The organism is Streptomyces sp. NPDC048361 (assembly GCF_040651795.1).
Taxonomy (GTDB): Bacteria; Actinomycetota; Actinomycetes; order Streptomycetales; family Streptomycetaceae; genus Streptomyces.
Window position 1 is genome coordinate 55,631 of record NZ_JBEZKW010000018.1, and the last position, 55,196, is coordinate 110,826.

Consider the following 55,196-nt stretch of genomic DNA (forward strand, 5'->3'; position numbering starts at 1 on the left):
CATACCCGGGCGCTGGGCGAGCCGGCCGGCACGGCGCAGGCCGGCGGCGGCCGTGGTCTCCACCGCGGAGGCCACCGCCGCCTTGTTCTCGAAGTGGAAGTGGAGGGCGCCGAGGCTGACGCCCGCGTTGGTACTGATGTCGGCCAGCCTGGCCTGCACGTACCCGTGCCGCTCGAAGGACTCGGCCGCCGAGCGGATCAGCGACTGACGGGTGCGCACGGCACGTTCCTGTTTCATACCGGTGGCTCCTCGGGCTGGACTGCAGTGGAGTTATCAAACCAGCTTCGCGGTTTTTTAACCAGCTTCTGGGTGCCGGTCCTCAGCGCATCGCTCCCACGATGGATATATCCCGGAAGATACGTGGCTGTCTTCGTTCCTGCGGATTTGACGGCATGGTATTGAGCCACGAGCTCCTTCGACCCGGGGGTGCGTCAGAGACTGGTCAGCACCTGCGGGGAGAGGATTTTGATCATGGTGTTGGTCCAGCGCATCTGACGCAGCGTCTGCGGGTGGCAGGACGTGACCAGGTGGAGCAGATCGCTGTCCCGGGCGGCCTGCGCCGCCTGGGCGAGCATCTCCCAGTGCAGCGAGTGCTCCGAGGCGGCCAGATGCAGCTCGCACAGGTCACGCAGGAGGAGCAGCCCGGGCTCCGGGCGGTGCGCCCCCGTTTCGGCGGTCTTTCTCCCGAGGGCCGCCAGGGTGCCGGAGAAGGAGGGCGCGGAGGCGTCGGGCGGGCCGTCCAGGTCGAGATCGTAGCCGTGGCCGGCGGCCGCGAGCCGGGCGGCGTGTTCGCGCGACCAGCCCGCCAGGTCGATGGCGACGTGATGGACCTCGTGCTCGGCACGGTGCCGTTCAGCAACGGCCAACAGCCCGTCGGCGAGGTCGAGTTCACCGCGGTGCGCGGTGCGCAGAACCAGCTGGGTGCCCTTCCCTCGCCGCTCCCGTCGCGCCGGCTGTCTGCGCCGCCCGGCGTTTGGGACGCACGCGCCGAGGGTCCGCCGGCAGTGCGGGTGACGACGGCGGCTCCTGCGGCCGGGGCGGAAGCTGCCGGGGCGGACGCCGCCGTGGTGGGCGCGTCCGCGGTCGCCCCGTTCCCGCGTTCCACGAGGTGCAGAGCCGCCGCGGCCGTCTTGAACAGCGGCTGTTTCGAGACGGGGTCCCAGTCGGTGACCGTCGTCTCGTTGGCGGCGCGCCCCGGGGTGGAGGCGTCGGGGCCATCGCCCGCGGGCGTGTCCCAGTAGCCGTAGTGGAAGGGGACGAACAGCAGGCCGCGCCGGATGTCGGTCACCCTCAGCCGCCCGCGCAGAGCCCCGCGATCGGTGACGACCTCCACCAAGGCACCTTCGTGCAGACCGAGTTCGCCGGCGTCCTCGACCGACGCCTCCACCCAGACGTCGGGTGCGGCGTCATTGAGCTGGGGGGTGCGGCCGGTCTTGGTCCGGGTGTGGAAGTGGTAGAGGGTCCTCCCGGTGGTGAGCTGGAAGGGGAAGGTGTCACCGGGTTCCTCGTGCGACGGCAGATAGCCGGCGGCTTTGATCACGGCCTTGCCGTCCGGGTTGAGCGACCTGTACTCGACGACCGTGGTGGACGCGCCGGTCAGGTCTCTTCCGTACGACTCGCACACATCGGGGTGGGCCCAGCTGATCCCTTCCGTGTAGAGGCGGTCGGTGCCCTCCGGGAACGTCTCGTTGCACGGCCACTGGATGCCGCTGCCGCCGCGGAGCTTGGCGTACCCGAGTCCGGTGTAGTCGCACGGCCGGCCGGCGCTGCAGGCCTTCCACGCCTCGAAGGCGGACTCGGGGTCGTGCCAGGTGATCAGGGGGCCGCCGTCCTTGTCCTTGAAGCCCATGCGGGAGGCGTAGTCGAGGAAGATGTCCAGGTCCGGCCTGGCCTCACCGGGAGGCTCGACGGCCTTGTCCGACAGGTGCACGGTCCGGTCTGCGTTGGTGAACGTGCCCACCTTCTCGCCCCAGGTGGCGGCCGGCAGCACCACGTCGGCCAGGTGGGCCGTCTCGGTCAGGAAAAGATCCTGAACCACGACGAACAGCCGGTCCTGGGCCAGGATCGAGCGGATGCGGGCGAGCTCGGGCAGGGATACCGCCGGATTGGTGCCGCTGATCCACAGCATGCGGATCGAGCCCTGCTCGGCGTAACGGAACATCTGCAGGGCGTGGGTCGGCGGACCCTAGTGCGGGATGGTGCTCGTCTTCGGGGTCGATCCCGTCGGTCAGATAGGCATCGACGCGTTCCGGTCATGTCTCGTGCCTGCCGTAGGGCGTGCGGCTGCCCCAGGGCTCCGCGATCCGGTCGACCGATGCGTCCACGGCTGCCTCCCGATGCCGTCGCCGTGAGCGGGTGCGGCGACCGTGCATGGGTACCCGGCGGCGCGGGCTCGTAACGCCGGCACCACGCGGGTCACCCCGGGTGGCGACCACGCCGGGAGGCCGCGGCTCGGCGTCCGCTGCCGGGCGCCGGGTGCACCGCACGGCTCCGATCAACACCGCACCAGCACCACACCGACGGCCTGGACGGGGTCTTCCTTTCCTCCGAATGAGCGACTTGCGTCTTGCCGCAGTACGGGGCAACTAGAGCGGCGGCTATTGGGCACTCTCCCTAACGGGTCACCCCACCCCAGGTGCGGGCCACGTCCGCGGCGGACGTGCGCGGGCGGCCCGAGGCGAAGTGGACCGGTGACTCCGTGTCCGCGGTGACGACCGCGTGGGTGTGCGCACCGGCGGGGACGAGGCGGACCAGGGCGGCGCGGAGGCATCGCGCGTCGCGTCCGGGGCGCGGTGGTCGAGATGGCGAAGACAATGCAGTCGAGGTGGCGGAGACAATGATGAGCGGCACAGGACTCGCCGGGCGCAGCCAGATCCGCCGTCTGGCCTTGTTCGGGGTGAAGGGCGTGGTCAGCCGCTGCCGGGATTTCGCCGCCGGCGCGCTCGACGACTGGGGGTGGACCTCGACGGCCGACGCCGCGGATGCCGAGCGGGTGGACGATGTGCTGCTGCTGGTCTCCGAGGTCGTCACCAATGCCTGTCTGCACGCGGGCGGCCCGCGTGAACTCGTCCTGCGTCACGCGGACGGCCACCTCCGCGTGGAGGTGAGCGACGGCAGCCAGGCCGTTCCCGTACGCCGTCCTCATGCCCCGTCGCTGCCGGGTGGCCACGGCCTGATGATGCTGGACCGGCTCGCGGGCAGTTGGGGCTCGGTCCCGTCGGCGGCGGGCAAGACGGTGTGGCTGGAGATGGTCCTGCCGTCCCGGGGCGCGCGGACGGGCCCGCCCGGCTAGCGCCCGCGTGGCTCCCAGGTCGGTGCCGGACCATCCCGGTCGATCCGCTCAGCGGGCCGGCCCGTCGTCGAGGAGGCCGGTGCGCAGCCGGTTCATCATCTGGGCCAGGAGACGGGAGACATGCATCTGCGAGAGGCCGACCCGTTCGCCGATCTCCGCCTGGGTGAGCTCATCGACGAAGCGCAGCGCGAGGATCGTACGTTCGCGGTCGGTGAGGGCGGCGATGAGCGGCTTGAGGGAGTCGAGGCACTCGATGACGTCGAACGAGGGGTCTTCCCTGCCCAAGGTGCGCATGACGGCGGTGGCCCCGATGTCGTCGTCGGTGATGTCGAGCGAGCGGGCCGTGTAGGCGTTGGAGGCCTGCTCGCCCTCGGCCACTTCGGCTTCGGTGATCCGCAGGTGGGCGGCGAGTTCCGCCGTCGTCGGCGGCCTGCCCAGTTGCTGCCCGAGCGCGTCGCGCGCTCCGGCCAGCCGCAGGCGCAGCTCCTGGAGCCGGCGCGGCACTTGCACGGCCCAGCTGGTGTCGCGGAAGAACCGCTTGATCTCCCCGGTGATCGTCGGCAGCGCGAAGGAGGCGAAATCGACGCCGCGCGCCACGTCGAAGCGGTTGATCGCCTTGATCAGCCCGATGGTGCCGACCTGGAAGATGTCCTGGGACGGCTCCGCCCGGTTACGGAAGCGGCGCGCGGCGAATCTGACGAGGCTGAGGTTGAGCTCGACCAGTGTGTTGCGGACGCAGGCGTGCTCGGGTGTGCCCTCGTCGAGGTCGGCCAGCCGTCCGAACAGGGCCGCCGAGAGGATCCGTGCGTCTTCGGTGCTCAAGGCCTGGGGGCGGGGCACATCGGGGATGCCGTCGAGCGCCCGGCGCCGGACGAGGGGAGCCGGCGTCTGGGGCGGCGGTGCGGGGCGAACCTGTCCGGCCATGGTCATGAGCGGACTCCTTCGACCGGGGGCGGCGGCCCGGCCCGCCACACGGCAGGGGCCCGTCGTCCGAACGCTCCCTCCCACTTTATGCCTGATTGATGCGGTTTGAGGGTGGATGTGATTCGGGTGGTGTCTCCCCGGGCACGCGATACGCATGAATGGTGGGCATGTCACGCAGCGCGTGCGACAGAGCCGCTGGTTCAGCCTGGCGGACGGGCCGGGTGTGGTGGCGCAGTGCCGGGACCTCACTCGTCAGGTGCTTGACGAGTGGTTCGAGCCGCGTGGACCGGAGGCCGGCACGGTCGTGGGAGACGCGCTGCTCCTGGTGTCCGAGGTCGTCACCAACGCGTGCGTGCACGGCGGCGAGCCGTACGAGCTCCGCTTCGACCGACGCGACGGCAGCCTCTGGGTGGGTGTGAGCGACCGCAGCCCCGTCCGTCCCCGCCCCCACGGCCCGCACCGCCCCGCGCGTACCTCGGGTCACGGCCTCTATTTGTTGCAGAAGCTGTCCGCGGCGTGGGGCTGGGTGCCGACCGGGCAGGGGAAGACCGTGTGGTTCGAGATCCGCGTCCCGGGCACCACGGGCCTTGCCGGGTCCGGCCTTGCCGGGTCCGGCCTTGCCGGGTCCGGCTGAGTCCGCTGTGGCGCCGCTTCAGGAGGCCTCTCCATCAGGGAGTTCCCTCGCGATTCAGCACCCGGGTGCCTGTTGCACCCGGCGCTCACCGGGTAGGCGTAGATCATGACCATCAGTGCGCAGCGAAGCCCAGCCCTCCCGGTTTCCCGCGGTGAGCTTTCCGCGGGCATCGCCGGCTATGTACGCGGCGAGACGGCCCGGCTTCCCGACGCGAGCGCCGTCGAGCGCGCAACACCGTACGGCGACGATCTGCAGCTCGCCCTGTACATCGGCTACGAGCTGCACTACCGGGGCTTCGACGGCGTGGACGACGCGTACGAGTGGGACCCCGGGCTCATCGCGCTGCGCGCCCTGCTGGAGGGCCGGTTCCTCGGCGCGCTGCGCCAGGACGCGACGCGGGACCACGGGGTCGACGACGCCTTCGCCGAGCTTCTCGTCGAGCCGGTCCACGGCACCGGGGTGTCCCACTTCCTGCAGGACGAGGGCGAACTGTGGCAGCTGCGCGAGTACGCCGTGCAGCGCTCGCTCTACCACCTCAAGGAAGCCGATCCGCACGCCTGGGTGCTGCCGCGGCTGTGGGGCCGGGCGAAGGCGGGCATGGCGGCGGTCGAGTTCGACGAATGGGGCGGCGGCCGCGCCGAGCGGGTGCACGCCCGCCTCTTCGCCGACCTGATGGAGGATCTGGGCCTGGACACGGCGTACGGGCGCTATGTGGATGCCGGATGCGCCGAGATGCTCGCGACGGTCAACCTCATGTCGCTCCTCGGGCTGCGGCGCGGCCTGCGCGGGGCGCTGCTCGGCCACTTCGCCACGCTGGAGGTCACCTCCTCGCCGTCCTCGCGGCGTATGGCCCTCGCGATGAAGCGGGCGGGCGCGGGTCCCGCGGCGGAGTTCTTCTACACCGAGCACGTGGAGGCCGACGCGGTGCACGAGCAGGTCGTCCGGCACGAGGTGATCGGCGGGCTTCTGGAGCAGGAGCCGGAGCTGGCCGACGACGTCGTGTTCGGCATCGACGCCACCGTGTTCCTGGAGGACCGGTTCGCCGACCACCTGCTGGGGCACTGGAAGGCGCGGAACTCGTCACTGCGGAGCCCTCTTCCCCAGTAGCCCCAACGATTTCTCCTACTAAACGCAAATTCGCGCGGATCTATCACGGATTGTCGGGTACTCGGGGGGCGTGACTCTTATCGCTCTCCCCGGCGTCTACGACCCGCAGGACGACACCGACCTGCTGGCCGACGCGTTGCACGACGAAGCGGTGCCCGCGGGCGCCGAGGTCCTCGACATCGGTACCGGCACCGGCGCGCTCGCCCTCGCGGCCGCCCGGCTCGGCGCCCGGGTCACCGCGGTCGACATCTCCTGGCGTGCGGTGATCAGCACCCGCCTCAACGCCCGGCTGGCCGGAGTGCCGGTCCGGGTGGTGCGCGGCAATCTTCTCTCGCCGCTCGTGGGGCGCTCCTACGACCTCATTCTGAGCAACCCGCCCTATGTTCCCGCCCTCTCCCCCACCCTCCCCGAGCGCGGTGCCGCCCGGGCTTGGGACGCCGGACACGACGGGCGGCTGCTCCTTGGCCGCATCTGCCGCGAGGCGCCTCGTCTGCTGCGGCCCGGGGGTGTGCTCCTGATCGTCCACTCGGCACTCAGCGACCCGCAGGCGACCCTGGTCGAACTGCGTGAGCAGGGCCTGAAGGCCGCGGTGGCCGACCGCCGGTTCATTCCGTTCGGGCCGGTCCTGCGCTCCCGGCGCGAGTGGCTGGTGGAACAGGGGCTGATCAGCGACGACGACACAATGGAAGAGCTGGTGGTCATCCGTGCCGAACGACCCCTCTGACGCCGCCCGGCGCATCCACATGCAACGGGAAGGGCCGCTGCTCGTCGAGGGCCCCGTGGAGGTGGTGCTTGAGGACGGCACCACCGCCGTTTCGGAGCGCTGCACGGTGGCCCTGTGCACCTGCCGTCGCAGCCGGAGTTATCCGTGGTGCGACACCAGCCACCGGCGCCGCAGCCGCGACTGATCCGCCCGCGCCCAGCCCGGTCCCGTACGCAACGAGAGGGTTGCCATGCCGCCCACCACACCTGCCCCGATACGCCTGCCCGTCCGCGCCTGGGCCCGCTGGCGCCAGGGACGCGACCTGCCGATCTCGACGTCCGTCTCCGGGGTCGAGGCCGCCAACCGCCGCTTCCTGCTCTACGGCGTACTGCCCCTGTGGGTGGTGCCCGGCGTCGCGGACTGGTGGATGCACCGGCGTACGAAGATCGAGGACACCTCGGGCGCGCGGGAGTCGGCGGTGCACGCGCTGATGATGACCGAGGCCGGCATCCCGGTGACCATCGGGCTCCTCGCCAAGGTCAATCCGCTGGTCCTGTCCGTCATGGGGGGTGCCGCGCTCGCCCACGGCGCCACCGCACTGTACGACGTCAGCTTCGCCACCGGACGCCGTGAGGTCCGGCCGGTGGAGCAGCACATCCACAGTTTCCTCGAAGTGCTCCCCCTGACGGCGATGGCGTTCGTCGCCTGTCTGCACCCGGAGGCCGTACGCGCCGCCGTGCGGGGCGGGCCGGGCGCCGACGACTGGAAGCTGCTGCCCAAGGAACGGCCGCTGCCCGCCCGCTATCTGGCGGCCCTGGGCGTGACCATCGGACTCGGCGTGGGCCTCCCCTACGCCGAGGAGATGAAGCGCTGCCTGCGCGCCCGGCGTCTGCGCCGCGCCGCGTGAGGCGCCGGCCGGCGGCGAACCGCCCCCACTCCGCGCCCTTACCGTCGCCAAGCCGTATCGCGCTGGGCGGCGCCGGCCCCGAGGACGTCGTCTTCGACGGCTCCGGACGAGTGCTGACCGGTGTGAGCGACGGGCGGGTACTGCGGATCACGTTTCCCGCGCCCGGCCGCCCCGCCGGGGTCGAGGAGGTCGGCCACACCCGCGGACGGCCTCTCGGGCTCGAAGTCCTTCCCGACGGGCGGCTGTTGGTGTGCGACGCGGAACGGGGACTGCTCCGGATCGACCCCGGCGACCCGCGGAGGAGCGCGGTGGAGGTGCTGGCCGATTCCGTGGCCGGGGCGCCCCTGCGGTTCTGCAGCAACGCGGTGGCGGCCTCGGACGGCACGGTCTACTTCACGGTGTCCAGCCGGCGTCACGGCCTGGACGACTGGCTGTCCGACATCGTGGAACACGAGCCGTCGGGTCTCCTGGTGGGGCTGGCACCGGGGGGCGAACCCCAAGTGCTCCTGGACGGGCTCCAGTTCGCCAACGGGGTGGCTCTGTCGGCCGACGAGTCGTTCGTCGTGGTGGCCGAGACCGGCGCCTGGCGGCTCACCCGGCTGTGGCTCGGCGGCCCGGACGCGGGCCGCCGTGACACGCTCGCCGACACCCTTCCGGGCTTTCCCGACAATGTCTCCCGCAGCCCTGGTGGCGGCTTCTGGGTCGCGCTCGCCGGGCCGCGCACACCACCGCTGGAATGGCTGCACCGCGCCGCCCCCGGCGTCCGCCGGACGGTGGCGGCCGCCGCCCGGTGCCTGCCGTCACCGCCCGCCTCCGGCGCCCGCGCCATCGAGGTCGACGAACACGGCCGGATCGTGCGTCAACTGCGTGGCACCGGAAGGCGGTTCCGCATGACGACATCGGTCGCCGAACGCGAAGGGCGTCTGGTCATGGGCAGCCTCCTGGAGCACAGCATCGCCTGGTGCGACCTGCCCACAGCGCCCTGAACCCGCGCCGGCCGTCCATGCCGAGCCACCAGCCCCGCAGCCCACCCCGGACACATCGGGCCATCGCCCCGGACCCACCCCGGACACATCGAGCCATCACCGCACCCACCCGGGCGCGTCGAGTCACACTCCCGGGCGCCCGTGTCGCTCGTCGTCTCCGGCCGCCGTCACCGCCCCGCGCGGCCTGGTTCGACGCGTGGGCCCGGGGTACGCGCAGCGCGGTCGTCCTGAACCGGGCCGGCAACGCCGAGCCTTGACCGGCCCCTCATGACGGCTCAGCCGTCGAGCCGCCTCCCGAGTGCGAAGCGGTCGGCGGCGGCACAAGGTGAAGGTGATCCCCCGATCACGGAGACAGCCGAGGAGACGACATGCCCAGCGGATCGAGCCCCAAGCGGGAACAGCAGTACGAGCACATCAAGGAGAGCGCCGAGGACAGGGGCGAGAGCACGAAGCGCGCCAAGGAGATCGCCGCGCGTACCGTCAACAAGGAGCGGGCTCGTTCGGGTGAGTCGAAGACCGCGAGCAAGAGCTCCACCCAGGACATGTCGTCCTCAAAGCGGGGTGGCCAGCGCTCCCACAGCGGATCGCAGGGCCCGACGAAGGACCAGCTGTACGCCGAGGCGCAGCGCCGCACCATCCACGGCCGCTCCAGCATGGACAAGGCACAGCTGAAGCGCGCGCTCGACAACAAGTAGCCGGGGCCGGGGCTCGGGTCCATCGTGCCGACAGCCGATGGACCCGCCGGCCCTCCCGCGGTACCCCTCCCGACGCCCCCGCGCCCGCAGCGCGCGCGGCCGGCCGAAGTCCCGCCGGACGTACGCCATCTGAGCTAATGGCGCGTGGATGCGTGAGCGTGCCCGGTCCGGTGGGCAGGGTGGCGGACGGCATGGTGAGGCCATGCACTCGTCTCCCACGACCGGGACTTCCTCCCGGCCCGTTCCCCTGTCCCGGCGCGGCTTCGCCATCGGCACGGCCACGACCGTCGCCGCGGTCGCCACGAGCGCGGCGGCTCCCGCGACCGCGACGGCCGCCACGGCTGCGACTCCCGTCCTCGCCCCCGCCGCACCCGCGTCGCTGTCCCAGCGCTGCCTCGCCGTCGCGCGCGCCCTGCTGATGCGGGGTCCAGATGGCCGTGATCTGGTTCCGGCCTACCGCCACGTCCTGGTGGGCGGCGCCCTCCCCCGGTCGGCCACGGCCCGCAAGAAGGTCCTCGTGGTCGGGGCGGGACCGGCGGGCCTCGTCGCCACGCTGCTGCTGCGCCGCGCCGGGCACCAGGTCACCCTCGTGGAGGCCAACGGCAACCGGGCCGGCGGCCGCATCAAGACCTTCAGGACCGGTGGCCACGAGCAGGCCGAGCAGCCGTTCGCCGACCCCCGGCAGTACGCGGAGGCCGGCGCCATGCGGATCCCGCAGAGCCACCCCCTGGTCATGGCGCTCATCGACCATCTCGGGGTGGCCCGGCAGAGGTTCCGGCTGGTCGACCAGAACGCCGACGGAAGCCCCGCGCTGCGTACCTGGATCCATGTCAACGGCGTACGTGTCCGGCGGGCCGACTACGCGCGGGCTCCGCGCCGGGTGAACCGCTCGTTCGGTGTGCCCCGCGCACTGTGGGACGTTCCCTCCAGCAAGATCCTCAGCGATGCCCTGGCTCCGGTGCGGGACGAGTTCAGCACGGTCGGTTCCGACGGGCGGCGCGTGGACAAGCCGGCCGACGAGATGGTCGCCGGGTGGGCGCGGGTCGTGGAGCGCTTCGGTGACTGGTCGATGCGCCGCTTCCTGAGCGAGTACGCCAAGCTCGACGAGCCCACCATCGACTTGGTGGGCTGCCTGGAAGACCTCACGTCGCGCCTCCCCCTCTCCTTCATCCACAGCTTTCTCGACGCGGCGCTGATCAGCCCCGACACGGCCTTCTGGGAGCTGCGCGGCGGCACCGCCGCGCTGCCCGACGCCCTGCTCAAGGAGGTCGGCGACAGCATCCACTTCGACCGCCGCGTCACCAGGATCGAGTACTGGGACCCGTCCCGGCCCCACACCGACACCCCGCATGTGAGCGCGGACGGACCCCACGTATGGATCGACACGGTGTCGGAGGGTCGCGAAAGCGCCCCCGTACGCGAGCAGTTCACGGCCGACCTCGCCATCGTCACCGTGCCGTTCTCGGGGCTGCGGCACATTCAGGTCGCGCCCCTCATGTCGTACGGCAAGCGCAGGGCCGTCACCGAGCTCCACTACGACAGCGCCACCAAGGTGCTCCTCGAATTCAGCCGCCGCTGGTGGGAGTTCGGCGAGGAGGACTGGAAGCGGGAGCTCGCCACGATCGGGCCCGGGTTGTACGACTCCTACCGCCGGGGCCTTGCTCCGGACGACGGCAGACTGCTCGGCCGGCACGACTCCGTCACCGGTGAGCGCCTCTCCGCCAACCAGCGTGCCTACTACGCCGCTTACCGTTCCGTCACCCGTGACCAGCCCGGCGCGGTGGGCAGCTTCGGCGGAGGCTCGATCAGTGACAACCCCAACCGGTTCACCTTCAACCCGTCGCACCCCGTGGCCGACAGCCCGGGCGGTGTCGTGCTCGCCTCCTACACCTGGGCCGACGATGCGATGCGCTGGGATTCCTTCGACGACGACGCCCGCTATCCGCACGCCCTGGCCGGACTCCAGGAGATCTACGGTCAGCGGATCGAGATCTTCTACACCGGTGCGGGACGCACCCAGAGCTGGGCGCGGGACCCGTACGCGTACGGCGAGGCCTCCGTCCTCCTGCCGGGCCAGCACACCGAACTGTTTCCCGAGATCGCCACCCCCGAAGGCCCGCTGCACTTCGCCGGGGACCACACGTCCCTGAAGCCGGCCTGGATCGAGGGGGCCGTGGAGTCAGCCGTGCGCGCGGCACTCGAAGTCCATTCCGGGCGCTGACATCACGGACGTCGCACAAGGGGAGTTCGACGTGATCTCGAACTCCCCTGTCAGAGAACGCGGTTGATGTTTTGGCCGGCGTCGAGCGCGGCGGGACGGCTCCGGGCACACCGATCATCCGGAGCCGCCGAAGCCACTCCGCGGCCACCGATCACCAGGAGTCGCCGAAGCTACTCCGCGGCCGGCTCGTCCAGGAACCGGCCCAGTACGGCCGCTTCCTCCTGGAGCCGCGCGGCGTGGCCGGCGTGGGTCGGGGCGGTCAACTCCGCCGCCACGGAACGGCGTTCAGTGATCTCGCGGCGCACGATGTCCGCCATCTCCGGTTCGCTCAGTTCACGCCGTACCGCTTCGGTCACTCCGACACCCGTCGGGGAATCCTCCAGGGCCACGCCGCGCAGCTTGGCCGCGCCGACCGGCACCGCCTCGGCGTTGTCCAGCGCGGCGAGCGCCGAACGCAGCGCGCTCACGGCGGCCTTGTCGCGGGCGCGCATGGCTTCGGGCAGGGCTTGACGTATACGTACGCGCAGGGACATGCCCCGACCCTAGGGTCGAGTCCGAGCCACCGCAACGGGATACCCGGGCCCCGAGCCGTGCGGGTTGTCGAGGTGGCGCGCGGCCGTGGGGCGTGGAGTGGCGCCCGCCGAGGGAGCGTCGACGGGCCGGGGGGCAGCAGCAACAACCAGCAGCTTGGCAGCCATCCCCGAGCGACCGGCGCGGCGGTCGCCCGGCGCCGTCGGTCACGGCCCGCTCGGTAGGGTGCGTCCATGCCGGACGCACACCCCCACCCCGAGCCGTCTCCCGCACACCCCCGCCCCGAGCCGTTCCTCGCGCGGACCGCCCCCGAGGCGCTCCACGACCTCCGCGCGCGGCTGCGCGCGACCCGCTGGCCCGACGCGCCCGAGGACGCGGGCTGGTCGCTGGGGACCGATCTCGCCTACCTCCGTGAACTCGTCACCTACTGGGCGGAGGAGTTCGACTGGCCGGCGCAGGAGGCGGCCCTCGCTCGACTCCCCCGGTTCCGCGTCCCGGTCGGCGGGCTGGGAATCCACTATGTGCACGCCCGGGCCGTCGCGCCGACCGGGCCGGTACTGCCGCTCGTGCTCAGCCACGGCTGGCCGGACTCCTTCTGGCGTTACTCGAAGGTCGTTCCGCTCCTGACCGACCCGGGCGCGCACGGCGCCGACCCGGCCGACGCCTTCGACGTCGTCGTGCCCGACATGCCGGGCTACGGCTACTCCGACCGCCCCACGGGCGCGCCGCTGGACTCCATCGCGGTGGCCGGGCTGTGGGCCGAGCTCATGGATGTCCTGGGGTACGAACGCTTCGGCGCGGCCGGTGGTGACGTCGGGAGCCATGTCAGCCGCTACCTCGCGCTCGACCACCCCGACCGGGTCGTCGCCGTCCACCGCACCGACGCGGGTGTGCCCCGTTTCTTCGGCGACCCGGCAGAGCTCGCGCCGGAGGAGCACGCGTGGCTCGAAGGCGGCGCCGCGTGGGGTGCGGCCGAGGGCGCGTACGCCGCCATGCACCGCACGAAGCCGCAGACCGCCGCGTTCGGGCTGACCGACTCGCCGGCCGGACTCGCGGCCTGGATCGTCGAGAAGCTGCGCTCGTGGAGCGACTGCGGCGGTGACATCGAACGGAGCTACACCAAGGACGAGATTCTCACCAACGTCACGCTGTACTGGCTGACGGAGACCATCGGGTCCTCGATGCGGATGTACCACGCGAACGCGGCGATCGCGCCGGCCCAGCTCTCCCGGCGGGTCGAGGTGCCGTCCGGTTTCTCGATCTTCCCCGGCGACCTCGTCCGTCCGCCGCGGGCGTGGCTGCACCGCGTGGCGAACGCCGTGCGGGTGACCGAGCCCGAGCGTGGCGGCCACTTCGCGCCGTTCGAGGAGCCCGAGCTGTACGCACGGGAGCTGCGCGCCTTCTTCCGTCCCTACCGGGCCGCGGCGGCGAGTTGAGGGCCGGCCCCGCCGTGGCGTGCGGCGGGGCCGGTTCGGACGACTCGGGGCGCGCTCAGCTTCCCGCGGGCGGTGGCGGTGCGAACGCGAGCGGGTGGCGGACCGCTTCCGGGCCCCGGACCCTGGTGCCGAAGACCACCAGCTCGCAGGCGTTCTCGGCACGGCAGTCGATCGAGCGGCCGTCGATGGCGGTGAACGTCGCCGATACGGTCACCGTCTCGTCCAGGTGTCCGGCGTCGGTCGTGGCCGGCGGCCGGGAACGCGGCCGGCAGCCGAGCGTGTCGGTGGCGCCGGTGACGCACTCCATGATCAGCGAGTGGTACTGCGGTTCGTAGCCCTTGCCCGTCGCCCGCACGGCTTGGCCGTCCACGAGTCCCGTGTCGGGGTTCACATTCAGGGTGGGCGGCGCCTCCAGGCGCCCATGCGGTGCGAAACGCAGCGGGACGGTGGTCAGGAGCGCCCCGTTGTTGTCGGTCAGGGCCAGGGTGCACGGGTTGGCGGACGAAGCGGTGCGGCAGTCGAACGACCCTGCTGTAGTGACGAGTTGAGCGTACAGCTTCTTCGGTGAGAGCTGGTACGTGCCATCGGGGTACACCCGGAACTGACGGCCGGTGTCGTCATCACAGGTGGCGGCGGAGGCCGACGGAGCACACTCCTTGACCCACACGTAGCCGCCGGGCGGCCCGCCCGCGATGGTGAACTTGACGATGTCGCCGTCGTGGAGGCCAGTGGTCCGGTCGAGGTTCAGCCGGGGCGCCGCCGCCCCCTCGGCGAACTGGGTCCCCGCGGTGAGTCGTTGTGTGGCGGGCGCCGCACCCGGCGCCATCAGCGTCCATGGGCCCCATCCTGCGCCGGGAGCCGTCTGGTAGATCTCCCACATCCGGTCCCGGTTCCATTCGCGGACCGTCAAGTGCAGCCCGCCATCGGGGAGTTGCTCGACCGAGCTCGGCTGACTCAGACCGACGTCCTGGCCGGGCACCTGGCCCGTGGCCAGCACCGGGCCCCAGCCGGCAGCGGCGCTCTGCTGGTGGCGCAGTTGCATGGTGCTGCCGTTCCCCGCGCCCGAGGCGAAGGCGTCGATGCTGCCGTCGCGCTCCTTGAACAGCACGACACCACCGTGGTACGGAGCCGGGGCCAGCCCGAACGCGTCGGGGCTGCTCCAGGCGCTCGCGCCCGCGTTCTCGACCGAGTGGCAGAACGTGCCGTAGGTCGAGAACAGCAGCTCCAAGCCGCCCGCGGAGTTCTCCATCGCCGCGATGGAGTAGCTCTTCGGGCCGACGGTCGCCGCACTCACCCGCTGCCACGCCCCGAACGCACCGCCGGGCGCAGTCTGTTCGCGGTGCCAGACGAACGGCAGGCCCCTGGTGGCCGTGGTGTCGTAGAAGAGCTGGAACTGTGCGATCCGGCCGTCCGCGCGGTCCACGGAGACCAGGCTGTCGGCGACAGGCGAGCTCGCGAGGCCTTGGGCGCCGGGATCCGTACCGCAGGCCGCGGAGGCGGCGGCAGCGGTGGGCCCCGCCTGGTTGGCCTGAGCCGCCTGCGTGGCCTGGGGCGCCTGCGGGCCCTGGGCCGCCTGCGCCACCGCGGGAATCCCCGTCACGCCGGCGCAGGCGATCGCCGCCGCGACCATGCCGCGCGTCAGCACCCCGGCCCGCGTCTCCCGCGGTCCTGTCTCCCACAGCCCTCTTCGTCGTATGCGCATCTGTTCCCGCCCTCTCGATGGCCCCACCCGGCAGGGGAGCATCCTCTCGGGGCCTGCGGGTCACGACCAGTTCGCAAACCGGCCAGCGTCACCCGCGAGATCAGGCCGCCACCGGCCGCGCCCCGCCATCGGAGCGCCGGCGCGCCGTCAGGGACGGCCGCCGCCGGCCGGGCGCGTGCCGCCGGGCCGGCCGGCGCGCGGCACGTCGGCGCGGTGCGCCTCGTCCTGGGCGAGGAGGCCGAGGAGGGCAGCCACGGTGAGTCCGGCCTCCGCCTCGGCGGGGTGGCGCAGGATCTTTCCGGACTCGATCCGGTAGGTGTTGCCGCGCCCTTCACGGGCATGGGACAGGAAGCCGCTCTGCTCCAGATCGGAAATGATCTTCTGCACGGCGCGCTCCGTGAGTCTGCACCGAGCGGCGATATCTCGGATCCTCGCGTTCTGGTCCTCCGCGATGGCCGCCAACACGCGCGCGTGGTTGGTGATGAACGTCCATCCGGTGTGCGGTTCCGGCACTGCTCCCATGGACGCATCGTAGGCCCGCCGGTTCACGTTCAGGAATACCGGAACGCGACTTCATGTATCGCTTGACGTGTGTTGCCTCTGCACGCCACCCTGTTCCTGAGAGGAACTGCCTTAGTGCGCAGGGGAGATGGCCATGCCGCACTGTGAATCATCCCGGTCCGGCACGGCCGGCGCCTGCGGGCGGCCGGGGGGCCCGCCCGGTACGCGACAGCTGTCCGGGGTGACGGTCTTCAGCCGTCCCACCGGCGACCGCGTGGTCGTCAGCGTGTGCGGCGAGCTCGACCTCAGCGAGGACCAGAAGCTGCGGCACGCCCTCCAGCTCCCCCTCGGATCGGACGGCGGGATCCAACTGGACCTGGGCGACGTCGAGTTCTGCGACTGCTCCGCCCTCAAACTTTTGCTGAACAGCAAGGAGCAGGCCCTGACCCGGGCTGTACCGACGGAGCGGGCGCCGGGCACCGGCGAAGCTCCCGGCGCCACCGCACCGGCGGGTGATCCCGGCGCCGAACTGCGCAGGGAACTGGAGCAGTTGCGCCGCGCGATGCAGAGCCGGGGCACCATCGACCTGGCGCGCGGCATCCTCATGGCGGCGTTCGCCGTCAGCGCCGACGACGCCTGGAAAGTACTGGTCTCCACCTCCCAGCACACCAACACCAAGTTGCGCAGCCTGGCCGAGCAGGTGGTGGAGTCCGCCGCGGGCACGCCGCTGCCCGAGGGGGTACGGGAGCGGTTGTGCGCCGCGGTCGCCAAGGCATCGGCCGACCCGTCGTGCGGCGCGGACGACGGAACTGCTCGCAGCACGGCTCCGGCAGAAAAACATTGACCGGTGCGGGCGGTCGCGGGCCGCGGGTGCCGCCGACCGCCGCAGCCACAGCCGCAGCCACGCAAGGGCCGTCGACCGGGCGTCAGGAAGGAGCCACCGGGGCCGGTGACGCCGGATACATCCGGGCGCGGACCACGTCGAAGAGGTGCGCGATCTCCTGCTCCGTGAGGCCCGCGGCGGCCGCCTCCCGCATCCAGTCGGCGAGCCGCGCCAGGAGGGGCGAGTCGGGCTCGGCGCCGGGCGCACAGAGAGAGCGCGTGATGAAGGTGCCCGCGCCCTGCCGCACCTCGACGAGACCGGCGCGCTCCAGCTCCCGGTAGGCCTTGAGCGTGGTGTTGGGATTGACCTTGGTGTCGGCGGCGACCTGCGCCGCGGTCGGCAGCCGGTCGCCCTCGCCGAGCGCCCCCATCCGCAGAGCCTGCTCCACCTGGTGCACGATCTGGAGGTACGCGGGTACGCCACTGCGCCGCTCTATGCGGAACACGACCATCGCACCCGCCTCCTTCCCCTGCCCTCGGTTACGCCCGGATCCCCGGCCGGCCGGGTGCCGGCCCGGACCGTTCGGCGCGTCGAGATCATACGGATCTCCGCACGGCTACAGCGCCTGGCGTCGTGCGCGCCACACGGCCAGGGCCACCATGAGGGCGCCCGCGCCCAGCAGGAGTCCCGTCGCGGTCCACTGGATCGTGGCCATCTGGTCGTCGCCGAAGTAGTCCCACACGGAGTTGACGATGCCGAGCCGGGCGCGGCAGGCTTCCGCGGCTTCGTCGTTCATACACGTGCCCCAGCCGTAGACCTTGCCGGACGCGGTACCGACCCACTGGTCGACCTGCACCCCGTGGGCGAGGACGGCGGGGTGGTGGCCGCCCAGCGGGAAGGCGACTCGTCGCGGGGTGGCGAGCCGCGCCTTGAAGCGGTCGGCGACGAGGAGCGCCCCGGCCGAGGTGAAGAAGGTGACGACCATCGCGGCGACCGCGCGCCTGACAAGGACACCGATCAGGATGCCGAGGCAAGTGGTGAACACGGCGAGGGCGGTCAGCACCGGGAGGCTGTTGCCGAAGACCGTGCCGTCGAACCACGTGCTGGAGACGGCGGGGCGCACCGACCGCCACCACCAGCCGAACACTCCGCCCAGCACGCCGGTGGTCACCACGGCGAGCGCGAGCGCGAACCCCGCCTTCCACAGCAGCCAGCGCAGCCGGGGCACCGACTGGGTGGAGACGAGCCGGGCGGTGCCGGACTCGTGGTCGGACGCGATGAGCGGGGCGCCGACGAACACGCCGAACAGGAGCGGCAGATACCCCAGGTAGCGGGCTACGTCGAAGAACGCCGTGTCGATACGGTGCAGCGTGTCTCCGCCCAGCGTGTCGGCGGGCTTCGCGGGCCAGCCCGCCGCGTGCAGGGCGTCCAGGGCGACGGAACGCTCGTGGATCATCCAGAGCGCGCCGATGACCGTGGCGGCGCCGCACGCGATGAGCGGCGCCCGATGCTGACGCGCCATCAGCCAGGCCAGGCCGCGCACCCGTCGGCGCGAGGCGTACGTCCTGTCCTGCGAGGCGGGAGTGCGGGTGAGGGTGCTCATGCCGCGCGCTCCTCTCGGTGGCCGGGGACGGCGGTCGGGGAGAGCAGCGCGGGCGCCTCCGGGTGGCGGAGACAGCCGAGCAGCACCTCTTCGATGCTGGGTTCGGTGAGCTGCCAGGCCGGGTCGAGGGGGCCTTCGTGGCGGACGAGGGCGGTGAACTGCCGTCCCCCGGTGCGGACATCGATCACGGTGTGCGTTTGCAGCGCGCTGGGCAGCTCCCCGTCGACGGTGACCCCGGTGACCAGGGTGTGGAGCGGAACCAGCTCGTCGGTGTCGCCCGCCATCCGGACACGGCCGTCGGCCACGACCAGGAGGAAGTCGCACATGTGCTCAAGGTCGGCGAGCAGATGGGACGACATCAGGACGGTGGTGCCGCGTTCGGCCACCTCCGACATGAGCAGCGACGCGATCTCGTCGCGGGCCAGTGGGTCGAGGTCGGACATCGGCTCGTCCAGGAGCAGGAGGTCGGGGCGCTTACCGAAGGCGAGCGCGAACGCCACCCGGGTTCGCTGGCCGCCCGAGAGACTGCCGATCCTGGCGTCCGGCGACAGCTTCCCCTCGCGCACGATCCGCTCGGCCACGGCCTGGTCCCAGCCGGGGTTGAGCTCCTGGCCCATGCGCAGGCTCTCCGCGACGGTGAACCGCTTGAACAGCGGCTTGTCCTGGCCGAGATAGGCGTACCGGGGCATCGCGGACGGGTCGCCGACCGGCCGGCCGAAGATCCGCAACTCGCCGCGGGTCGGCTCGACGAGCCGGGCCGCGATCCCCAACAGGGTGCTTTTCCCTGCCCCGTTGGGACCGACGAGCCCGCAGACGCGGCCGGCCGGGATCCGGAAGGTCTCCTCCCGCAGCGCCCATCGCCGACGGTACTTCTTCCCGAGCCCGTGGGCTTCCAGGGCCCACCGGCCCCCACCCCCGCCCTCGCCCCGGCTCCCGCCCTCGCTCTCCCCTGACATGGCTGCGCCGCTCATGCTCCCCCTCCCGACCGATTCCATTAGTCAACTAGTGGAATCATGGTGTCGATGGCGCGAGCCTGTCAATTTCCAGAGGGAGCCGGATCCCGAGGGAACCGGATGCAGGGCGAGCCGGGCGCGAAGTTCTCTTGGCATGGACCGGTCATACCTGCGAAGCTTCCCCCCAGCTGTCGCCCTGACCCGGGGAGACACAGCAAGAGTTCTCACCTCAGCGATCGTGCACGCGATGCACACCGTCCGCGGTCGCCCTGCGGCGCACCCAAGCCGGCCGGGCGGCCATCGAGCAGGCCGGAGACCCGGCCCCCTCCAAGGAGTTCCGTGTGAGACCCACCCCCCACAAGTCCTTCGCGGTGACCGCATGCGCGGTCGCCGCGCTGGCTGCCGTCTCTCTGCCCGCCACGTCGGCGTCGGCCGCGCCGGACCGGGCGCCGAGCGCCGCCGCGGCCTGCACCCCGGCACAGGTCATCGCCAACGGCGGTTTCGAGAGCGGTACTTCACCCTGGACCCAGTCGTCCAGCGGCGTGATCACCAATCGCGCGGGCGAGAGCGCGCACGGCGGCGCCGGCTTCGCCTGGCTCGACGGTGTCGGCAGCACGCACACCGACACGCTCTCCCAGAGCGTCACGATCCCCTCGGGGTGCAGCTCCGCGAAGCTCACGTTCTGGCTGCACGTCGACACCGCCGAGACCACGTCGTCGACCGCGTACGACAAGCTCACGGCGAAGATCGGCAGCACGACGCTGGCGACGTACTCGAACCTCGACAAGAACACCGGCTACGTCCAGAAGTCCTTCGACGTGTCGGCGTTCGCGGGGCAGACCGTGAGCCTCTCCTTCACCGGCACGGAGGACTCCAGCCTCCAGACCAGCTTCGTCCTCGACGACCTCGCCCTCGACACCTCCGGCGGCACGACCCCGCCCGGGGACTCGACCCGTACGCCGGCCGCTCCGGCGTACACCGTCAGCCTGAGCAGCAACACGAGCGGCACCAACTGGACCGGGCACGAGAGCGCGACCTTCACCAACGCCTCCGCCACCCCGCTGAGCGAGGTGTATCTGAGGCTGTGGGACAACTACCACGGCTCCTGCTCCGCGATGCCGATCGCGGTCACCAACGTGACCGGCGGCACCGCGGGTGACCTCTCCGTCGCCTGCACCGCCCTCAAGGTGACGCTTCTGGCGCCGCTGACGCAGGGGCAGTCCGCCACCATCGGCTTCGACCTCGGCATCACCGTGCCGAACGGCGCCGACCGCTTCGGCGCGGACGGGGCGTTCAACAACATCGGCAACGCCCTGCCGGTGCTCGCGATCCGTGACGCGGCGGGCTGGCACCTGGATCCGTACACCAACAACGGCGAGTCGTTCTACTCGCTGGCCGCCGACTTCAAGGTGACCCTGGACCACCCCACCGGCCTCCTCGTCCCGGCCACCGGCACCTCCGTCGACACCCGCGGCACCAGCGGCCGCACCATCACCACGGCCACCGCCGCCAAGGTCCGCGACTTCGCCTGGGCGGCCGGCCCCTTCAGCAAGATCTCCGGCACCTCGCCCGCGGGCACCGCGATCAACATCTACTCGGTCTCGGGCATCAGCTCCTCCAGCGCCCAGTCGATGCTGGCCACCGCCAAGTCCGCCGTGGACACCCACGCGGCCCGGTTCGGCGCCTACCCCTACGGCGAGCTGGACGCGGTGATCGACAACAACTACTGGTTCGGCGGCATGGAGTACCCCGGGTTCGTCCTCGACCTGGTTTCCACCACGGCTCTCACCCACGAGATAGGGCACCAGTGGTGGTACGGGATCGTCGGCGACGACGAGTACAACAACCCGTGGCTGGACGAGGCGTTCGCCGACTACTCCACGGACCTTGCCCTGAACCAGACCGGCGCCAACTGCTGGAACAGCGTCTCGTGGGCGTCGTCCAGCGAGAAGATCACCAACTCGATGGCGTACTGGGACGCGCACTCCTCGCGCTACTCGACCGTCGTCTACGGCTACGGGAAGTGCGCCCTGCACGATCTGCGCCGTGTCCTCGGTGACAGCGTCATGGCCAAACTCCTCAAGGACTACGCCACTTCACACTGGTACGGCGTCTCGACCACCGCCGAGTTCAAGGCGGCGGCCCAGGCGGCCACAGCCACGGACCTGACGTCGTTCTGGACCCAGCACCGCATCGACGGCTGACGTCCCCTCGCACCGGCCCGTTCCTCAGGCCGGGCGCCGACGGCCCGTCGCCTTCCGCTCAGCGCGGGGGTGGCGGGTCAGCGCCGATTCGGCGGCGCCGAGGATGCTGTCGAACGAGCGGATGATCATCGGCCGCACCACGGCCCGGGTGAGGAAGGGGCCCACCACCGGCATCGCCATCTCGGCACGGGTCGTCCAGGTCACCCTGGTCCCGCCGTCCACCTCGGTGAACGTCATGCTGCCGAACTCGTGCCGCGACGGCGGCACACTGCGCTCGACCACGTACTCGGTGGTGTACGGCGCCTCATAGCGAGTGATCCGCTCCCTCAGCCAGCCGATCATCCACAGGTGGCTGCGCACCGCGCCGACGCCGTAGGGCGCGTCCTTGCCGCGCCGCGACAGCCGGCAGCGCAGCACCAGGGGCGAGCGCGTGTAGTGGGTGGTCGTCGTGAGCCAGGCGAACACTTCGTCGATGGGGGCGTCGATGACGCGCTCGGCGGTCATGGTTTCCACGGTCGGTCTGCTCCTCTGTCGAGTGGCCGCACCGTGTCGTCGCGGTGCAGCTTGTCGGGGTTGCGCATGGCGTAGAGGCCGGTGATGCGTCCGTCGTGGATCTCGAAGGCGACCAGCCAGTCGAGCTCCCCGTCGTTCAGGAACCGCGCCGCGGGCATGCCGTTGTAGGTGGCGTACTCGATGCGGGTGGCCCCGGTGATGCTGGTACGGGCCACGCCGAGGACGAACCGGGCGACGTCGAGGTGGCCGGTGACCGGACGGCGGGCCGCGGACACCTTTCCGCCGCCGTCGGAGATCTGGACGACATCGGGCGCCATGAGATCCATCAGGCCCTGGATCTCGCCGGCCGACGTCGCGCGCAGGAAGCGCTGGACGATCTCCCGGGTGGCCTCGGAGTCGGGCTCGAAGCGGCGCCGCCGCGCGTGGACGTGCCGCCGTGCCCGGTGCGCGATCTGACGTACCGTCACCTCGGTCTTGCCGACGGATGCGGCGATCTCGCCGTGGCTGTAGCCGAAGACGTCGTGCAGCACGAACACCGCGCGCTCGGTGGGGTTCAGCGTCTCCAGGACGAGCATCAGGGCCATCGACACCGACTCGGCGAGAACCGCGTCCTCGCTCACCGAGGGGCCGGTGCGGATCGGCTCGGGCAGCCAGGTGCCGACGTACTCCTCGCGCCGGGCCCGGACCGCGCGCAGATGGTTGAGGGACTGCCGGGTCACCACGCGCACCAGGTAGGCCCGCGGATGCTCCACACCGCCCGGCTCGACCGCGCTCCACCGCAGATAGCTCTCCTGCAGCACGTCTTCGGCGTCGGCCGCGCTGCCCAGCATCTCGTAGGCGATGGTGAACAGCAGCGCGCGGTGTTCGGTGAAGGCGTCCTCAGCCACGACCCGCTCCCTCGCATCGCCTCCCCCACTCCCCGGCATCCTGTCCGCCCCTCCCCACGATCCGTCCATGCCCATCGAGACACTCGGCCCGCGCCGAACGTGACACCCAAGGAATGTGATCTGCTTCACATGCCATCCCGGGGTGTGCGTCGCGCTCCCGCCCCGCCCCGCCCCCGAGAGCCGTCGGACGCACGACACACGATGCCCCGTTTCTTTGCGTGAATGCCCCGTCATACCCTCAGGGGATGGGCGCCGTACCCGAGCCTCACGCCGGCTGGACGTTTCTGACCAATCACGCCCGCGTCCTGGCCGCGATCGCCGACGATCCGTCGACCCGCATGCGTGACATCGCCGCACACTGCCGACTCACCGAGCGTGCCGTCCAGCGGATCATCGCCGACCTGGAGGAGGCGGGTTACCTCTCGCACACCCGGCACGGCCGCTCGAACACGTACCGCATCGAGCCGGGCACACCCCTGCGGCACCCCGCCGAGGCCGGGCTGTCCGTGGCCACCCTGCTCGCGCTCTTGGCCCGCCACGACGAACAGCGTGACGAGCAGCCCGGCCCCTGGACCGACTCGGCCTCCGGAGGGGACCGGGAATCCCAGTCCGGCCGGTCCCGCTGAGGATCGGCCTTCCCATCGAGCCCGCCCCGCCGACGCACGGCAGGGGTGGCAGCCACCGTCACTCACCGTGTTCGTCACGATTCTCCTGCCGCGCATGGTCTGCCAATCGGACCGGACGGGGAGAAGATGGTGAAGGCGCTGGGACAGGAGTGAGGCACCGGCAGGCTGACGAAGGGCCGACGATGAACGCATCCGAGGTATCCGGGGAGCGGCTCGGCCCCGTGCGCGTCGCCGCGTCCGAGCCCGGCGGCCTGCTCGACGTACTGGGAGTCGCCGCCATAGTGCTGGACGAGCACGGCCGGATCGCCCTGTGGAGCCCGCAGGCCCAGGAGCTGTTCGGCTGGGACGCGCAGGAGGCCCTCGGTCAGTCCGCCGCCAAGCTCCTCGTCGCCGAGGAACACCGCCCTCTCGTCCTCGACCTCTTCGCCCGGGTCATGAGCGGCGGCGGCACCTGGGCGGGTGTCTTCCCCATCCGGCACAAGGACGGCCGTACGCGGATGGTGGAGTTCCGCAACATGCGGCTCCAGGACGAGCACGGCAGCCTGTACGCGCTGGGCATCGCCACCGACGAGCCGACGGTACGCGCCGTCGAACGGGACCTCGCGCTCTCGGTACGCCTGGTGTCGCAGTCCCCGATCGGTCTCGCGGTGCTCGACACCGATCTGCGCTACGTGCTGGTCAACCCGACGCTGGCCCGCATCAACGGCGTACCCGCCGACGAGCACATGGGCCGTACGGTCCATGACGCCCTGCCGTTCCTCGATACCCCCTCCATCGAGTCGGCGATGCGCCGGGTCCTGGAGACCGGGGTGCCGCTGCTCGACCAGACGGCGATCGGCCGCACACCGGACGACACCACCGAGCGCGCCTGGAACGTGTCGTACTACCGCCTCGAAGACTCCGCGGGGCGCGTCCTGGGCGTCGCGATCTCGATCGTGGACGTCAGCGAGCAGTACCACGCGGCGAACGAGGCCGCCGAGGCCCGCAGACGCCTCGATCTGATCGCCCGGGCCTCCGTCCGGATCGGCACCACCCTCGACCTCAGCCGCACCGCCCACGAACTCGCGGACCTCGTGGTGACGGACTTCGCCGACATCGCCGCCGTGGACCTCCTCGACTCGGTCCTCGACGGGCGTGGCGCCGGCGAGGAGCCCGAGTCGGGACCCGTGGCGATCCGGGCCCTCGCGGTCGCGGCGGCCTATCCCACCGACGCCCTCCAGGCCGCCGACACCCCGGGCAACATCGCCAAGTACAACGCGGAACGCCTGGTCACCCGGTGTGTCACCACCGCACGGCCGGTACTGATCAGCCATGTCGGCCCGGGCGACCTGAGGAACATCGCCCGTGACGAGGAAGCCGCCCGCCTGCTGGCCCGCGCCGGGCTCCACTCCTACCTCGCGGTTCCGTTGATCGCCCGCGGCGAAGTCCTCGGCGCCCTCGACCTGAAACGGGCCCGCAACCCGCAGCCCTTCACCCACGACGACGCGGTTCTGGCCCTCGAACTGGCCACCCGGGCCGCCGTCTGCATCGACAACGCCCGCTGGTTCCAGCAGCAGCGCCACGCCGCGCTCGCCCTCCAGCGCCACCTGCTGCCCCGTCAGCCGCCCCAGCCCACCGGGCTCGACGTCGCCTACCGCTACCAGCCCGCGGCCGCGATCGGTGAGGCAGGCGGAGACTGGTTCGACGCGATCCCGGTGGCCGGGGACAAGACCGCCCTGGTGGTGGGTGACGTGATGGGCCACGGCATCAACGCCGCCGCCACCATGGGGCAGTTGCGCACCGCCACCCGCACCCTGGCCGGCCTCGACCTCGACCCCGCCGACGTCCTGCGCCACCTCGACCGGATCACCGCGGAGCTCGACGAGACCACCGCCACCTGTGTGTACGCCGTCTACGACCCGCACCGCACCGAGTGCCGCATCGCCCTCGCCGGCCATCTGCCGCCCATCTGGGACCGGCCTGGCCGCGCCCCTCGCTTCCTCCAGTTGCCGACGGGGGCGCCGCTCGGCGTCGGCGGCGTCCCCTTCCGGGCCACCACGGTCGACTGCGCGCCCGGCGACCGGCTCGTGCTCTACACCGACGGCCTGGTGGAGACCCGCGACCAGCCCATCGACGACCGGCTGCGTGCCCTGCTCGACGCGCTGACCCACCACCGTCTGCCACTCGAAGCGACCTGCGACCGGCTGCTCGCCGCGCTGCCGCCGCCCCAGCGCCACGACGACATCGCCCTGCTGATCGCCCAGGTCACGCCGGGCCGCCGGGCGAACTGACGCTCCGTTATTCGCGTCACGCCGGGGGTGTACGGAGGCGGCCTACTGGGCACCTCCTACGGTTATGACCACCTACGTCGTTACGATCCCCGGAACCCTTCTCGGCGAGCGCACCGAGGAGCGGACCCAGACCCTCAAGCAGGCTTTGCGCCCCGTCGATCCGCGGAGCACCCGTCTCGGAGAGGCCGAGCACCTGGAGATGCTCACGTTCTACAGCGGGTCGTCGGCCTTCAGCGTGCGCCTGGAGGTGGAGGCCGACGACACCGGGACCGCCGAGCAGGACGCCCGCCGCACGGTCACCGACGCGCTGCGCACGGCGGGCTACGCCGAGGACGAGGCGCCGCTCGGCGACGCGGTCATCACCGGAATCACCACGGAGTGAGTACGCACCCGGCGCCCGGCGGTCGATGACCGCCGGGCGCCGAGTCGTGTGCGGGGCGCGTGCGGGGCGAGCGTGACCGAGTGGCGTGTGCCGGGTCCCTTCACGCGGCCGGGTGCCGGAGTGACGGGCCCGGTGCCGGGCTTTCACACGACTGGGTGCCGGCCTCTCCCGCGGCCCGGTGACGGGCTTTCACGCGGCCGCGTGCCGGGTCCCGTTCACTGGGCCGGATACCGAGTCCCGTTCACGGGGCCGGCTTGCGCGCCCCGCGCAGGATCGCGGGAAGCCGCCGCAGCGCAGGTGTCCGCCAACGGCTGTCGGCGGCGGGGGCCACCGCTTCGTCGGGTTCCCGCATCGGGGTCTCCTCGTCCTTGCGCCGCTGCCACCAGTGGTGACGCCGGGGATGCAACGCGCGGCCGAGGCGGCGCCCCAAGAGCAGGTAACCGGTGAAGGCGCCGAGCGAGTTGAGGATGACGTCGTCGATGTCGAAGGCCCGGCCGGTGATGAGGAGCCCTTGGGCGGTCTCGACGGTCAGCATCACGAAGGCGGTCATCGCCACCACGCGCACCAGTCCCCGTGTCCTCGGGAACAGCACCGGCAGCAGTACGCCGAACGGCATGCCGAGCACCACGTTGCCGCCGACCTGCTTCACCGTGTCCCGCCAGTCGGGCTGGGCGAAGTAGGCGCGAATCGAGTCGCCCGGGTGCAGGTTGGTATGCGTGAACCGGACCGACCCTGGCGACGGAACGAGGGTCGCCCGGGCCAGCAGCACCGCGAAGCCCACCATGCAGATGAAGCCCACGATGATGACGGCGGCGCGCGCGGCCGTCGCCCGCCAGGTGTGCCGTTGGAGCCGGGGCGCTGAGTGAGGCCGAGCTTCTGATCCCATGCCCCGCCGGGTACCCCGAGCTCTTGCGCACACGCGCGCCGACGCGACGACGTCGTACGCCAACGCGATTCGGACCGACGGCAGTTCACCGAGGCGCGGCACCGACAGCACCACGGCGTCCGACCTATTGACGCGTCCACGGCGGAGCCCTACGGTTTCCCCGTTCACATCCAGGCATTCTGTTCAAGATGGTGAACTCACCGAAGGAATGCCGCCCGGGTGCCATCCCGGCGCCCGACGCTCCGCCTTCACCCCTCACCCCTCACCCACACCCCACCCACGGGAAGGCTTTTCCTATGCGCATACGTCCGCTGCTCCTCCCCCTCGTCACGGCCGCGGCCGCCGTCGGCAGCCTCGCCTTCACCGGCCCCGGAACCGCAACTCCTGTCCAGCTGAAGGCAGTTGCCGCGTCCGGCGTCGGCGCATCCGACAGCGCGGCCGCCTCGGTGGCACCCGGCGGCACCTTCGACCTCTCCGTGTGGGAGCTGCAGGAGCCGGTCGGCTCCCCGGGGTCGCCGACCACGATCCCCTCGTCCCGCCTCCAGGGAGCCAACGGGTTCCAGGACACGTACTTCTACAGCGACTCCCGGGATGGCGCGATGACGTTCTGGGCGCCGGAGAAGGGCGTCACCACCCCGAACTCGAACTACGCCCACTCCGAGCTGCGCGAGATGAACCGCGACGGCAGCCCCGCGAACTGGTCCCTGAGCGGCAGCCACCGCCTCGACGCGACGCTGCGCGTGGTGTCGGTGACCTCCAACGTGTGCGTCGGTCAGATCCACCTCGGCACGGGCGGCTCGTCCACCAAGCCGCTGGTCGAGCTGTACTACCGCGCCAACGGTGACATCGTCCTCGGCACGGAGAACTCACCCTCGGGCGGCCAGACCCTCCACACCGTGGGCAATGTGGCGGTCGGCAAGACATGGAACTACACGATCGGCGTCTCCGGTGGGCACACCGTCGACCTGACGGTCAACGGGAGCACCACCCACTATGCGATCCCGTCCTCGTTCAACGGCTACCGCCAGTACTTCAAGGCGGGCTCGTACAACCAGTCGTCGTCGAGCAGCACGACCAAGGGCGCCCGTGTCGGCTTCTACAAGCTCTCCGTCTCCCACAGCTGAACCCCGGCCGTGAGCCATGACCGCGTGCCCCGGCGCCGTGCCCCCCAATGGCCGACCCGAGTGGCATAACGGTTCCCGACCCGGGCACTCTTCCCGACAGGGCCCCCGGCCACCCGGAACACTTCATCGCCCGCACCGCCGCCCCGGCGGCGCGGGCCCACCTACGTTGGGACGGAACGCGCCATGAGCATCATCGCCTGGATCCTGATCGGCCTTCTCGCCGGCGCCATCGCCAAAGCCCTCATGCCTGGCAGGGACCCGGGCGGCTGCCTCATCACCATGGTCATCGGCATCGTCGGCGGCCTCCTCGGCGGATGGCTGGGCAAGGTGATCTTCCACGTCCACTCCATCAAGGGCTTCTTCCACCTCTCGACCTGGATCGCCGCGATCGTCGGCTCGGTCATCGTGCTCGCTCTCTACCGCCTCTTCGTCGGCAACCGCAGCCGCCACTGAGGACAGCCGAGTCAGGACACGCCAGGGGCCCGCACCCTTCCCGGCCGCGCCTCGACTCCTGGCCGCACCTCGACCGACGTACGGGAACACCGAAGCACCGACCCGCGCGACCCCCGGCCGCCCGTCCACTCCCGTGGGCGGGCGGCCGTTCGGCACATCTGCCGCGACGAGACCGGCCACCATGCTCCGCATCGCAGCGCATGCCGCCACCGTTCGCGGGCAGACGAACCGATACCGCTGGAGTTACAGCACACAGCACGCATGAGGGTCGAGGGAGGCTGCTTCGATGTCGGTACTTGGGCGTTTTCCCGCTGGTGGACCGCGTGGGTCATGGCCGGCCGAGGAGCTGGCGGCTCAGCTCAGGAGGCGTGGCCGGGCCGCCACGGTCGTGATGGATCTGGAGAGCGACGCGTTCCTCGTGGTGGAGCGGCGTCGCGACGAGGTGGCCTGACTTCCGCTCCGCCGAAGGGAGTTCGGCGGAGCGGAAGCCCGGTCGGCGCCTCACGTACATCGTGCCCCGTCAGCGGCCCACGTACGTCGCCAGGTGTTCGGCCGTGAGGGTGGTGCGGGATCCCACCAGGTCGGCCGGTGTTCCCTCGAAGACGATCGTGCCGCCGTCGTGGCCGGCGCCCGGGCCGAGGTCGATGATCCAGTCGGCGTGGGCCATGACCGCCTGATGGTGCTCCACGACGATGACCGACTTGCCGGAGTCCACGAGCCGGTCGAGCAGGCCGAGCAGCTGCTCGACGTCGGCGAGATGGAGCCCGGCCGTCGGTTCGTCGAGCACGTAGACACCGCCCTTGTCGGCCATGTGGGTGGCGAGCTTGAGCCGCTGCCGCTCTCCGCCGGACAGGGTGGTGAGCGGCTGGCCGAGGCTGAGGTAGCCGAGCCCCACGTCGACGAGGCGAGTGAGGATGCGGTGCGCGGCCGGTGTCGCCGCTTCCCCGGTGGCGAAGAACTGTTCCGCGTCGGCCACCGACATCGCGAGCACCTCGCTGATGTCGCGTCCCCCGAAGTGGTAGTCGAGCACCGCGGCCTGGAACCGCTTCCCGTCGCACTCCTCGCAGGTGGTGGCGACCCCGGCCATCATCGCCAGGTCGGTGTAGATGACGCCCGCGCCGTTGCAGGTGGGACAGGCGCCCTCGGAGTTGGCGCTGAACAAGGCCGGCTTCACGTCGTTGGCCTTGGCGAACGCCTTACGGATCGGCTCCAGCAGACCGGTGTACGTGGCCGGGTTGCTGCGGCGTGAACCGCGGATAGGGCTCTGGTCGACCGATACGACGTCCTTGCCCGCAGGCACCGAGCCGTGCACGAGCGAACTCTTGCCGGAGCCGGCGACGCCGGTGACGACAGTGAGTACACCGAGCGGGATGTCCACGTCGACGTCGCGCAGATTGTGTGCCGTGGCACCGCGGATCTCCAGGGCGCCGGTGGACTTGCGGACCGTCTCCTTCAGGGCGGCCCGGTCGTCGAAGTGGCGGCCGGTGATGGTGCCGCCGGTGCGCAGCCCGTCGACGGTCCCCTGGAAGCAGACGGTGCCGCCGCCGGTTCCCGCGCCGGGTCCCAGGTCGACGATGTGGTCGGCGATCGCGATCGTCTCCGGCTTGTGCTCGACGACGAGGACGGTGTTGCCCTTGTCGCGCAGCCGCAGCAGCAGTTCGTTCATCCGCTGGATGTCGTGCGGGTGGAGCCCGATGGTGGGCTCGTCGAAGACGTAGGTGACGTCGGTCAGCGAGGACCCGAGGTGGCGGATCATCTTGACGCGCTGTGCCTCACCGCCGGACAGCGTGCCCGAGGGCCGGTCGAGCGAGAGGTAGCCGAGGCCGATCTCGACGAACGAGTCGAGGGTCTCCAGGAGTGAGGTGATCAGCGGCGCCACCGAGGGCTCCTTGAGGCCACGTACCCACTCGGCCAGGTCCCGGATCTCCATGGCGCACAGGTCGGCGATGTTCTTCCGCTTGATCTTCGAGGAGCGCGCGCCCTCGTTGAGCCGGGTGCCGTCGCACTCGGGACAGACGGTGAAGGTGACCGCCCGCTCCACGAACGCCCGGATGTGGGGCTGCATCGAGTCGGTGTCCTTGGACAGCATCGACTTCTGTACGCGCGGGATCAGGCCCTCGTACGTCATGTTGATTCCGGCGATCTTCATCCGGGTGGGCTCGCGGTACAGGAGGTCCTTGAGCTCGCGCTTGGTGAAGTCGCGGATCGGCTTGTCCGGGTCGAAGAAGCCGGACTCGCAGTAGAGGCGGGAGTTCCAGCCTCCGCCGGTGTAGCCGGGGATCGTGAACGCGCCGTCGTTGAGCGACTTGGTGTCGTCATAGAGCTGCGTGAGGTCGATGTCGGTGACCGAGCCCCGGCCCTCGCAGCGGGGACACATGCCGCCGGTGATGCTGAAGGTGCGCTTCTCCTTCATCTCCTGGCCGCCGCGGCGCACGGTGACCGCTCCGGCCCCGCTGATCGAGGCGACGTTGAAGGAGAACGCCTTGGGCGAGCCGATGTGCGGTTTGCCCAGCCTGCTGAAGAGGATGCGCAGCATGGCGTTGACGTCGGTGGCGGTGCCGACCGTGGAGCGCGGGTCGCCGCCCATGCGCTGCTGGTCCACGGTGATCACGGTGGTCAGGCCGTCGAGCACGTCGACCTCGGGCCGGGCCAGGGTCGGCATGAAGCCCTGCACGAAGGCGCTGTACGTCTCGTTGATCAGCCGCTGCGACTCCGCGGCGATCGTGTTGAACACCAGGGAGCTCTTGCCCGATCCGGAGACGCCGGTGAAGACCGTGAGGCGGCGCTTGGGGATCTCGACGCTGATGTCCTTGAGGTTGTTGACGCGCGCTCCGTGCACACGGATCAGATCGTGGCTGTCGGCGGTGTGCGGCGCCGGCGACTGCGGCTTCGTCCTGGTGGCCATGCTGGTCGTGTTCTCCATCTGTTCGGCCTGTTCGGCGGCGCCGCCGCGCGAACCCCGCCGGGTGGATCGCCGACGCGATCTGCCCGGCTGCGAGCGGTACGTACGGTTGTACTTCGTGCATGCCGGAGCGGGCAACGGCCTTTCGCCCGGGGTCGGGCGGAACCCGGGCGGCGGGGGCGGGCGCTCGCCCACCCCGCCCCGGCGTGGACCCGCCCGCGTCAGCCCTGGATGAGGCCGAGCACGTTGCCGTCGGCGTCGGTGAACGTGGCCACCAGACGGCCGCCGCCGACGTCGTTGGGCTCGTCCTTGACCTTGGCTCCGGCGGCGGTCACCTCGGCGAGCTTCGCCTCGATGTCCGGCACGTGCCAGTACGCCACCGGCGAGGTCATGCCCTGGTCGGCGCCGCCCGGCACCAGGCCGATCTGCTGGCCCTCGACCTCGAAGCCGACGTAGTACGGCTCGTCGCTCGTCGGTCCTGTGCCGAGGAGGGCGGTGTACACCGCCTTGGCCGCCGCGAGGTCGGTCACGGGGTGCAGCACGGTCTTGATTCCCTGCGTGGCTGAGCTGGTCATGGTCGCTCCTGATGTCGTGGGTCCCGGCGGTCCGGGGTGTGTCATGGCCGCCACGTTAGCCACGGCCCAGGGGCCGCGCTTCTCGATTCCTGATCGGTTTCCGAGCGGCTCGGGCAGCGCCTCTCCGCAGCGGTTCGCGACGGTCCCGCGCGGTTCGCAGCGGTCCGCGGGGTCCGCGGGGGTCCGCGGCGGTTCGCAGCGGTCGGCGCAGGAGATCCCTGCCGGCTCGCGCCGACCCGGAGCCCACGACGAAGCCCCCGGCCCAGGAATGGCCGGGGGCTCGACAACCGCAGGTCAGGCGCGGTCGCGACGGTCGCCGAGTGAGTCGCCGACGCCCTTGGCGCGCTCCTTGGCGTTCTCCATCGCACCCTTGGTCTTGCCCTTGGCCTGGTCGGCCTTGCCCTCGGTCTTCATCCGGTCGTTGCCGGTCGCCTTGCCGGCCATCTCCTTGGCCTTGCCCATGGCCTTGTCCTTAGCACTCTCGCCCACGGCGAACTCCTGTTGGTCGGGATCACTGACGACACAAAACTAGGACACATGCTGACAAACCGCTCGACGGGGAGCGCGAAGAGGGGCCGTTGGTGATCGACGGCGCGGCCCGGGGGCGTGCCTCGGCCGGGCGACGGGGCAGGATGGCTTCATGAGCCTCCCCGACGCCATCACCTCCACCCTCGCCGCCCGCGACAAGGTCGACTCCGAGCAGGATTTCGGCCGCACCCGTCAGATCATGACGTTCGTCCACGCGACGGATGACGCCGAGGCGGTCGAACTCGGCATGTTCGAGGGCCCGTTGCCCATTCCCGTCGTCGGACAGAGCATCACCCTGTGGGTCACCGGCCATCCCCTCGTCGTCCAGCGTGTGGAGACGCATTACGGGCTCGGTGGCGCGGACACCCACCCCGGGCGCGAGCAGGTCGCCTCCGTCATCGTGTTCGTGACGCCCCGAACGAGCTGACCCGCGCGGGCAGTTGACATGCCGGTGGCCCCGCACCGGCCGACGGTGCGGGGCCACCGGATCCGTTCACACGCCGGACGACACCGAGTCCCGGCGGGTGCGCGGCGCCGACGCCGCCGGGGCGTCTCCGCCCGCCCCGGGGGCGGCCGGTCGCGCCGGCCGCACCAGCGTGAGGACGAGGAGGCCGCCGAGCGCGGCCGCGAGGGCCGACAGCAGGAAGACACGGTCGAGGCCGGCCGCGAAGGCCTGGTGCACCAGATGCTGTGCCGCGTCGCGGTGCCCGGGGGGCGCCGCTTCGACGAGGCGCTGCGCCTGCCCGCCGGCCAGGGCGGCCGCGCCCCTGGCGGCGTCCGGCACGGTGCCGGACGCCGCCAGCAGGTCGGCGGTCCGGCTGGTGAAGAACGCGCCGAGGACGGCGATGGCCAGGGTCATGCCCAGTTGGCGGAACGTGTTGACCGCTCCGCCCGCCATGCCCGCCCGTTGCGGCGGCACGGTGGAGGCGGCGGCCGAGACCAGCACGGGCGTGGCGAGGCCGACACCGATGCCCGCCACCACGAGCCCCCATACGAGGGAGGACCGCCCCGCGTCGGCGGTCATGCCGGCGCGCAGCAGCAGCATGCCGGCCGCGACCAGCAGGAGACCGCCGCCGATCGGGTAGCGCGGAGCCAGCCGCTGCATGTGGCGGCCGGCGAAGACCGCGACGACGAAGGACGCGGCTGCGAGCGGGGTCAGGGCCACACCCGCCGCGACGGGGCTGAGGCCGAGCACGGACTGGAGCCACAGCGAGAGCAGCACCAGACAGCCGAAGGCGCCGCCCTGCAACAGCAGCGCGCCACTCATCAGACCCGCGAACGACGGGCGTCGCAGCAACGTCAGGTCCAACATCGGGGAACCGCCGCGGCGCGCGGTGCGGTGCTCGATCACCACGAACGCCGCGAGTGCGACCACGGTGACGGCGAAGGCCGCCAGGGTCACGCCCCCGGTCCAGCCGGCCTCGCCGCCGCGTATCAGCCCGTAGGTAAGCGAGCCGGCGGCCACGGTGAACGCGGCCGCGCCGGGCAGGTCGATGCGGGCGGGGGCGCCCGATTCCGTACGGAGCCGGTCGGGCCGCACCACGCGGAGCGTCATGACGATGGCGACGGCCGCGATGGGCAGATTGACCCAGAAGATCGTCGGCCAGCTCAGATGCTCGGTAAGCAGCCCGCCGAGCAGCGGTCCCGCCGCGGCGGCGGCTCCGTTGGCCGCGCCCCACACGCCGAACGCGGTGCCCCGGTCCCTGCCCTGGTACGAGCTGAGCAGGAGGGCGGGTGCGGTGGCGAACATCGCGGCGCCTCCGACGCCCTGCACCACCCGGGCGGCGATGAGTACGCCGGCGTTGGGGGCGAGGCCGCACAGGAGGGACGCCACGGCGAACAGGGCCAGGCCGTAGACGTAGAAACGGCGGTGGCCGAAGCGGTCCGCGAGGGAACCGGAGGCCAGCAGCAGGGCGGCGAGGGCCAGGGCATATCCGTCGATCACCCATTGCAGCGAGGTGAAGGAGGCGTCGAGGTCGTCAGCCATGCTGGGCAGTGCCACGTTCACGATGGTCACGTCCACCAGCAGGATGAAGGCGCCAAGGCAGACCGCCGTAAGGGGCCACCACTTGCGCATGTCAGGTTCTCCAATCGGGTCGAGCGTGGGGTCGGGGAGGGGTCGGGGACCGGAAGAGGTGCTCATGGGTCGCGTGTGGTCCCTGCGAGTGAGTGTGCGACGGCGGCGGTCGATTCAATAAGCCAGTTAGCACTACATGCGCGGATCCGACATCCTGGAGCCCATGCAGACGTATCTCGACATGATCGACCGTACGGACCGTGGACTGTCGGAGGAGGACATGGCGCTGGCGCATGCCCTCCAGATCAACGGAAGGGCCTCGTTCAAGGAGATCGCCGACGCGCTCGGGGTCTCCGACCAGACCGCCGCCCGCCGGTGGTCGCGGCTGCGGACGGCGGGGAAGCTACGGGTCCTCGGCCTGACCGATCCACAGCGGCTGGGCGACTCCCCGTGGGTGGTGCGCGTACGGTGCACGCCCGACGCGGCGGGCTCGATCGGGAAGGCGATGGCCCGGCGCACGGACACCAGCTGGGTCAACGTCAGCTCGGGCGGCACCGAACTGTCCTGCTCGGTCCGTACCCGTGGCGCCGGCATCGAGGAGTCCCTGATTCTGCAGAAGCTGCCCCGCACACCCCAGGTACTGGACGTCTCTGCGCACTGTCTGCTGCATGTCTTCTTCGGGCAGGACCTCAGCACCATCAACAAGCGCGGACCGCTGACGGCCGCCCAGGTCGCCGCCCTCACTCCCCCGCAGGCCCAGGATGGCGAACCGTGCGCCGCCCAGGTGCGGCTGGACGATGGCGACCGTCATCTGCTCGATCTGCTGGCCCGCGACGGCCGGGCGGCGCCGGCGGAGCTGGCCGCGGCGACGGGGCTGTCCCAGTCGACGGTGCGCCGCAGGATCAGCGAGCTGCGGACGGCGGGGGTGCTGTACTTCGACGTCGAGTACCACCCGGACGTCCTGAGGTGGAACTTCCGGGCGACGCTGTGGCTGGAGATCGACCCCTCCCGCCTCGCCGAGGCGGGCGCGGCCATCGCCGCACATCCCGAGGTGTCGTTCGCCGCCGCGGTGACCGGCACGTTCAACCTGTACGCCAGCATCGACGTGGCCAACGCCCAGCTCTTCTACCGCTATCTGACCGAGTCGGTGGCCGCGCTGCCCGGCCTGCGCCACACGGCGACGGTCCCGATCCACCGCACCATCAAGGGCCCCGGCCCCTACCTCCCGGTGCGGGCTTGACCTGTGGCCGTCAGGTCCCGATCAGAGCAGGCGCCCCAGCCGTCAGATCCCCGTTCAAGGGGTGCACAGTAGCCGTCAGGAGGCCGGCTCCTGTGGCGCCGCGACGGCGGACAGCATCGCTTCGCGGCTGCACGCGAGGTAGCGCTCGGCCGCCTGCACGGCGGCGGCGATCGTCCGCTCCCCCATCAGGACGCACAGGGTGTACGCGGCGTCGTCCCGCGCCTGCCGGGCGCCGAGGTCCAGCGGCGCGCGGGCGGCCCGGCGCTCGCGGCTGCGCAGGAGCGCCAGGAGTTCGTGGACGACGTACCAGTGGGGCGACAGCATCATCGGCTCCGGCATCGGACGAAGGGCGGCGTACGCAGCCGTCACAGTCGCTGCGAGCCTTGCGAGCGAGCATCGAGTCGCCAAGAGGAAGCAGATCGAGCCACCCCTGGAACATCCCTCATCGTGCGCCGCTCCCCCCACATCCGCACCCCGGAGCATGACGCTGCGTAACGCATGCCTCACGACATGTAGGTCGCCCGGTATCGGAAACGTGCGGCATCAGCGCCGGAATGAATGGCCGACCTCAATGGTTGGTATATGCATCGACCCTTTCGGCTCGACCCGGTCGGCCCCCGCCGGCCAGGTCGGCACTGATTCAGCGAGGCACCGTGAACGACCGCACCCCCGAGCAGCCCGCCGAGATAGTGGCCCGGCTGCGCGCCACCTTCCGCTCCGGACGCACCAAGCCCGTCGCGTGGCGGGTCGACCAGCTGCGCCGGCTGCGCGAGATGCTCACCGACCACGGCGCCGAACTCGCCGAAGCGCTCCACGCCGACCTCGGCAAGAGCACCACGGAAGCCTTCCGCACCGAGATCGATTTCACCATCCGCGAGATCGACCACACCCTGGATCACTTGGACACATGGCTGCGGCCCGAGTCCGCGCCGGTTCCCGCGCACCTCGGCGGGGACGCCACGGCCTGGACCCAGTACGACCCGCTGGGTGTGGTCCTCGTCATCGCGCCCTGGAACTACCCCCTCCAGCTCCTTCTGACTCCCCTGCTCGGTGCCTTGGCGTCCGGCAACGCGGTCGTCGTCAAGCCCAGCGAGCTGGCACCCGCCACCTCCGCGGCGATCGCCCGTCTGCTGCCGCGCTTCCTCGACACCTCGGCCGTCGCCGTCGTGGAAGGCGCTGTACCCGAGACCACGGCTCTCCTGGCCGAGCGCTTCGACCACATCTTCTACACGGGCAACGGCACCGTCGGCCGCATCGTGATGCGGGCCGCCGCCGAGCACCTCACCCCGGTCACCCTCGAACTGGGCGGAAAGTCACCGGCATTTGTCGACCGCGGCGCCGACCTCTCCGTCGTCGCCGACCGGCTGGCCCGCGGCAAGTTCCTCAACGCCGGCCAGACCTGCGTCGCACCCGACTACGTGCTCACCGACCCGGAGACCGCCCGCGCCCTTGAGCCCGAGCTCGTCCGCGCCGTCGAAGCTCTCTTCGGCGCCGATCCCCGGAGCTCCGACGCCTTCGGCCGGATCGTCAACGAACGCCACTTCGACCGGTTGAGCTCGCTCCTCGACTCGGGCCGGCCCGTGACCGGCGGCGCCACCGACCGGGCCGCGAAGTACATCGCGCCGACCGTGCTGGCCGATGTCGACCCCGCGGCGCCGGTCATGCGGGAGGAGATCTTCGGCCCGATCCTGCCGGTCGTCACGGTGGCGGACCTGGACGAGGCCATCGACTTCATCAACGACCGCGACAAGCCGCTTGCCCTGTACGCCTTCACCGACTCCGACACCACGCGCGAGCGGCTGGCCGCCGAGACGTCGTCCGGAGGACTCGGCTTCGGACTGCCGCTCGCCCATCTGACCGTCTCCGACCTCCCGTTCGGCGGGGTCGGCGAGAGCGGTATGGGCAGCTACCACGGCCGCTACTCCATCGAGACGTTCAGCCACCGCAAGGCCGTGCTGGAGAAGCCCCTCGGCTGAGGTCGCACCGCGCGGGAGCACGGCTGCGGCCGCGTCAACGCCCTTGCATACAAGGGTAGTTGACGCGGTCGGGCGTCGTGCCCGATCAGTCCCGTGCCCGATCAGTCCCGGCCCCGATCAGTCCCGGTCCCGCATCACCTCACGGATCACATGGCGGGCGTTCTCCGCCATCGCCACGTTCGTCGTGCGGTAGTAGGGCAGGGCGATCACGGCCTGCGAGAGCGTGCGCGCCCGCCCCCGGTTCCACGTCTCGTCGTCGACGGCGAGCGCGGCCCTGAATGCCTTGCGCCCCCCGCTCGGGAGCAGGTTCCACGCGGGGAACAGGTCGCAGGCGGGGTCGCCCCTCCCCGCACACCCGAAGTCGATCACCGCCGTCAGCCGGCCCCCGGCCACCAGCAGGTTGCCCGGCATCAGGTCGGCGTGCAGCCACACCGGCGGGCCGTCCCAGGCCGGCGCCCGCAGTGCGTCACGCCAGAGGGCCTCCACGGCGTCGCATGCGACACCTTCCTCCGGGATACGCCGCAGGTGCTCGAGCGCTGTTCGGGTCGCCTCGTCCTGCGCGACCAACGGCCCGCCGCGGTGGGCGGTCGGCGCCCCCGGCAGGGTGACGCTCCCCATGGCCGCCACGAACTCCGCCAGATCCTCGGCGAGTCGGACGGGGTCGGCACAGGCGCCGGCCCGGGGGTGCTCGCCCATCAGCCAGCGGTACACCGACCAGGGCCACGGGTAGCCCTCGGCGGGCTTCCCGCGACCGAGCACCTCGGGGACGGTGGTGGGCAGCAGCGGCGCCAGCCGGGGCAGCCACTCCTGTTCCTGGAGCACATCGCCCGCGCCGCCGGCCACCAGCGGCAGCCGTACGACCATGTCGTCGCCCAGCCGGTACATCGCGTTGACCGTGCCACCGGACACGACGCGCTCGACCGGCAGCCCCGCCCACTGCGGGAACTGCCGGGCGATCAACCGCCGTACGAGGTCGTCGTCGAGGGGGTGTTGGTCGGGGTGGACCGGCGCGGCGCTCATGGAACGTCATTGCACGCCGAGCACCACCCCGAGTCAATTGCTTTACCCCGGCTCCCACGAGCGGCGCCGTCACCCGACCCGTTGGCGTGCCGGTCTGCCGGTGCGCACCGTCCAGCGGCCCTGTGCGTCGAGGCCGAGCAGGCCGATGAGCCGGTCGGCGCGCTCGGCCTGCTCCGCCGTCGGGGCTCAACGGGGCACCCACTCCCGGGTGTTGGTCACTCCGGTGAGCACGACATCACGGACCCTGAGCGGGGCGCCCGGCGCATGGCGCGGGTCCACATGGCCGATGTGGGTGCGCAGCCGACGCAGGTCCACCCGGCCCAGGGTGTGCCCCAGGACGTCGACCATGCCCCTGGTCGGGTGGACGAGCGCTCCCAGCAGGGCGAGCAGGGTGCTTTGCCGGCCCCGTTGGCGCCGAGCAGGGCCCAGTGCTCGCCGCTTCGTACCGTCAGTGACATGTCCCGCAGGAGCGGGGCGCCACCCCGGACGACGTCGGCGTCCTTCACCCGGATCACGGGCGTCGCCGTCATCGCCCGGCCCGCCCCGCACGGTTGACGGCGGCCAGGACCGCGCCGACCGAGGCCGCGAGGATCGAGGTGTCCCACCCCACCCCCCAGCACATGGTGTCGCCCACCCGGCACTCGGCATAGGCCACGGCGGGACTGCCCGGTCCCGAGCTCGTGGAGTGCTCGGCGTAGCTGAGGATGTCGACGGTGAGGCCGATCGACGCGAGGGCGTCGGCGAAGGCGGACAGCGGTCCGTTCCCTGTTCCGTGCAGCGAGCGCCGCCGACCGTCTTCCTCGACGGTGCACCTGAACCGGTGCTCGCCGGGCCCGGCCTGACTCGTCTCCCACCCGGCCAGGGCGAGGGGTCCGTCCTGGCCAGGTGTGATGTAGGTGGTGCGGAAGAGCTCCCACAGCTCGTGGTGCGTGAGCTCCTTCCCACTCGCGTCGGTGGCGTGCTGCACCGTACGGGAGACATCGGGGCGCATGGCCTTCGGCAGGTCCAGGCCGTGGTGGGCGTGGAGCAGATGGGCGATGCCGCCCTTGCCGGACTGCGAGTTGATGCGGATGACTTCCTCGTAGGTGCGTCCGATGTCGCCCGGGTCGATGGGCAGGTACGGCACCTCCCAGGGGGCGTCCTTGTCCGGGACACCCAGCTCCGCCGCCCGTTTCGCGTGGTGGGCCATGCCCTTGGAGATGGCGTCCTGGTGTGTTCCGGAGAACGCGGTGTGGACGAGGTCGCCGCCGTAGGGGTGGCGCGGGTGGACCGGCAGCCGGTTGCAGTGCTCGACCACCTCGCGTACGGCGTCGATGTCGGAGAAGTCGACCATCGGGTTGACACCCTGCGCGTACAGGTTGAGGGCGAGGGTGACCAGGTCGACGTTGCCGGTGCGCTCGCCGTTGCCGAACAGGCAGCCCTCCACGCGCTGGGCCCCGGCCAGAACGGCGAGTTCGGCGCAGGCCACGCCGGTGCCCCGGTCGTTGTGGGGGTGCACGGAGAGGATCACGCAGTCGCGCCGCGCCAGGTGGCGGTGCATGTACTCGATCTGGTCGGCGTACAGGTTGGGGGTGGCGATCTCCACCGTGGCCGGCAGGTTGTGCACCACCGGACGGTCGGGGCTCGCCTCCCACAGTTCGGTCAGGCTGTCGCAGATCTCCAGGACGAAGTCGGGCTCCGTGAGGTTGAAGACCTCGGGCGAGAACTCGAACCGGATGTCGGCTCCCGGCCGCTCCTCGGCCCGGCGCATCAGGTGCGTGGCGGCGTCCAGGATCATCCGGTGCACCTCGGCGCGTGAGCGGCCCAGGACCACCTCGCGCCAGGTGGGCGCCGTGGCGGTGTAGAGGTGGACGAGGGTGCGCGGCAGGCCCTCGATGGAGGCGACGGTCCGGTCGATCAGGTCGCGGCGCGCCGGGGTGAAGACGGAGACGGTCACATCGTCGGGGACGGCGCCGCTGGTGGCCAGATGGCGTACGAAGTCGAAGTCGGTGCGGCTCGCGGAGGGGTAGCCGACCTCGATCTCCTTGAAGCCCATGGTGACCAGCAGGTCGAACATGCGGCGCTTGCGCTCGGTGTCCATCGGCTCGGCGAGCGCCTGGTTGCCGTCGCGCAGGTCGACGGGCACCCACAGCGGGGCCCGCGTCAGCTGCCGCGACGGCCAGGTGCGGCCGGTGAGCGGCACCTCGACCCGGGCATGCCCGGACCGGTAGCGGTGGTGCGGCATGGCGCTGGGGCGCTGGGGGTTCCAGGCCGGCGCGTCGTGCGGGACGGCTGCGGACGGGGTCTGCAGCGTGGGGAACATGCCGGTGCCGGAGGGTGTCGTTCCCGAGCTGAAGGGTGTCATGAGAGCGGGCTTCCTTGATCGGCCAGAGGGCGACCGGCGCGGCAGGACACCCGCTGCGGGGTGCCGGTCGTGTCAGGCCCCGCAGCGGCAGCCGAGAAGAAGGAGCTCGCGCAGCAACATGCCGGTACAGTAACCACAGTTGAACTCCTCAGACAACCTGAGGACCAGAGAAGGGTGAAACGGATGCCACTGGGCGCACTGCGGTCAACTCCCTTGGTGGAGCAGGCGACTGACCGGCTGCGGCAGCAGATCGTCGGGCAGGAGTGGCCGGTCGGCACCAAACTGCCGGGCGAGAACGCCCTGGCCCAGGCGCTGGGGGTGGGGCGCTCGACCGTCCGCGAAGCGCTGCGCGCACTCGCCGGCGCCGGACTCGTCCAGGCCCGCCAGGGCGCGGGCGTCTTCGTCATCTCCACCACGCCCGAGGAGAACTGGTCCACCCAGCTGCGCCGTGCGGCGGTGGCCGACGTGTACGAGGTGCGCATGCTGATGGAGGTGGAAGCGGCGCAGCTGGCCGCGCGGCGCCGGACCGCGGCGGACCTCACCGCGATCGAGGCGGCGCTGGCCGGGCGTCGCTCGGTCGGGAGCGGCAGCACCGCGGAGTTCGTCGACGCCGACATCGCCCTGCATGCCGCGGTGGTCGCCGCGGCGCACAACCCCGTCCTCACCGCCCTGTTCACCGAGTTCGTACCGGCCCTGCGCCAGGGCCTGATCGGCCTGGTGGACCTTCTCGGCCTACGGTCGCACGACCCCCAGCACGGGGACACCGGCCATGCCGCGCTCGTGGCAGCCATCATCGGGGGCGACCCGGAGGCTGCGGCCCACTCCGTCCGCGAGGAGCTGAACCGCACCCTCGCCCAGCTCCAGGCGACCTGAACGCATCACCTCAACTCCCGTGCTGCACAAGCTCGTTGGACGAGTCGAGAGTCGGTCAGGAACCCCCACGCGTGGTGCGACGCAGGCCGGCGAACTCGAACGCGGGTTTCGGCGGTGAACTCGTCGAGGGACAGGTGAGTTCGGTGGCCAAATCGGAATGCGTCACGTCCGCGACTGAGGGCTCTCGCCGTGGCGTGATCTTCCCTGTTTGAGATCCGCCGAAATGGCCAGGCGTACCTGTGTCGGACAACGCTATCGACCGCATGTGGAGGCATTCCATGTCGAGCGACGAAAAGGCCAAGGCGAAGACCGAGCAGGCCAAGGGCAAGGCCAAGGAGGCCATGGGTCGCATGGTGGGCAATGAGAGCCGCACCGCGGAGGGCCGCGCCGACCAGGTGAAGGGCGATGCCCGTCAGGCCAAGGAGAAGGCCAAGGACGCCCTCACGGACTGACCCGCCCCCCGACCCGTCCCCCGGACATCGGCCGGGCGCGGACGGGCGGGGCGGACGCCGGGGCGTAGGAGCAGCGTGGCGCGGGAACAATCGCGCCGCGCTCTCCGCCTTCACTGGCCCTTCGGCGATTCCCTATGTGCAGATGTGTACCGCTTGAGGACGTGAGTCCTTGGGCGGTCATGGGCCATTGGTCCACCAACGGGGGACCTTTGCCATGCATTCACGCCGCCCCCAGGGAGTTTCATGTAGGGCGCACCCTTCTATTGTCGAACGAGAGAGACGCCGTGCTGAGCACCGAGGATCACCAGCCAGAGCCGGAAGCAGTCGCCCGGCACCGTCCGCTGTTCCGGGCGATCCACCGCAGGCGTAACCCCGCCCTGCGCCGCTCCGACATCACGGTCACGGACGAGGCCGCGGTCAAGCGTGCGGTCAAGGCCACCGCGCTCGGCAACGCCATGGAGTGGTTCGACTTCGGCGTCTACTCCTACCTCGCCGTGACCATCGGCAAGGTCTTCTTCTCCGGCGCCGGTGACACCATGCAGGTCATCGCGTCGTTGGCGACGTTCGCCGCCGCGTTCCTCGTCAGGCCCCTCGGCGGCATGTTCTTCGGGCCGCTCGGCGACCGCGTCGGCCGCAAGAAGATCCTCGCCCTCACCATGATCATGATGGCCGCGGCAACGCTCTCCATCGGCCTGATCCCCAGCTACGCGACCATCGGCATCTGGGCGCCCGCGCTGCTCATTCTGTGCCGCATGGTCCAGGGCTTCTCGACGGGTGGCGAGTACGGCGGCGCGGCCACGTTCATAGCGGAGTACGCGCCCGACAAGCGGCGCGGATTCTGGGGATCCTTCCTGGAGTTCGGCACGCTCATCGGCTACACCGTCGCCGCGTCCCTGGTGACCGTGCTGACGGTGCTGCTCAGCGACGACGCGATGCTGCAGTGGGGCTGGCGCGTCCCGTTCCTGGTGGCCGGACCGCTCGGGCTCGTGGGCCTGTACCTGCGGCTGAAGCTCGACGAGTCGCCGGCCTTCAAGAAGCTGGAGGAGGCGGGCGCACCCGGCGCCGAGCGCGAGAAGACGCCGCTCAAGCAGATCCTCTTCGGCAACGGACGGGCGATGGTGCTGTGCCTTGCGCTGGTCGCCGCGTTCAACATCACCGACTACATGCTGCTCTCGTACATGCCGACGTACCTCTCGACGCTCGGCTTCAACGAGACCAGCGGGCTCATGTCCATCGTGGCTGTGATGATCGTCCTGATGGCGCTCATCAACTCGGTGGGACGGCTCTCCGACCGGGTAGGCCGGCGCCCCGTCCTCATCGGCGGCTCGGTCGCTTTCATCGTGCTCGCGGTGCCGAGCTTCCTGCTGATCAAGCAGGGCAGCATGGTCGCGGTCTTCGTCGGCCTGCTGGCTCTCGGCCTCGCCCTCGTCTGCTACATGGGCACCATGTCCTCGGCGCTGCCCGCCCTCTTCCCGACCGAGGCGCGCTACGGCTCGCTCTCGGTCGGGTTCAACATCTCGGTGTCCCTGTTCGGCGGTACGACGCCGCTCGTGGTCCAGGGCCTGATCGGGGCCACCGGCAACGACCTGATGCCCGCGTTCTACACGATGCTCGCCGCCGCGATCGGCCTGGTGGCAACGCTCGCCATGAAGGAGACGGCGCGCAAGCCCCTGGAGGGCTCCCCGCCGTCGGTCGCCACCGACGAGGAGGCCGCCGAACTCGTCGCCGCGCAGCGCTGATCCGTCGGCACGGTTGACGATGACGCGGCACGGATGACGCGGTATGTGTGAGGGGGCCACCCGGATTCGGGTGGCCCCCTCACACATACCGCGTGGGTCACACATACCGCGTGGGTCACACATACCGCGTGGGTCACACATACCGCGTGGGTCACACATACCGCGTGGGTCACACATGCCGCGTGGGCCCGGGTGATCGACGGGGTTACGTCGCCGTCGCGTCGACTACGTCGCGTCAACCATGCCCGTGCGCAGCTTGGCGAGGATCCGCGTCAGCAGACGCGAGACCTGCATCTGGGAGACGCCGAGTTCCTGGCCGATCTCGGCCTGCGTCATCTCCTGGCCGAAGCGCATGTTCACGATCCGCCGTTCACGCTCGCTCAGTTCGCGCATCAGAGGGGCGAGCGAGTTCAGGTCTTCGACCTTCTCCATGCCGGGGTCGTCGGCGCCGATGCAGTCGGCGAGGGTGCGGCCCTTGACGGTGGGGGCCTGACCGCCCTCGTCGCCGTCGGGAGACATGTCGAGGGAACCGGCGGTGTAGCCGTTGGCGGCCACGAGTCCCTCTATGACCTCCTCCTCGGTCAGCTTCAGATGCGCGGCGAGTTCCCTCGCCGTCGGGTCGCGGTCGAGCTGGAGCGCCAAGTGCTCCTTGCCCTTCGCGATCTCGACCCGCAGCTCCTGAAGCCGGCGCGGAACGTGCACCGCCCAGGTGGTGTCCCGGAAGAACCTCTTGATCTCGCCGATGATGTACGGCACCGCGAAGGAGGAGAACTCGACTTCGCGCGACAGCTCGAACCGGTCGATGGCCTTGATCAGACCGATCGTGCCGACCTGGATCACGTCCTCCATGTCGCCGCTGCCGCGGTTGCGGAACCGGCCGGCGGCGAAGCGCACCAGGGACAGGTTCATCTCGATCAGCGTGTTGCGCGCGTACTGGTACTCCCGGGTGCCTTCCTCCAGCACCTGGAGCCGGTCGAAGAACAGCTTCGACAACTTGCGCGCGTCCTGGGGGGCCACCTTCGCCGCATCGTCGATGTGCGGCAGCTCCTCCATCTCGCGTTGCGTGGTTGAGACCGCCGTCCGGTCCATCCGGTCCGTCCGCTCCGGTCTCGTCACCTGCGCCGCCGCCATGGGGGTTCCTCCCTTGTCACCATCACCGAACTGTCGAAGCTGCCGTCTGCCCCAACGGCCCGCCTTCATGCGTATCGGTGGTGCGGTCACCCGTTCTGAACCCGGTCACGGCACGGGACTTGGCCGGAATGCAGACGTTCTGGCGTGAAAGTGGCCAGAATTGGCGGTCCGCGATGGCCGTAGGCCGCGGTCGTGGTCGGAGGCGGGGCCGGGGTCGGCTCTCACCGCGGTCTGGCCCGCAGCGTCGCGTGCAGGGGCGTGGCGGGTTGCAGCAGCAGGCCTACCCGGGGCCCCACCTCGGTGGAAGGCAGGTCGACGCGGAAGCGCTGGGCGAGGGTGGCGAGCACGAGGACGGCCTCGACCTGGGCGAAGCGGGCACCGAGACAGGTGCGCGGGCCGCCTCCGAAGGGGTACCAGGCGTGGTCGGGCACCACGTCCGGGGCGTCGGCGGCCCAGCGCTGCGGGCGGAACTCCTCCGGCGCCGGGAACCAGCGCGGATCGCGATGGGTGGTCCAGGTGCTGCACCAGACGGTGGTGCCCACGGGAATGCGGGCGCCCCCCAGCGTCGCGCCCGCACGGGCGACGGCGGGGATGAGCCACACGGGAGGATAGAGGCGCATGGCCTCTTTCACGATCTGCCGGGTCCAGGCGAGACGCTCGTAGTCGTCGATGGCGGGCGGACGTCCGGCCAGTACGTCCTGGAGCTCGGCTTCGAGGCGGGCGCGTACCTCGGGAGCGCGGGAGAGCAGATAGAGCACCCAGGTCAGCGCCGTGGACGTGGTCTCGTGTCCCGCGGCCCACAGAGTGACCGCCTCGTTGCGCACCTCTCGGAGGGAGAGCGGCCTTCCCTCGCCGTCACGGGCCGCGAGGAGCCTGGTGACCAGGTCGTCGCGCTCATCGGCGGGACGGGCCGCATCGCGGCGTTCCCCGATGAGCCGGTGGACTTCGCGGTCGATGGTGGCCACCGCGTTCAGTACGCGGCGGCGCGCCGGGGTCCGCACCCAGCCCGGCAGGAAGAGCCCGATGCCGCGCACTTCGGCGCCGACCTCCCGCTCCGCCACGTCCATCGCGTCACCCAGCGCCCTGGTCTGCTCCCCCAGGTCGTTGCCGAACAGGGTGCGCAGCACGATGCGCTGGGTGATGAGCGCCATCTCCCTGCGGACGTCGATGCGCGCCCCGTCGCGCCACGCGTCGGCTGCCGCGCCGGCGGAGTCGACCATCGCGTCGGCGTACGTACGGACCTGGCGCGGCCGGACGGTGGGCTGGACCAGGGAGCGCTTGCGCCGCCAGTCGCCCCCCTTGCTGAGGATGACGCTCTTGCCCGTGATCTGCTTGAACGCCCAGCCGATTTCGAGGATCTCGTACGTGTCCTCCCGTGCCGCGAGCAGCTCCCTGATGTGCTGGGGGTGAGAGATGAACAGACTGCGCCGCGGGCCGAGCGACCAGGTGACCGCGTCGCCGAAGTCGTCGCGCAGACGCGTCAGGAAGGCGAGTGGGTCCTTGCCGAACGCGAGCAGGTTGCCCAGCGGCGGCACACCGCGCGGACCGTTGACGGGATTGAGCGGCAGCGGCGTCGATGTGGGCAACGGAACTCCCCGGCTATGGCTGGTGGGGCCAACGTAACGGCTCGCTGCCCGCCGCCCCCGGCATGACAGGCGACCGGCCGCAGCACGGCACCCGGCTGCCGCGCGCACCCGGCCGGCGCGCGCCCTGCAGCGCCATGCCCAGCAGGACGCGCGGTGGCCGTGCGACGCCGCGCGCCCCCGTCCCGCGTGCGGACGCCTGCGCGGGCCACTGTCGTAGGGTGTGGACGTCGCAGCAGCGCGGGAACCCGGAGTAGAGCAAGTTGAGCGTGTCCTCGTCCTTTCAGCCGGTCCTGGACCGCATCGCCACCGAGATCGCCGCGACCCCGGGCCGCGGCCGCCCGGCCGACTACATCCCCGTCCTCGCGTCGGCCGACCCGGAACGCTTCGGGATGGCCGTGGCCGAGCTGGACGGCACCGTGTACGGGGTGGGCGACTGGCAGCACCCCTTCTCGACGCAGTCCATCACCAAGGTGTTCACCCTCGCGCTCTGCCTCGCCCTGGAGGGCGACGAACTGTGGGAGCACGTCGGCCGTGAGCCCTCGGGCAACCCGTTCAACTCGCTGGTGCAGCTGGAGTACGAGGCGGGCATCCCGCGCAACCCCTTCATCAACGCGGGCGCCCTCGTGGTCACCGACCGCCTCCAGCGGCTGACCGGCAACGCCGCCGACATGCTGCGCACCTTCCTACGGGCCGAGTCGGGGAACGCCGCGCTCGGCTTCGACGAGGAGGTGGCGTCGTCCGAGGCCGCGCACAGCGACCGCAACGCGGCCCTCGCGCACTTCATGGCGTCCTACGGCAACATCACCACCCCGGTGCCCGTCCTCCTCGACCAGTACATCCGCCAGTGCGCACTGGAGGCGTCCTGCGCCGACCTGGCACGGGCCGCCGGATTCCTGGCCCGGCACGGCATAAGGGCCGACGGTTCCGCCCTGCTCACCCGCAGCCGCGCCAAGCAGGTCAACGCGGTGATGCTCACCTGCGGCACCTACGACGCGGCCGGCGACTTCGCGCACCGCGTGGGCCTGCCCGGCAAGAGCGGCGTGGGCGGCGGCATCATCGCCGTGGTCCCGGGCCGCTGCACCCTGTGCGTCTGGAGCCCGGGCCTCGACGAGCGCGGCAACTCGGTGGCGGGCGTCGCGGCCCTGGACCGCTTCACGACGCTGACGGGCCTCTCGGTTTTCTGACGGGCCTCTCGGTTTTCTGCGAGCCTCTCCCGCTTCTGACGGGTCGTCAAAAGCCCTCAGGTGCGCACACGGCCTGTACGTGACGTGCGCCGAGCAACTCAGCGCGGAGCTGAGGGAGTTCACCGCCGACGGCTGAGCGCGGGACCCTCGGCCGGGTGCCGGGTCCGGCGCCTGGACCCGATGGTCAGGCGCCGGTCGTGGCCGTCTCCCGCTCACGCGCCGGCCGGCGGGCGGCCCGTGGCAGCAGGAGCGGTGTGGCCAGCGAGAGGACCCCGGCGACGGCGATCGCGGCGCGCGGTCCGGTCACCATGGCCAGCACGCCCCACAGGGCGGTCATCGCCGCGGTGGCCGCCTTGTTCGTGACCGTCCACGCCGACAGGGTGCGGGCGACCCGGTCCGAGCCGGTCTGTTCGAGCCGGTACGTGGAGAACACCGGGTTGAAGACGCCGCAGCAGGTGATGAGGCCGAGTTCGACGGTGGCCACGAGCACGAGCCCGGTGACTCCCGGCCGGACCAGCACGAGACCCAGTATCCAGCAGGCGCGCAGCACCCCGGTAACCGTCATGACCCGGTGCTGTCCGTGGCGCGCCACGAGCCGGCGGGAGAGGCGGGCACCGATGAGGCCGCCGATGCAGGGCGCGCCGAACGCCAGACCGTACTGCCACAGCGCGAACCCGAGAGGGCCGAGCATGAGCGAGGCGAGCAGCGGGACCGTCGCCATGATCAGGCCGTTGACCAGGACCGTGTTGAAGAACAGCGGGCGCAGCGTCGGGTGCCCCAGGATGTGCCGCCATCCTTCGAGGAGGTCACCGCGCCGGAACGTGGTCCGCGGGCCGGGGCGCGTGGGCGGCGCCACCTCCGTGCGGCCGATCGCCCGGATGCCGAGCGCGGAGAGCAGATAGCTGACCGCGTCGGCCGTCACGGTGGTCACCGGCCCGAAGAAGGCGACCGCGAGACCGCCGAGCGGCGGCCCGAGCATGGTGGCGCTCCACGCCGTGGACTCGAACCGGCCGTTCGCGGTGAGCAGGTGCTCGGGCGGTACGAGGGCCTTGAGGCAGGCGCCGCTCGCCGCACGGAACGCGATGTCGGCCGCGCCGACGACGACCGACACGAGCACGAGTTGGGCGAAGCCGAGCCGCCCGAGCGCGAACGCGGCGGGCACGCTGATGACCGCCGCGAACCGGATCAGATCGGTGGCGATCATCACGGGCCGCTTGCGCCGGTACTCCACCCACGGGCCGAGCGGCACCGCGATGACCGCCCCCATCGCGAGCCCGGCCGCGGCGAGCCCCGACACCGCCGCCGGACCGGCGTGCAGGACCACGATCGCGATCATCGGGAACGCGTCGAACGCCAGCATCGTGCCGATCGTGCTGACCCCGTACGCGGCCCACAGCCACCCGAACTCCCGCCCCAGCGGCCGTCCGCCCACACCGCACACCCTTCTTCCCTGGTGCGGGATCACCCCGCACCGACCGGCGCGATCCAATCCCCCGGGCCGCCCCCGGGTCAAACAACCGCCCCGCCGCAGGCCACAACCGGCCGTTGCGCGGCGGGGCCGGGCCGCAGACGGGGTATCGACAGAGCCCGTACCCGCCCTCCACAGTGGCCTCCTCGGCCTTCGCGACGATCAACTTCGCGCCGATCACCTACGAGGAGCCACCGTGACCGCATGGGCAGGCCGGACCGCCGTCGAGATATCCGATGCGGTGCGCCGCAAGGAGGTCACGCCGCGGGAGGTGGTCGGTGACCACCTGGCCGGCATCGCCGCTCGGGACGGCCGCATCGGCGCGTTCCGGGTGGTGCGCGCCGCCGCGGCCCTCGACGAGGCCGACGCGGTCGGCGCGCGGGACGACCTCGCGGAGCTGCCGCTCGCGGGGGTGCCCGTGGCGGTCAAGGACAATCTGGCGGTGCGCGGCGAGAGCACCCGCAATGGTTCCGCGGCCACCTCCGCCGCGCCGGCCGCCGAGGACCATGTCCTGGTGGCCCGGCTGCGCGCGGCGGGCGCGGTGGTGGTGGGGCTCACGCACGTACCGGAGCTGTGCGTCTTCGGCACCACCGACGGCGTACACGGCACAGCGCGCAACCCGTGGGACCCGGCCCGTACCGCGGGCGGCTCGTCCGGCGGGAGCGCCGCGGCGGTGGCGGCGGGCTTCGTGCCGCTCGCGATCGGCAACGACGGCATGGGGTCGCTGCGCATACCTGCCGCGCACTGCGGTCTGATCGGCCTCAAGCCGGGCACCGGGCGGGTCCCGCGCGACCTCGGCGGCGGCTGGTACGGGATGTCGGAGAACGGCCCGCTCGCGACGACGACGGCGGACGCGCGGCTGATGTTCGCGGTACTCGCGGGCGAGACGGCGCGGGACGCGGTGGCCGAGAGCCCGGCCGCACCGGGCTCGCCGCGCGGCGCCGGCACCGCGGACGCCGGGCGGGGTTCCGGGACAGCGCCCGGCCCCCGTCTCAGGATCGCGTTCTCGACCCGCGCCCCCATCACGGGCGTACGCGTCGGCACCGCGTACGCGGCGCTCGCGCGTGAGGCGGCCAGGGCGCTCTCCCGGGCCGGTCACCACGTCGCCCTCGCCCACCCTCCCTACCCGCTCTCGTTCGGCGCGGTCGTCCTGGCCCACTGGGCAGGCGGCACCGCACAGGACGCCGAGGGTCTCGATGCGCGGCTGCTCGCGCCCCGCACCCGGCGTCACGCGGCGGTCGGACGGCTGGCCGGACGGCTCGGCATGCTGCGGTCGGATCACAGCGCGGCACTGAACCGGCGGCTTGAACCCTTCTTCGACACGTACGACGTGCTCCTGACCCCGGCGCTCGCCCGCCGTGGGGCGGCCGCCGGCGCCTGGCACGAGCGCGGCTGGCTGGCCAACGTACTGATGAACACGGCCTGCTCGCCGATGACGCCGCCGTGGAACCTCTCCGGCCGGCCCGCCCTCGCCATGCCCTTCGGCTCGCTGCCGACAGGCCTTCCCGGCTCGGTCCAGCTGGTGGGCCGGCCCGGCTCGGAGCATCAACTCCTCGATCTGGCAGCGGAGTTGGAGCACCTCCACCCCTGGGAGCGCACGGCTCCCACCCTGCGCGACCCCGCACGCGCCTAGGACCTTCCGGTCGTCGGGCGCCGCACCCCGATGGGCGCCCTGCGCCGCGTGCGACGGCCGCATGTCCGGGCCGGTCAGGCCGGACGGATGCCCGTGTGCACGGTGGTGGCGGTGAGCAGGAAGGCATCGGGCCTGCGCATGATCCCCTCCGGCGCCTCGGGGTCGAGCAGGACGTCGATGGTCGCGCGGTCCTCCGCGCCCAGGGACTCGGCCATCATCTCGCGCAGCCGCGTCAGCTGGGTGTGCAGGAACGTGCGGGCGGGTTCGTCGAGGGGCGCCGGCAGGTCGAGGAGGAGGGTGAAGCTGCCGGTTCGGGTCAGCCCGGCGCGGCGCAGCATCGCGGGCCAGTCCTCGACCACGGCGGCGCTGCCCGGCAGCTCGGTGCGCATGACCTCGAACCAGTCCTCCTGGAGGGCGTCGAGCCGCGCCTGGAGCCCCGGCCTCCCGATGCCGATGTCGCGCGGCAGCCAGCGCATCGGCAGGCCTCCCTCGGCCACGGCGAGTACGCCGCCCGGGCCGAGCACACGGGCCAGTGCGTCCAACGCGCCCTGCTGGTCGCCGAGATGGTGCACGGCCTTGCTGCTCCAGACGAGATCGGCCGGGCCGAGGCTGCCCTCCCCCTGCTCGTCGCCGTCGAGGCCGTCGGGCAGTTCCGCGTGCCGGACCGAGACCCGCGCGCCCAAACCGAGCTTCTCGGCGCGAGCCAGGGTGTAGTCGAGCAGCGCGGGTGCGCCGTCCACGGCGACCACGTCGGCGTCCGTGAAGGCCTCCGCCAGTACGCCGGTCATCACGCCCGGGCCGCTCCCGATGTCGAGGACGCGGCGGGCCTTGTGTCCCGGGGCGAAGAGCTGCCCCAGACGGGCGGCCGTCTGTCGCAGGACCGGCAGCTGGAGTTCACCACTGGTCTCCAGGTGTGCCGCCATGGCCTCCCAGTCGAGGTCACCGTGGTGGTGACCGCGACCCTCGCCGTGCCCGTGACCGTCACCATGCCCGTGACCGTCGCCATGACCGTGGCCGTGACCGCCGCCATGACCGTGCCCCTCGCCCTGTGCCTGCCCCTGCCCGTCGCCGTGCGCCGAGTCGTCCGCGGTGTCGTTGTGTGCGCTCATGCACAGGAGCCTGCGCCCCGCCCGCGGCGGACGGCAAATATCGTTGCTGTTTCTGGGACACGGTCCGCGCGGGGCCGGCCTCGCGGAGTGGCCCTCGCGCCGCGTGGCCCTTGGCTATGGTGCCGTGATGGACGTATACGAGTCTGCGCTCGACCTCATCGGCGGCACCCCGCTGGTCCGGATCCGCTCCGCCGGGGCCGCCGCCGTCTACGCGAAGCTGGAGTATCTGAGCGTCGGCGGCAGCGCCAAGGACCGGATCGGCCGGCGCATGATCGAGCAGGCCGAGAAGGACGGGCTGCTCGGGCCCGGCGGGACCGTCGTCGAGGCGACCTCCGGCAACACCGGCGTCGGGCTCGCGCTGGTGGCGGCCGAGAAGGGGTACCGCACGGTGCTGGTGGTGTCGGACCGCGTCAGCAGGGAGAAGGTGGACACCCTGCGGGCCTTCGGTGCCGAGGTCGTGGTCAAACCGAGCAACCGGCCGCGCGAACACCCCGACCATCCGATGCGGTTCGCGGCCCACCTCGCCGAGACGACGCCGGGCGGGTGGCTGGCCAATCAGTACGACAACCCCGCCAACCCCGAAGCGCACTACCTCACCACCGGTCCGGAGATCTGGCGCCAGACCCACGGTCGTGTGACCCATCTGGTGTCCTGCATCGGGACCGGTGGCACGATCAGCGGCGCCGGACGCTACCTCAAGGAGGTCAGCGGCTCAGCGGTCCAGGTGATCGGCGCGGACCCGGCGTCCTCCGTCTACGCGGGCGGCGACGGCCGGCCCTACTTCATCGAGGCGGCCGGGCACTTCGTGCACCCCGACACCGCTCAGGACGTCTGGCCCACGTCCTACCAACGCGACGTCGTCGACCGCGTCGTGCCCGTGGCCGACCGGCAAGCCCTCGACACCTTGCGCCAACTCGCCCGTACACAGGGCCTGTTGGTGGGCGGATCCTCCGGTACGGCGCTCGCCGCGGCCCATCAGGTGGCGGCCGGCGCCGGGGCGGACGCCGTCGTGGTCGTGGTCCTGCCCGACTCCGGACGGCAGTATCTGTCGAAGTACTTCAACGACGCGTGGATGCTCGGTCTCGGGTTCCTCGACGGCGACGCGAGCGGCGCCCGGGTCGCCGACGCCGTCACCGAGGACAGCCGCACATCGCCGCTGCCCTACCTCACCACACGTACCACCGTCGGCGAAGCGCTCGCGGCGCTCCGCGCCAGGGCGGGCGCCGGCGCGGACGCCGTCCTGCCGGCCGGGCCGTGCCCCACGAGCTCCGACCGGCGCCCCATGGCCCCCGAACTCACCGGATCGGTGACCCTGGCCGCCCTCGAATCGGCGCTCCACGACGGCACGGCGGCGCCGTCGGATCCGCTCGCGGACCATCTCGAACCGCCGCTCCTCGCCTTCGGCTACGGCGAGCCGGCCGAGGACGCCGTCGGCCGGCTGGCCGGGCACACCCACTCCACCGCGGTCGTCCTGCGCGACGGCTGCGCCGAGGCCCTGATCACTTCATCCGCCCTGCGGGCCGCTCTGCCCACTCGCCACTGAGTTCCCGCGCGCCTCGCGGAGCGGCCGCCGCCGTGTGCAGGACGCGCAGCGCGAGCAGCAGGACGCCGATGTCGTCCAGGTACACCGGGTCGGGCAGGAGGTCGACCGGGCTGATGACGTAGGCGAGGGCGCCCCAGAAGGCGGCCTTGTGCGTCAGGGGGATCCCGGCGTCCCGCAGGACCTTGCGGGCACGGACCAGCCGTACCGTCAGGACGGCCGCCACCACGGCGGCCGCCAGGAGTGCGACACCCACGAGGATCAGGGTCACGGTCATTTCGGTGCTCATCGAGCCGCCTTCCTTGGCACGGTGGCGGCGATGCTACTGAAGCCGGCTCTCGGGGAGGTGCGGCTCGCTCTCGTCCGGCAGGTGCACGTCGCTGACGGCGATGTTGACCTCGACGACCTCCAGTTCCGTCATGCGCTCGACCGCCGCGATGACGTTGAGCCGGATCTCGGCGGCGATCTCGGTGATGCTCACCCCGTACTCGACGACGATCTCCAGGTCGATGGCGGTCTGCCGCTCACCGACCTCGACCTTCACTCCGCGGGTGACGGACGCGCGGCCCGGCCGGATCGCGCCGAGCGTACGGGCGAGGCCGCTGCCCATGGCGTTGACGCCCGGCACCTCGCGGGCGGCCAGCGCGGCGATCTTCTCCACGACGCCGCCGGCGATGGTGGTACGGCCGCGGGTCGCGGGCGCCCCGCCCGGTCCGCTCCGCGCGGGCTCCAGGGTCGTGCTGTCCGCGGACGTGCGGAACTCGTCCGTGCCGGGTTTGCGCACGGTCTGGGCCATCGGCTCGGTCATACGAAGCCACCTCCTCCGGGAATGCTCCGGCGGCCGTCCGGCCGCCTCCTCCCTCTGCGGGTACCGTGCCCACGGCGGAACATGCGGCCGTGGGCGCATCTGTCCGAGGAGAACGGCTCGGGCGAGGGGTTCAGCCGCCGTTCGGACAGCCCGGCGCACCCTTGCCGCCGCGCTGCGGGAGGCTGAGGTTGGGCGTGCCGTCGGGCGGCCAGGTCAGGGCGATCGTCCTGGTCGTGCCGTCCGAGCCGAGCTGCACCACAGGGGCGGGCTTGCCCGCCGGAGTGCCGTCGCTGCCGAACGAGAGCCATCCGCTGGCCCCCGGCAGCATCTGCGCGCAGTAGAACTGGTGCAGGATGCCGGTCTGCAGGCCCGGGTTGCGCAGTCCGACGGCGTCGCGCCGGCCCGCGCTGATCGCCGCCACGGCCGCGTCGTGGGTGAGCATCGCCTGGCCGCTGGCCAGGTCCGTGGGGTCGAAGGAGAGCATCGGCACGTCCTTGTCCGCGGTCAGGGTCTGGCCGGTGCAGGGGTCGGGCCGGCCGGTGAAGGCGGCCCAGAACTGGTCGTAGTTGTGCTTGGCGTCGGAGCCGGGGCATTGCGTGCCCCATTCGTCGGGGCTGGCGAGCGCGGTGTACGCGACGGTGACCCGGCCCGACGCGATGCCGTCGAGTACGCCCTTGTCGTGGATGCTCTCCGATGCGTCGTCGCCGG

53 protein-coding genes and 2 pseudogenes (2 of these 55 running past the window's edge) are annotated in these 55,196 nt (G+C 71.5%); 26 read left to right on the top strand and 29 right to left on the bottom strand.

Features of this window, described 5'->3' with window-relative positions; all coding sequences use genetic code 11:
• The 3 genes and pseudogenes from AB0D31_RS13310 to AB0D31_RS13320 form a co-directional block, all read right to left on the bottom strand.
• Positions 1 to 237, bottom strand: partial view of a ScbR family autoregulator-binding transcription factor gene (locus AB0D31_RS13310; RefSeq protein WP_362721246.1) — the beginning only. 423 nt of this gene lie to the left of the window's left edge; the window shows 237 of its 660 coding nt (coding positions 1-237); the start codon lies at positions 235 to 237; the stop codon falls past the left edge of the window.
• A 194-nt stretch (positions 238 to 431) separates the two neighbouring features.
• On the bottom strand, positions 432 to 917 hold the full coding sequence (locus AB0D31_RS13315) for a hypothetical protein (protein WP_362721387.1): 486 nt from the start codon (positions 915 to 917) through the stop codon (positions 432 to 434).
• A 53-nt stretch (positions 918 to 970) separates the two neighbouring features.
• Positions 971 to 2,200: pseudogene (locus tag AB0D31_RS13320) on the bottom strand (molybdopterin dinucleotide binding domain-containing protein); the annotation flags it as partial.
• A gap of 639 nt (positions 2,201 to 2,839) precedes the next feature.
• Here AB0D31_RS13320 and AB0D31_RS13325 point away from each other — a divergent pair.
• Entirely contained in the window at positions 2,840 to 3,292 is a 453-nt protein-coding gene (locus AB0D31_RS13325; RefSeq protein ID WP_362721249.1) for an ATP-binding protein, read from the top strand.
• 48 nt (positions 3,293 to 3,340) lie between these two features.
• Here the strand turns inward: AB0D31_RS13325 and AB0D31_RS13330 are convergent, their stop codons facing one another.
• Positions 3,341 to 4,216 carry a SigB/SigF/SigG family RNA polymerase sigma factor gene (locus AB0D31_RS13330; protein WP_362721390.1) on the bottom strand — a complete coding sequence of 292 codons (876 nt, stop codon included), beginning with the start codon at positions 4,214 to 4,216 and terminating at the stop codon, positions 3,341 to 3,343.
• A gap of 154 nt (positions 4,217 to 4,370) precedes the next feature.
• Between AB0D31_RS13330 and AB0D31_RS13335 the strand changes: the two genes are divergently transcribed.
• From AB0D31_RS13335 to AB0D31_RS13370, 8 genes are all read left to right on the top strand, one after another.
• Complete coding sequence (locus tag AB0D31_RS13335; RefSeq protein WP_362721252.1) at positions 4,371 to 4,850, top strand: ATP-binding protein; 480 nt, start codon at positions 4,371 to 4,373, stop codon at positions 4,848 to 4,850.
• Between the two features lie 105 nt (positions 4,851 to 4,955).
• Entirely contained in the window at positions 4,956 to 5,957 is a 1,002-nt protein-coding gene (locus tag AB0D31_RS13340) for an iron-containing redox enzyme family protein (RefSeq protein ID WP_362721255.1), read from the top strand.
• 70 nt (positions 5,958 to 6,027) lie between these two features.
• Positions 6,028 to 6,681, top strand: a complete 654-nt coding sequence (locus AB0D31_RS13345; RefSeq protein WP_362721257.1) for a HemK2/MTQ2 family protein methyltransferase — start codon at positions 6,028 to 6,030, stop codon at positions 6,679 to 6,681.
• A complete protein-coding gene (locus AB0D31_RS13350; protein ID WP_362721260.1) occupies positions 6,662 to 6,865 on the top strand; it encodes a CDGSH iron-sulfur domain-containing protein in 204 nt (67 codons plus the stop codon). The genes AB0D31_RS13345 and AB0D31_RS13350 overlap by 20 nt, the downstream gene beginning before the upstream one ends.
• 45 nt (positions 6,866 to 6,910) lie before the next feature.
• Entirely contained in the window at positions 6,911 to 7,567 is a 657-nt protein-coding gene (locus AB0D31_RS13355) for a diguanylate cyclase (RefSeq protein ID WP_362721263.1), read from the top strand.
• A complete protein-coding gene (locus AB0D31_RS13360; RefSeq protein ID WP_362721264.1) occupies positions 7,564 to 8,553 on the top strand; it encodes an SMP-30/gluconolactonase/LRE family protein in 990 nt (329 codons plus the stop codon). Before AB0D31_RS13355 ends, AB0D31_RS13360 begins: the two co-directional genes overlap by 4 nt.
• 368 nt (positions 8,554 to 8,921) lie before the next feature.
• Positions 8,922 to 9,248 (top strand): plasmid stabilization protein, encoded by a 327-nt coding sequence (locus tag AB0D31_RS13365; protein WP_362721266.1) that lies wholly within the window; start codon positions 8,922 to 8,924, stop codon positions 9,246 to 9,248.
• A gap of 202 nt (positions 9,249 to 9,450) precedes the next feature.
• On the top strand, positions 9,451 to 11,469 hold the full coding sequence (locus tag AB0D31_RS13370; RefSeq protein WP_362721268.1) for an FAD-dependent oxidoreductase: 2,019 nt from the start codon (positions 9,451 to 9,453) through the stop codon (positions 11,467 to 11,469).
• 170 nt (positions 11,470 to 11,639) lie between these two features.
• On the opposite strand, the gene AB0D31_RS13375 is transcribed toward AB0D31_RS13370, so the two are convergent.
• Positions 11,640 to 11,960, bottom strand: a complete 321-nt coding sequence (locus AB0D31_RS13375) for a hypothetical protein (protein WP_362721392.1) — start codon at positions 11,958 to 11,960, stop codon at positions 11,640 to 11,642.
• Between the two features lie 273 nt (positions 11,961 to 12,233).
• Here AB0D31_RS13375 and AB0D31_RS13380 point away from each other — a divergent pair, with 273 nt between their 5' ends.
• Entirely contained in the window at positions 12,234 to 13,436 is a 1,203-nt protein-coding gene (locus AB0D31_RS13380; RefSeq protein ID WP_362721271.1) for an epoxide hydrolase family protein, read from the top strand.
• A gap of 55 nt (positions 13,437 to 13,491) precedes the next feature.
• Here the strand turns inward: AB0D31_RS13380 and AB0D31_RS13385 are convergent, their stop codons facing one another.
• Entirely contained in the window at positions 13,492 to 15,138 is a 1,647-nt protein-coding gene (locus tag AB0D31_RS13385) for a neocarzinostatin apoprotein domain-containing protein (protein ID WP_362721273.1), read from the bottom strand.
• 147 nt (positions 15,139 to 15,285) lie between these two features.
• Complete coding sequence (locus AB0D31_RS13390; protein ID WP_362721275.1) at positions 15,286 to 15,660, bottom strand: winged helix-turn-helix domain-containing protein; 375 nt, start codon at positions 15,658 to 15,660, stop codon at positions 15,286 to 15,288.
• A gap of 220 nt (positions 15,661 to 15,880) precedes the next feature.
• Between AB0D31_RS13390 and AB0D31_RS13395 the strand changes: the two genes are divergently transcribed.
• Entirely contained in the window at positions 15,881 to 16,483 is a 603-nt protein-coding gene (locus AB0D31_RS13395; protein ID WP_362721278.1) for an ANTAR domain-containing protein, read from the top strand.
• An 82-nt stretch (positions 16,484 to 16,565) separates the two neighbouring features.
• Here the strand turns inward: AB0D31_RS13395 and AB0D31_RS13400 are convergent, their stop codons facing one another.
• From AB0D31_RS13400 to AB0D31_RS13410, 3 genes are all read right to left on the bottom strand, one after another.
• Entirely contained in the window at positions 16,566 to 16,973 is a 408-nt protein-coding gene (locus tag AB0D31_RS13400; RefSeq protein ID WP_362721281.1) for a GntR family transcriptional regulator, read from the bottom strand.
• Positions 16,974 to 17,078: 105 nt separating this feature from the next.
• Positions 17,079 to 18,065, bottom strand: coding sequence for an ABC transporter permease (locus AB0D31_RS13405; RefSeq protein ID WP_362721284.1), 987 nt, complete (start codon positions 18,063 to 18,065; stop codon positions 17,079 to 17,081).
• Entirely contained in the window at positions 18,062 to 19,021 is a 960-nt protein-coding gene (locus tag AB0D31_RS13410; RefSeq protein WP_362721395.1) for an ABC transporter ATP-binding protein, read from the bottom strand. The genes AB0D31_RS13405 and AB0D31_RS13410 overlap by 4 nt, the downstream gene beginning before the upstream one ends.
• A gap of 338 nt (positions 19,022 to 19,359) precedes the next feature.
• Here AB0D31_RS13410 and AB0D31_RS13415 point away from each other — a divergent pair, with 338 nt between their 5' ends.
• Entirely contained in the window at positions 19,360 to 21,222 is a 1,863-nt protein-coding gene (locus tag AB0D31_RS13415) for a M1 family aminopeptidase (protein WP_362721286.1), read from the top strand.
• A gap of 24 nt (positions 21,223 to 21,246) precedes the next feature.
• Here the strand turns inward: AB0D31_RS13415 and AB0D31_RS13420 are convergent, their stop codons facing one another.
• Positions 21,247 to 21,735 carry an SRPBCC family protein gene (locus AB0D31_RS13420; protein ID WP_362721288.1) on the bottom strand — a complete coding sequence of 163 codons (489 nt, stop codon included), beginning with the start codon at positions 21,733 to 21,735 and terminating at the stop codon, positions 21,247 to 21,249.
• Positions 21,723 to 22,622 (bottom strand): RNA polymerase sigma-70 factor, encoded by a 900-nt coding sequence (locus AB0D31_RS13425; protein ID WP_362721291.1) that lies wholly within the window; start codon positions 22,620 to 22,622, stop codon positions 21,723 to 21,725. The genes AB0D31_RS13420 and AB0D31_RS13425 overlap by 13 nt, the downstream gene beginning before the upstream one ends.
• A 245-nt stretch (positions 22,623 to 22,867) precedes the next feature.
• Here AB0D31_RS13425 and AB0D31_RS13430 point away from each other — a divergent pair, with 245 nt between their 5' ends.
• The 3 genes from AB0D31_RS13430 (at position 22,868) to AB0D31_RS13440 (ending at position 25,900) form a co-directional block, all read left to right on the top strand.
• Positions 22,868 to 23,248: a helix-turn-helix domain-containing protein gene (locus AB0D31_RS13430; RefSeq protein WP_362721293.1), complete on the top strand. Its 381-nt coding sequence runs from the start codon at positions 22,868 to 22,870 to the stop codon at positions 23,246 to 23,248.
• A gap of 182 nt (positions 23,249 to 23,430) precedes the next feature.
• Complete coding sequence (locus AB0D31_RS13435; RefSeq protein ID WP_362721296.1) at positions 23,431 to 25,518, top strand: SpoIIE family protein phosphatase; 2,088 nt, start codon at positions 23,431 to 23,433, stop codon at positions 25,516 to 25,518.
• Between the two features lie 64 nt (positions 25,519 to 25,582).
• Complete coding sequence (locus AB0D31_RS13440; protein ID WP_362721299.1) at positions 25,583 to 25,900, top strand: hypothetical protein; 318 nt, start codon at positions 25,583 to 25,585, stop codon at positions 25,898 to 25,900.
• Between the two features lie 241 nt (positions 25,901 to 26,141).
• Here the strand turns inward: AB0D31_RS13440 and AB0D31_RS13445 are convergent, their stop codons facing one another.
• Positions 26,142 to 26,786 carry a VanZ family protein gene (locus tag AB0D31_RS13445; protein WP_362721302.1) on the bottom strand — a complete coding sequence of 215 codons (645 nt, stop codon included), beginning with the start codon at positions 26,784 to 26,786 and terminating at the stop codon, positions 26,142 to 26,144.
• A 296-nt stretch (positions 26,787 to 27,082) separates the two neighbouring features.
• On the opposite strand from AB0D31_RS13445, the gene AB0D31_RS13450 reads away from it, so the two are divergent.
• Both AB0D31_RS13450 and AB0D31_RS13455 read left to right on the top strand, forming a co-directional pair.
• The gene (locus tag AB0D31_RS13450) at positions 27,083 to 27,910 is read left to right on the top strand and encodes a polysaccharide lyase family 7 protein (protein WP_362721304.1); all 828 of its coding nucleotides are present in this window, start codon (positions 27,083 to 27,085) and stop codon (positions 27,908 to 27,910) included.
• 183 nt (positions 27,911 to 28,093) lie between these two features.
• Complete coding sequence (locus tag AB0D31_RS13455) at positions 28,094 to 28,363, top strand: GlsB/YeaQ/YmgE family stress response membrane protein (RefSeq protein ID WP_362721307.1); 270 nt, start codon at positions 28,094 to 28,096, stop codon at positions 28,361 to 28,363.
• Between the two features lie 328 nt (positions 28,364 to 28,691).
• On the opposite strand, the gene AB0D31_RS13460 is transcribed toward AB0D31_RS13455, so the two are convergent.
• From AB0D31_RS13460 to AB0D31_RS13475, 4 genes are all read right to left on the bottom strand, one after another.
• On the bottom strand, positions 28,692 to 28,868 hold the full coding sequence (locus tag AB0D31_RS13460; protein WP_362721409.1) for a hypothetical protein: 177 nt from the start codon (positions 28,866 to 28,868) through the stop codon (positions 28,692 to 28,694).
• A 15-nt stretch (positions 28,869 to 28,883) separates the two neighbouring features.
• On the bottom strand, positions 28,884 to 31,268 hold the full coding sequence (locus AB0D31_RS13465; RefSeq protein ID WP_362721310.1) for an excinuclease ABC subunit UvrA: 2,385 nt from the start codon (positions 31,266 to 31,268) through the stop codon (positions 28,884 to 28,886).
• Positions 31,269 to 31,486: 218 nt separating this feature from the next.
• A complete protein-coding gene (locus tag AB0D31_RS13470) occupies positions 31,487 to 31,840 on the bottom strand; it encodes a VOC family protein (RefSeq protein ID WP_362721313.1) in 354 nt (117 codons plus the stop codon).
• Positions 31,841 to 32,134: 294 nt separating this feature from the next.
• A complete protein-coding gene (locus tag AB0D31_RS13475) occupies positions 32,135 to 32,329 on the bottom strand; it encodes a CsbD family protein (RefSeq protein WP_362721316.1) in 195 nt (64 codons plus the stop codon).
• A 151-nt stretch (positions 32,330 to 32,480) separates the two neighbouring features.
• Between AB0D31_RS13475 and AB0D31_RS13480 the strand changes: the two genes are divergently transcribed.
• Complete coding sequence (locus AB0D31_RS13480; RefSeq protein ID WP_362721319.1) at positions 32,481 to 32,795, top strand: hypothetical protein; 315 nt, start codon at positions 32,481 to 32,483, stop codon at positions 32,793 to 32,795.
• A 66-nt stretch (positions 32,796 to 32,861) separates the two neighbouring features.
• Here AB0D31_RS13480 and AB0D31_RS13485 read toward each other — a convergent pair whose 3' ends face one another.
• Positions 32,862 to 34,445: an MFS transporter gene (locus tag AB0D31_RS13485; RefSeq protein WP_362721322.1), complete on the bottom strand. Its 1,584-nt coding sequence runs from the start codon at positions 34,443 to 34,445 to the stop codon at positions 32,862 to 32,864.
• Between the two features lie 163 nt (positions 34,446 to 34,608).
• Between AB0D31_RS13485 and AB0D31_RS13490 the strand changes: the two genes are divergently transcribed.
• Positions 34,609 to 35,625, top strand: a complete 1,017-nt coding sequence (locus tag AB0D31_RS13490) for an AsnC family transcriptional regulator (protein ID WP_362721398.1) — start codon at positions 34,609 to 34,611, stop codon at positions 35,623 to 35,625.
• A gap of 75 nt (positions 35,626 to 35,700) precedes the next feature.
• Here the strand turns inward: AB0D31_RS13490 and AB0D31_RS13495 are convergent, their stop codons facing one another.
• The gene (locus AB0D31_RS13495; protein WP_362721325.1) at positions 35,701 to 35,964 is read right to left on the bottom strand and encodes a DUF5133 domain-containing protein; all 264 of its coding nucleotides are present in this window, start codon (positions 35,962 to 35,964) and stop codon (positions 35,701 to 35,703) included.
• A 314-nt stretch (positions 35,965 to 36,278) separates the two neighbouring features.
• On the opposite strand from AB0D31_RS13495, the gene AB0D31_RS13500 reads away from it, so the two are divergent.
• Positions 36,279 to 37,601 carry an aldehyde dehydrogenase family protein gene (locus AB0D31_RS13500; RefSeq protein WP_362721328.1) on the top strand — a complete coding sequence of 441 codons (1,323 nt, stop codon included), beginning with the start codon at positions 36,279 to 36,281 and terminating at the stop codon, positions 37,599 to 37,601.
• A gap of 117 nt (positions 37,602 to 37,718) precedes the next feature.
• Here AB0D31_RS13500 and AB0D31_RS13505 read toward each other — a convergent pair whose 3' ends face one another.
• From AB0D31_RS13505 to leuA, 3 genes and pseudogenes are all read right to left on the bottom strand, one after another.
• Positions 37,719 to 38,621: an aminoglycoside phosphotransferase family protein gene (locus tag AB0D31_RS13505; RefSeq protein ID WP_362721331.1), complete on the bottom strand. Its 903-nt coding sequence runs from the start codon at positions 38,619 to 38,621 to the stop codon at positions 37,719 to 37,721.
• 189 nt (positions 38,622 to 38,810) lie between these two features.
• Positions 38,811 to 39,151, bottom strand: a pseudogene (locus tag AB0D31_RS13510) (ATP-binding cassette domain-containing protein); the annotation flags it as partial.
• Entirely contained in the window at positions 39,148 to 40,965 is a 1,818-nt protein-coding gene (leuA, locus tag AB0D31_RS13515) for a 2-isopropylmalate synthase (protein WP_362721334.1), read from the bottom strand. The pseudogene AB0D31_RS13510 and the gene leuA, both read right to left, overlap by 4 nt.
• Positions 40,966 to 41,148: 183 nt before the next feature.
• Here leuA and AB0D31_RS13520 point away from each other — a divergent pair, with 183 nt between their 5' ends.
• The 3 genes from AB0D31_RS13520 (at position 41,149) to proP (ending at position 44,029) form a co-directional block, all read left to right on the top strand.
• Positions 41,149 to 41,838 carry an FCD domain-containing protein gene (locus tag AB0D31_RS13520; RefSeq protein WP_362721337.1) on the top strand — a complete coding sequence of 230 codons (690 nt, stop codon included), beginning with the start codon at positions 41,149 to 41,151 and terminating at the stop codon, positions 41,836 to 41,838.
• Positions 41,839 to 42,116: 278 nt separating this feature from the next.
• Entirely contained in the window at positions 42,117 to 42,290 is a 174-nt protein-coding gene (locus AB0D31_RS13525; protein WP_362721340.1) for a CsbD family protein, read from the top strand.
• A gap of 284 nt (positions 42,291 to 42,574) precedes the next feature.
• Positions 42,575 to 44,029: a glycine betaine/L-proline transporter ProP gene (proP, locus tag AB0D31_RS13530; RefSeq protein ID WP_362721343.1), complete on the top strand. Its 1,455-nt coding sequence runs from the start codon at positions 42,575 to 42,577 to the stop codon at positions 44,027 to 44,029.
• A 225-nt stretch (positions 44,030 to 44,254) separates the two neighbouring features.
• On the opposite strand, the gene AB0D31_RS13535 is transcribed toward proP, so the two are convergent.
• Together AB0D31_RS13535 and AB0D31_RS13540 are read right to left on the bottom strand one after the other, a co-directional pair.
• Positions 44,255 to 45,118 (bottom strand): RNA polymerase sigma factor SigF, encoded by an 864-nt coding sequence (locus AB0D31_RS13535; RefSeq protein ID WP_362721400.1) that lies wholly within the window; start codon positions 45,116 to 45,118, stop codon positions 44,255 to 44,257.
• A gap of 263 nt (positions 45,119 to 45,381) precedes the next feature.
• Positions 45,382 to 46,746 carry a cytochrome P450 gene (locus tag AB0D31_RS13540; protein WP_362721346.1) on the bottom strand — a complete coding sequence of 455 codons (1,365 nt, stop codon included), beginning with the start codon at positions 46,744 to 46,746 and terminating at the stop codon, positions 45,382 to 45,384.
• A gap of 260 nt (positions 46,747 to 47,006) precedes the next feature.
• Between AB0D31_RS13540 and AB0D31_RS13545 the strand changes: the two genes are divergently transcribed.
• Positions 47,007 to 47,930 carry a glutaminase gene (locus tag AB0D31_RS13545; protein WP_362721348.1) on the top strand — a complete coding sequence of 308 codons (924 nt, stop codon included), beginning with the start codon at positions 47,007 to 47,009 and terminating at the stop codon, positions 47,928 to 47,930.
• Between the two features lie 184 nt (positions 47,931 to 48,114).
• Here the strand turns inward: AB0D31_RS13545 and AB0D31_RS13550 are convergent, their stop codons facing one another.
• Positions 48,115 to 49,362, bottom strand: coding sequence for an MFS transporter (locus tag AB0D31_RS13550; RefSeq protein ID WP_362721351.1), 1,248 nt, complete (start codon positions 49,360 to 49,362; stop codon positions 48,115 to 48,117).
• A gap of 232 nt (positions 49,363 to 49,594) precedes the next feature.
• On the opposite strand from AB0D31_RS13550, the gene AB0D31_RS13555 reads away from it, so the two are divergent.
• Positions 49,595 to 51,031, top strand: a complete 1,437-nt coding sequence (locus AB0D31_RS13555) for an amidase family protein (protein ID WP_362721354.1) — start codon at positions 49,595 to 49,597, stop codon at positions 51,029 to 51,031.
• 74 nt (positions 51,032 to 51,105) lie between these two features.
• Here the strand turns inward: AB0D31_RS13555 and AB0D31_RS13560 are convergent, their stop codons facing one another.
• Entirely contained in the window at positions 51,106 to 52,140 is a 1,035-nt protein-coding gene (locus tag AB0D31_RS13560) for a class I SAM-dependent methyltransferase (protein WP_362721356.1), read from the bottom strand.
• A gap of 127 nt (positions 52,141 to 52,267) precedes the next feature.
• Between AB0D31_RS13560 and AB0D31_RS13565 the strand changes: the two genes are divergently transcribed.
• On the top strand, positions 52,268 to 53,683 hold the full coding sequence (locus tag AB0D31_RS13565; protein ID WP_362721359.1) for a pyridoxal-phosphate dependent enzyme: 1,416 nt from the start codon (positions 52,268 to 52,270) through the stop codon (positions 53,681 to 53,683).
• Here AB0D31_RS13565 and AB0D31_RS13570 read toward each other — a convergent pair.
• The 3 genes from AB0D31_RS13570 to AB0D31_RS13580 form a co-directional block, all read right to left on the bottom strand.
• A complete protein-coding gene (locus AB0D31_RS13570; RefSeq protein ID WP_362721362.1) occupies positions 53,640 to 53,969 on the bottom strand; it encodes a YkvA family protein in 330 nt (109 codons plus the stop codon). The two genes, AB0D31_RS13565 and AB0D31_RS13570, sit on opposite strands and share 44 nt — an antisense overlap.
• Before the next feature lie 33 nt (positions 53,970 to 54,002).
• Positions 54,003 to 54,488: an Asp23/Gls24 family envelope stress response protein gene (locus AB0D31_RS13575; RefSeq protein ID WP_362721364.1), complete on the bottom strand. Its 486-nt coding sequence runs from the start codon at positions 54,486 to 54,488 to the stop codon at positions 54,003 to 54,005.
• 130 nt (positions 54,489 to 54,618) lie between these two features.
• Positions 54,619 to 55,196: the 3' portion of a hypothetical protein gene (locus AB0D31_RS13580; protein WP_362721366.1), read on the bottom strand. 1,081 nt of this gene lie beyond the right edge of the window; only the last 578 of its 1,659 coding nucleotides appear in the window; its start codon lies beyond the right edge, outside the window — the gene reads right to left on this strand; its stop codon occupies positions 54,619 to 54,621.

What these genes read in the sequence shown, in the direction of transcription:
- AB0D31_RS13380 (WP_362721271.1), top strand. Translation starts at nt 12,234, where the DNA reads ATGCCGGACGCACACCCCCACCCCGAGCCGTCTCCCGCACACCCCCGC.
- AB0D31_RS13450 (WP_362721304.1), top strand. Translation starts at nt 27,083, where the DNA reads ATGCGCATACGTCCGCTGCTCCTCCCCCTCGTCACGGCCGCGGCCGCC.
- AB0D31_RS13505 (WP_362721331.1), bottom strand. Translation starts at nt 38,621, where the DNA reads ATGAGCGCCGCGCCGGTCCACCCCGACCAACACCCCCTCGACGACGAC.
- AB0D31_RS13470 (WP_362721313.1), bottom strand. Translation starts at nt 31,840, where the DNA reads ATGACCAGCTCAGCCACGCAGGGAATCAAGACCGTGCTGCACCCCGTG.
- AB0D31_RS13575 (WP_362721364.1), bottom strand. Translation starts at nt 54,488, where the DNA reads ATGACCGAGCCGATGGCCCAGACCGTGCGCAAACCCGGCACGGACGAG.
- AB0D31_RS13385 (WP_362721273.1), bottom strand. Translation starts at nt 15,138, where the DNA reads ATGCGCATACGACGAAGAGGGCTGTGGGAGACAGGACCGCGGGAGACG.
- AB0D31_RS13410 (WP_362721395.1), bottom strand. Translation starts at nt 19,021, where the DNA reads ATGTCAGGGGAGAGCGAGGGCGGGAGCCGGGGCGAGGGCGGGGGTGGG.
- AB0D31_RS13495 (WP_362721325.1), bottom strand. Translation starts at nt 35,964, where the DNA reads ATGCCGGAGCCGATGATGCTGTCGCCCCACTGGTACGTCGTCCACGAA.
- AB0D31_RS13480 (WP_362721319.1), top strand. Translation starts at nt 32,481, where the DNA reads ATGAGCCTCCCCGACGCCATCACCTCCACCCTCGCCGCCCGCGACAAG.
- AB0D31_RS13520 (WP_362721337.1), top strand. Translation starts at nt 41,149, where the DNA reads ATGCCACTGGGCGCACTGCGGTCAACTCCCTTGGTGGAGCAGGCGACT.
- AB0D31_RS13560 (WP_362721356.1), bottom strand. Translation starts at nt 52,140, where the DNA reads ATGAGCGCACACAACGACACCGCGGACGACTCGGCGCACGGCGACGGG.
- AB0D31_RS13565 (WP_362721359.1), top strand. Translation starts at nt 52,268, where the DNA reads ATGGACGTATACGAGTCTGCGCTCGACCTCATCGGCGGCACCCCGCTG.
- leuA (WP_362721334.1), bottom strand. Translation starts at nt 40,965, where the DNA reads ATGACACCCTTCAGCTCGGGAACGACACCCTCCGGCACCGGCATGTTC.
- AB0D31_RS13465 (WP_362721310.1), bottom strand. Translation starts at nt 31,268, where the DNA reads ATGGCCACCAGGACGAAGCCGCAGTCGCCGGCGCCGCACACCGCCGAC.
- AB0D31_RS13570 (WP_362721362.1), bottom strand. Translation starts at nt 53,969, where the DNA reads ATGAGCACCGAAATGACCGTGACCCTGATCCTCGTGGGTGTCGCACTC.
- AB0D31_RS13455 (WP_362721307.1), top strand. Translation starts at nt 28,094, where the DNA reads ATGAGCATCATCGCCTGGATCCTGATCGGCCTTCTCGCCGGCGCCATC.
- AB0D31_RS13490 (WP_362721398.1), top strand. Translation starts at nt 34,609, where the DNA reads ATGCAGACGTATCTCGACATGATCGACCGTACGGACCGTGGACTGTCG.
- AB0D31_RS13330 (WP_362721390.1), bottom strand. Translation starts at nt 4,216, where the DNA reads ATGGCCGGACAGGTTCGCCCCGCACCGCCGCCCCAGACGCCGGCTCCC.
- AB0D31_RS13440 (WP_362721299.1), top strand. Translation starts at nt 25,583, where the DNA reads ATGACCACCTACGTCGTTACGATCCCCGGAACCCTTCTCGGCGAGCGC.
- AB0D31_RS13400 (WP_362721281.1), bottom strand. Translation starts at nt 16,973, where the DNA reads ATGGTCGTGTTCCGCATAGAGCGGCGCAGTGGCGTACCCGCGTACCTC.
- AB0D31_RS13445 (WP_362721302.1), bottom strand. Translation starts at nt 26,786, where the DNA reads ATGGGATCAGAAGCTCGGCCTCACTCAGCGCCCCGGCTCCAACGGCAC.
- AB0D31_RS13485 (WP_362721322.1), bottom strand. Translation starts at nt 34,445, where the DNA reads ATGCGCAAGTGGTGGCCCCTTACGGCGGTCTGCCTTGGCGCCTTCATC.
- AB0D31_RS13430 (WP_362721293.1), top strand. Translation starts at nt 22,868, where the DNA reads ATGGGCGCCGTACCCGAGCCTCACGCCGGCTGGACGTTTCTGACCAAT.
- AB0D31_RS13375 (WP_362721392.1), bottom strand. Translation starts at nt 11,960, where the DNA reads ATGCGCGCCCGCGACAAGGCCGCCGTGAGCGCGCTGCGTTCGGCGCTC.
- AB0D31_RS13355 (WP_362721263.1), top strand. Translation starts at nt 6,911, where the DNA reads ATGCCGCCCACCACACCTGCCCCGATACGCCTGCCCGTCCGCGCCTGG.
- AB0D31_RS13390 (WP_362721275.1), bottom strand. Translation starts at nt 15,660, where the DNA reads ATGGGAGCAGTGCCGGAACCGCACACCGGATGGACGTTCATCACCAAC.
- AB0D31_RS13435 (WP_362721296.1), top strand. Translation starts at nt 23,431, where the DNA reads ATGAACGCATCCGAGGTATCCGGGGAGCGGCTCGGCCCCGTGCGCGTC.
- AB0D31_RS13370 (WP_362721268.1), top strand. Translation starts at nt 9,451, where the DNA reads ATGCACTCGTCTCCCACGACCGGGACTTCCTCCCGGCCCGTTCCCCTG.
- AB0D31_RS13340 (WP_362721255.1), top strand. Translation starts at nt 4,956, where the DNA reads ATGACCATCAGTGCGCAGCGAAGCCCAGCCCTCCCGGTTTCCCGCGGT.
- AB0D31_RS13535 (WP_362721400.1), bottom strand. Translation starts at nt 45,118, where the DNA reads ATGGACCGGACGGCGGTCTCAACCACGCAACGCGAGATGGAGGAGCTG.
- AB0D31_RS13525 (WP_362721340.1), top strand. Translation starts at nt 42,117, where the DNA reads ATGTCGAGCGACGAAAAGGCCAAGGCGAAGACCGAGCAGGCCAAGGGC.
- AB0D31_RS13405 (WP_362721284.1), bottom strand. Translation starts at nt 18,065, where the DNA reads ATGAGCACCCTCACCCGCACTCCCGCCTCGCAGGACAGGACGTACGCC.
- AB0D31_RS13325 (WP_362721249.1), top strand. Translation starts at nt 2,840, where the DNA reads ATGAGCGGCACAGGACTCGCCGGGCGCAGCCAGATCCGCCGTCTGGCC.
- AB0D31_RS13365 (WP_362721266.1), top strand. Translation starts at nt 8,922, where the DNA reads ATGCCCAGCGGATCGAGCCCCAAGCGGGAACAGCAGTACGAGCACATC.
- AB0D31_RS13335 (WP_362721252.1), top strand. Translation starts at nt 4,371, where the DNA reads ATGAATGGTGGGCATGTCACGCAGCGCGTGCGACAGAGCCGCTGGTTC.